Raw genomic sequence first — 53,183 nt, forward strand, 5'->3', positions numbered from 1 at the left:
TTGGCGTTCTCGATGTCGAGCTGTTCGGCGAAGGCGAGAAGGTCGGCCGGCGACTTGTCCTTCAGCTCCTGCAGGCTCATCCGCGACAGGCCCATGGCGGCGATCGCCTGGCCGGCTTCGGAGGGCTCCTCGGGCGCGCCCGCGGCCTCTTCGGCCGGGGTCTCCGCCGTTTGCGGCTCGAGCAGGTCGGCGCCGAGCGCCTCGGGGGCTTCGCCGAGCGGGGGTGTGGGATTGTCGTCTTGCATGGGATGGACTCGAAATCTCGTCCGGGCCGGACGCAATCCGGGCGCGGACTCCTGAAACGTTTGGGCGCGGGGTTCGCGCCGATGGGTCTCGTTCGTGGGGACCGGTCGGCTCACGCAGCGGCGGAGCGGCCGGTAAAATGCGGGGCGCGCCCAGTCTCGGACGCGTGGGGTGATCGGAACCACAGTCGCCTGCGCCGGTCAAGCGTCGCCGCGCGTCAGCCCCCGAACTCGGTGGTGACCGCCAGCACCATGACGATCGCCGCCAGGAACGGCAGTTCGTTGGTCATCCGCCAGAACCTCGCCGACCGCGGCCGCTCGCCGCGGGCGATCTGCTTGCGGGCCCGGGCGAGATACCCGTGCCAGCCGGAGAGAAAGACGATGCCGGCGATCTTGGTCAGCATCCAGGGCTTCAGGAGGAACCCCCACCCGAGCCGCTGGGCGCCGTCGACATATATGAGCGCCAGGCCGAAAATGAAGGTCGCGATCATCGCCGGATTGACGATGATGCGCAGCAGCTTGGCCTCCCAGACCTTGAAATGGCCGTCGAACTCCGAGCCGGGCGGGGCGGTCTCGGTGTGGTAGGCGAACAGCCGGGGCAGGTAGAGCATGCCGGCCATCCAGGCGATGACCGCGATGATGTGCAGGCCCCGCAGCAGGTCGTACCACTTCATGCGCCCGCTCCCGTGCGACAGGCGCATTTCGCATGGCCGGCGGGACAGAGCCAGGGTCCGTGCGGCGCGATCGGCGCGTCGCGGGCGGCCGCCTCGAGGGCGGCCTTGGCGAGCTCGGCGATGAACGCCGCGCGCACGCCCGGCGTGGGCGTCCGCAGGTAGGGCGCGCACCCCGCCTCGGCGGCGACCTTCGCATAGTCGCGGTCGAGCTCGACCAGCGTCTCGACGTGCTCGGAGACGAAGGCGATGGGCGCGACGATGACCCCCTTGCCCTCGGCGCCGGCCCGGCGGATCTCCGCATCGGTGGCGGGCGCCAGCCACTCGAGCGGCCCCACGCGGCTCTGGAAGCAGACCCGCCAGTCGGGGAGCTCCGGCAGCTGGGCCGCGATGGCGGCCGCTGTGGCCTCGACCTGGGCGCGGTAGGGATCGCCGGCGTCGACGATCTTTTTCGGCAGGCCGTGCGCCGAGAACAAGAGCCTGATCCCGCTCGGCTTTCCGGCGGTGAGCCAGGCCTCGCGGATGGCTTCCGCGTGGGCCCTCGCCAGGCCCCGGGCCGTGGGATAGCAGCAGATCGCGCGGCTGCGCCCCGGCCCCGCATAGGCGCGCCGCCAGGCCTCGAGCGACGAGGCCGTGGTGGTCGTCGAGTACTGCGGATAGAGCGGCAGCAAGACGATACGGTCCGGCCCGTAGGCCGCCACCTCGCGCGCCGTCTCGGCCGCGAACGGCTTCCAGTAGCGCATGGCGATGAACGCCCTCGTCTCGGTGTCGGGCGCCTGGGCCTGCAGCGCGCCGGCGAGCGCGCTCGCCTGGGCCTGCGTCTCGGCGAGCAGCGGCGAGGCGCCGCCCATGAGCCGGTAATTGGCCTTGGCCAGCCTCTCCCGCCGGCGCGCGATGAGGGCGGCGAGCGGCAGCCGCAGGATCGCCGGCGCCGCTATGATCGCCGGGTCCTTGAACAGGTTGTAGAGGAACGGCCGCACCGCGTCCGGGCCGTCCGGGCCGCCGAGGTTGAACAGCACGAGGGCGAGCTTCATCCAGGTTGCTCGCCTTCAGGGGGAGCTGCCGCAGAGCGACAGAGGGGGCTTCCGCCCGGGCTTCCGGGGATGAAACCGCCTCCGGCCCTCTGGGCCACCTCCCCCTGTCCGCGCTGCGCGCTGGGGCAGGAACAGCGCAACGAAGCCATCACGCCGCAGCCTTCACCCGATTGCCCGTGACGCGCTCCACCACCCGGGCGATGTGCTCGATCGGCGTGTCGGGCAGGACGCCGTGGCCGAGGTTGAAGATGTAGGGCCCGTCGCCCCACTGGGCGAGGAGCTGGGCGACGCGGGCGTCCATCGCCGGCCCGCCTTCGCGCAGCAGCAGGTTGTCGAGCGCGCCCTGGATGGTCTTGCCCTGGGCCTGCAGCCTCCGGCCGAGCGCGGCGGAGGCCTGGGTGTCGAGCGCGACGGCTTCGACCGGCGCGGCCTCGGCATAGCCCTCGACCAGCGCGCCCGCGCCCCGCGGGAAGCCGATGAACGGCGCGGTGACTCCGGCCGCGCGCACCTTCTCGACGATCGCGGCGTGCGGCCGCACGACAATGCGCTCGAAGACGTCCTCCGCCAGGTTCTCACACCAGCTCTCGAAGATCTTCAGGGCCTGGGCTCCCGCCCTCGCCTGCATGACGAGATAGCGCGCCGTGGCCTCCACCAGAACGTCCAGCAAGGCGTCGAGCTCGTCCGGATGGGCGTAGGCGAAGGCGCGGGCGGCCTCGCGCTTCGAGCCGCGGCCCTCGATCATGTAGGTGGCGACCGTCCAGGGTCCGCCGGCGAACCCGATCAGCGCCCGCTCCGGCTCGAGCTCGGCGCGGACCCGCGCCAGCGTCTCGGCGATCGGCGCAAGCCGTTCGGTGGACGCCTCCACCTGGTCCGCCAGCGCCGCGACGGCCGGCAGGGGCCCGAGCCGCGGCCCCTCGCCCGCCTCGAACCACAGCTTCTGGCCGAGCGCGTGGGGGATCAGCAGGATGTCGGCGAACACGATGGCGGCGTCGAACGGAAAGCGCCGCATCGGCTGCAGCGTGACCTCGGCCGCCATCTCCGGGTTCATCGCCAGGCTGACGAAGTCCCCCGCCTTGGCCCGCAGCTCCCAGTATTCCGGCAGGTACCGGCCCGCCTGGCGCATGAACCAGACCGGCGGCCGCTCGAGCGTCTCGCCGGCGAGGGCGCGGAGCAGGCGGGGGGCTTGGGGATCGCTCATGGACCCGCTTAAAGCCCCTGGCGCGGCCGGGCTCAAGCCCGGGCTCCGATGCCGATCGGTTCGCCGGCCTTCTATCTTCCTAAGGATTTTGAGAAGGGTAGGGGGAAACGGCAGAAGGACCTGTCGATGAGGTGAAGAACCCGGCCGACCCTGCGGCGTTGCGGACCTTGTCCCCAGCTTGTCCGGCCGCACGGCAGGCTGTGCGGCGAGGCTGTGGAAGACGGGGAGAACCGCCTTAGGCGTTTGCCGGCCTTAAGGTTTCGTTAATCCTTCCGGGGACGGCGGCGCGGGGCTGCGCGATCGGCGCCCGGCCTGTCGAAAAGCGCCGCCCAAGCCTTGCCCCGCAGCCTCACCGGTGGATTAAGGAAACGCAAACGCCATGTCTTATCCCGGTCTTCCCCGACCGCGGCCGGCGGGCGAGGCTGAGCGGCGAACTATCCCCATCCTGGGGGAGCTTCGCTAAGAGAGGGTCCACAGACCTTGTCCCCAGATTTTTCGGGCCCTGCTGTGCCGAACGCCCCATCCCCGCCGCGGCTCGCCACCTATTTCCATATCCACCTGGTGTCGGATTCCACCGGCGAGACCCTGAACGCCATGGCCCGGGCGGTCTGCGCGCGCTTCGACGACGTGCTGCCGATCGAGCACATTTACGCGCTGGTGCGCTCCAAGCGGCAGCTCGACCGCGCGCTGGGCGACATCGAGGAGGCGCCCGGGATCGTGTTCCACACCATCGTCGAGCCGGCGCTGCGCGAGGCCCTGGAGGAGGGTTGCCGCAAGCTGGACATGCCGTGCTTCCCGGCGCTCGACCCGCTGGTCTCGGTGCTGTCGCGCTACCTGGGCGCCTCGACGACGACCCGGGTCGGCGCCCACCTGCGGCTCGACAGCGACTACTTCAACCGCATGGACGCTCTGAATTACGCCATCGGCCACGACGACGGCCAGGGCGGGCAGGACCTGGACCGCGCCGACGTGGTGCTGGTGGGCGTGTCGCGCACCTCGAAGACGCCGACCTGCATCTATCTCGCCCATCGCGGCGTGCGGGCGGCCAACGTGCCCCTGGTGCCCGGCCGGCCGGTCCCCGATCGGCTGGGGCAGGTGAAGAACGCCCTGGTGGTCGGCCTCACCATCTCGCCCGACCGCCTGATCCAGATCCGCCGCAACCGCCTGCTGTCCCTGAAGGAGCAGCGGGAATCCAGCTACATCGACCTCGACGCCGTGCGCGAGGAGATCGTCCACGCCCGCCGGCTCTACGAGAAGCAGGGCTGGCCCACCATCGACGTCACCCGCCGCTCGGTGGAGGAAACGGCCGCGGCCATCCTCAACCTGCTGCACGGCGGCCATGGCCAGGTGGAGGTCCTGGGGTGAGCGGCGCCATCGTGCTGGCCTCGAAGAGCCTCGCCCGCCGCGCCGTCCTGGAAGCCGCCGGCGTGCGAATCGAGGTGGCGGACGCCGGCGTCGACGAGGAGGCGCTGAAGGCCCGGCTGCTGGCGCGCGGGGCGGCGCCCAAGGCGATCGCCGAGGCGCTGGCGGCGGAGAAGGCGGCCGTCGCGGCGCGCGGGCGGCCGGGGTTCGTGGTGGGCGCCGACCAGACCCTGGAGCTCGAGGGCCGGCTCTACGACAAGGTGGCCACCCGCGACGCGGCCCGCGCCCGGCTGAAGCTGCTGCGCGGCCGCGCCCACCAGCTGCATGCCGCCGTGGCCGTGGCCCGCCAGGGCGAGGTCGTCTGGCGCGAGGCGGCCACCGCCACGCTGGTCATGCGGGACTTCTCCGACGCGTTCCTGGAGGATTACCTTGCGCGGGAGGGCGCCGCGGCCCTGGGCTCCGTGGGCTGCTACCGCCTGGAAGGACCGGGCGTGCAGCTCTTCGCCAGGATCGAAGGCGACTATTTTTCGATCCTCGGCCTGCCGCTCCTGGGGCTGCTGGAGTTCCTGCGCCGCGAGGGAGCGCTGAGCGCATGAGCCGACGGATCACAGGGGCGACCATCGTGGCCGGGGTGGCCGGCCAGCCGGTGCGCCATTCGCTGAGCCCGCTGATCCATAACGCCTGGCTGGACGCGGCCGGGATCGATGGCGCCTACGTGCCCTTCGCTCCCCCGGCCGATGCATTCCAGAAGTTCGCCGAGGGGCTGCGCGGGGGCGCCGTCAGGGGGCTCAACATCACCCTGCCTTTCAAGGAGGCGGCGCTCTCGGTCGCCGACCGCTCGACCGGACGGGCGGACGCCGCCGAGGCGGCGAACCTGCTCATCTTCGAGCCGGAGGGCGAGATCATCGCCGACAACACCGACGGGGTTGGGCTTCTGGCGGCGTTCGCCGCCCAGGCCCCGGCGTTCCAACCGACCGCGGGGCCGGTGGTGATCCTGGGCGCGGGCGGGGCGGCGCGCGGCGCCGCGGCGGCGCTCAAGGCGGCGGGCGCGCCGCAAATCCGCATCGTCAACCGGACGCTCGCCAAGGCCGAATTCGTGGCGGGCGCGCTCGGGACGGCGGCCTTCGCCTACTCGCTGGACCAGGCCAGGCGGGCGCTGGAAGGCGCCACGGCGGTGATCAACGCCACCTCGGCGGGCATCTCCAACGGCGGGCGGCTGGAGATCCCGCTCTGGTCGACGCCCAAGGAGGCGGTGGTGATGGACATGATCTACACCCCGCTCCTGACCGAGTTCCTGCAGGAGGCGCGGGCCCTCGGCCGGCAGACCGTGGACGGGCTCGGCATGCTGGTGGGCCAGGCGCGGCCCTCGTTCGAGGCCTTCTACGGGCGGGCGCCGCCCGACGATGTCGACGTCCGCGCGCTGGCCGTCGAGGCGCTCGAGGCGCGCCGATGATCCTGGTCGGCCTGACCGGCTCGATCGGCATGGGCAAGTCGACCACTGCGGCCATGTTCCGCGAGGCGGGCGTGCCGGTCTATGACGCCGACGCCGCGGTGGCCGACCTCTACGCGAGCGGCGGGGCGGCCGTCGGGCCGGTGGGCGAGGCCTTCCCCGGCGTGGTGAAGGATGGGGCCATCGACCGCGAGGCGCTGCGCCAGCAGGTGCTTGGCGATCCGCAGGCGCTGAAGCGGCTGAACGGGATCGTCCATCCTCTCGTCGGCCGCTCGCGGGCGGGGTTCTTCGAGGCGGCCGAAAGGCTGGGGGTCGACATGGTGGTGCTCGACATCCCGCTGCTGTTCGAGACCGGCGGCCACGCCAGCATGGACGCGGTGGTGGTGGTCTCCGCGCCGGCGGAGATGCAGCGCGAGCGGGTGCTCGCCCGGCCCGGCATGACGCCCGAGCGGCTCGACGCCATCCTCGCCCAGCAGACCCCGGACGCCGAGAAGCGCGCCCGCGCCCATTTCGTGGTCGATACCGGCCAGGGCCTGGCGCACGCCCGCGCCCAGGTCGGCGAGATCATCGCCATCCTGCGCGATCCGGAACGGCGGCCGAGGAAGACGTGACGTAAATCCCGTCCCTGAAGAGGAGGGAGAAGGCCATGCGCGACCGCAGGGCCGCTTGAATCGGGCCGCCGAAACACGTCACAACCCGACCATGGCGCGCGAGATCGTCCTCGACACGGAGACCACCGGCTTCGAGCCGCAGGCGGGCCATCGCCTGGTCGAGCTCGCCTGCCTGGAGATCGAGGACTTCGTCCCGACCGGCCGCAGCTTCCACAGCTACATCGACCCGTGCCGCGACATGCCCTCCGAGGCGCAGCGCGTGCACGGGCTCTCGAGCGCCTTCCTGGCCGGTCAGCCGCGCTTCGAGCACCCGGAGGTGGTCGACGCCTTCCTGGCGTTCGTGGGCGAGGCGCCGCTGGTGGCGCACAACGCCGGCTTCGACCGGGCCTTCGTCAACTGGGAGCTCGCCCAGGCGGGCCGCGCGCCGATCCACGAGCGCCGCTGGGTCGACACCCTCGAGCTCGCCAAGCGCCGCTACCCGGGCATGCACAATTCGCTGGATGCGCTCTGCAAGCGCTTCAGGATCTCGCTGTCGGAGCGCGAGAAGCACGGCGCCCTGATCGACGCCAAGTTGCTGGCGGCGGTCTATCTGGAGCTGAAGGGCGGGCGCGAGCGCCGGCTCGAGCTGACCTCGGCGGCGGCGGTCATGGCGGTGGCCGCAGCGACCCGGAACGCCTATGGCGCAAGGCCGCGGCCGCTGGCGCCGCGCTCCACCGAGGCCGAGCGCGCGATCCACGCGGCCTTCATCCGCGAGGCCCTGAAGAACGAGGCGCTCTGGGGAGGGTTCGGGCTTTAGCCCCGGCCGCCCGGCCCGCGCTTGGGAAGCGGCAGGATGGGCTCGGGCGCATCGGACTGCGGGGTCGGGCCGATCACCTTGTGGTCGATCAGCAGTTTCTCCAGCTGGCGCACCTTATTGATCATCTCCAGCGCCCCTTTGCTCGACATGATCACGCGGGCGGAGGTGTAGGCCCACTGCTGGGGCGGCTGGTCCCCGTCGGGCTCGTCAAATCGGCTGACATAGAACTCGAAACGCACGCAGACGCCGTCGAAGAGAAGGCGCGCCAGGCCATCGGCGAACACCTCGGGCACCTCCGGCCGGTCGACGAAGATCGGCCTAGTGGGTGGGCGCGTCTCGGCCGGCATCTTCAGGCTCCCGTCCTGTCCAGCTTGGTCGAATTCGCCATCGAGGCGAAGGTTCCTCGCGCGGAACGCGAGCGGCAGAGCCGGCAAGACCAATGAACTTTTCGGCGCGCGGGTCGCTTCAAGTCAAGCAGTCCCGCATGGAAGCCGAGCGACGGGCTTGGGCTCAATCGGGCGGGCGCGCGGATGATGGACGCCAAGGGCCAGAACCCCCCCAGGGATTCCGCGCCTCCGCACGCGAGCGAGGCCCGCCAGCCGGTCTATGTCGCGGCGCTGGCGATCTCTGTCCTGTGGGCCGCCGCCCCGTTCGCCTTCGCCATCGGCTACCGCGGCCAGGTGACGCCGCTGCACGACGACGCCTTCGCCCTACCGCTGCTGGTGCTGCTGGCCGCCGGCCCCGCCGCCGGCGTGTGGGGCGCGGCCTACCTGGTGCGGCAGGGGCAGAAACTCGCGTCGCAGGCCCGCAGGGCCGAGGCGACGGCCCGAGAGGCGCTAGCCGAGGCCGCGCAATGGACCGGCCCGGGCGAGGTCTTGAACAGCTTGCGCGAGGAGATCGCCCGCAGCGCCACGCTGGCCGAGACGGCGAGCGGCAGCATCGCCGGTCTGCGCGAGGCCCTGGCGCGTGAATCCGACCGGTTGAACGCCGCGACAGTGTCTTCGGCCAGGACCGCCAGCGAGCTGGCCGGCATGGTGGAGAGCCAAAACCAGAGCCTGGCGGCCAACATCGAAATCCTGGAGACCCGCGGCGCGCGGCTGGCGGAGCATGCCGCCCGGCAGACGGAGGCGCTCAGCGAAGTCGCCCAGGCGGCCAGCACGCACCTGGACCGCGCCGAAGCATCGTTGGCCGAGCAGGCGCAGCGGCTGAAAGCCGCGGCGGAGGCCGCCCACCGGATGCTCGCCGAGGCAGGGGATCGGCTCCGGCAGGAGCTCTCCGGCCTGCAGGAGATCGGCCTGGTCTCGGAGGTCGAATCCGCCACCGCCGCGCTGCGCGAGCAGAACGAGACCGTCCACCGGACCGCCCAGTCGCTCCGCGTCGACACCGACCTGCTCGGAGCCGCGATGGATCAGCACGCCGCCCGGCTCACCGGCCTGGTGGAGGCCTCGCGGGCGAGCGCGGACGAGGCCGCCGCGGCCCTGCAGCGTAGCGGCGAGGCCCTGGTGGCCTTGCTGCACGAGGCTGACCAGCGCTTCGCCCATGCTCTCGAGACCGCTCGCGCGGAGCACGGCCGGCGCGAGGCGGCGCTCAACCAGGTGCTGGGCTCGATTTCCCAGAGCGCCGCGACGCAACGCGAGGAGCTGCAGGAGCATGCCCGAGCGATGCTGGCGGCCCTGGCGGAAACCAGCGAGCAGGCGAGGACGGCCGCCGACCGACTGGCCGAGGAGGCGCGCGGGCAGCTCGAAAGCTCCTCGGCGCTGGTCGAGACCTGGGGCGCGAGCGCCGAGCAGCGGGTGGCGGCCGTGGCCGGCGCGGCGCGGGCCGCGGTCGAGGAATGGACCAGCGCCGTCGCCGTCCTGGAGGAGCGGGCGGAGCGGCTGCCCGAGGCCGGCCGTGAGTCCTTGGGCAAGCTGCAGGAGGCCGTGGCGCGCGGGGCCAACGAGCTGCTGCAGGTCTCGCGGCGGACCAGCGAGGAGGCCCGCGCCGTGGACGAAGCGTTCCAGGAGCGGCTGCGCCGCCACTTCGCCTCGCTCAGCGACGCGCTGCGGCTGATGGGCGCCGACGCCGCGATGCCGCCGCCGCCGGAGGACCGCGCGGCCGATGCGCCGAAACGGGAGCGGCGGCGCTCGGCCGGCCCCGCCGCCGCGGCCGAGCACGCGCCGGCGCCCCGCATCGCCGACCGCGGACCCCGGGCCTCGGCGCGCGCGCCGGAGACCGCCAGGTCGGCCGCGCCGCCGTCCCCGGCCGAGCCGGCCGCCGCCGAGATCGGCGACAGCGGTGCGGGGACGGAGGCAAGCGGGTCGGCGGGGCCGGCCGACGGCGACGGGCGCGTGCTGCAGCGGGACCTCAAGCGCCTGGGCGTTGAGCCCCTGCGGACATTGAGCGAGGCGGCGCTCGGCGACATCGTCGCGGCCATCGCCCAGAACCAGCGCGCCAGGGCGCGGCATCTGGTGGCGAGGCTGGTCCCCGGCGCAGTGTCCCGCCTTTCATCGAGCCTGAAGACCAATCCAGCGCTCGCCGCCCGCAGCGCCGCCTACCAGGCCTCGTTCGAGAAGGAGATGGCGGCCGCCGACGATCCCAAGCGCCCCGGGGCCCTCGCCGACCTGCTGGCCAGCGAGGCCGGGCGGCTCTACCTGCTGCTCGGCGCCGCTGGCCAGGCGCGCGCCACGAACCCGCCTCGGGGAGGCGCCGATTGAGGCCTGCGGGCGCAGCGCGCTGGGCGCCCGGGCGCGCGGCGGCGGGCTCGCCAACCCGGTCACCGCGGGCAAGATCTGCACACGCAAGGTCGAGGAACCTCCCCTCTGGTTGAGTGTTGGCTTGGGGCGGGTTGCAGGCTGGGCTGTGGCGAGCGTCCTCCAGCGCCGGAGCGATCCGGGGTTCGTCAAGCTCGAGGGGAAGATGGCGAAGACGATTTGGCAGGGTGCGATCCCCGGGGCGGCGGCGGACGCCGGGATCGCCAGCGGGGGGAAGGCCTTTCACCGGGGCGCCGCCGATGCCGCGGAGGGACGTTCGACGCCGCCGCCACAGACCTCAGTTGCGAACGACGGCCTGGCGCGCCTGCGCACGCGGGCCAAGAAGGCGCTGACCATTCAGCTCAAGCTGCCGGCGGAGCTGCCGCTGACCCGCCTGACCCCGAGCTCGGTTCCCGGGTTCTTCAACGCGGCCGTCATGCCGCCGCTGAGGTCCGACGAAATCCAGGTCGTCTGCCGGCATGCCTACTACACGCTGGACGCCCGGGGCTTTCAGGTCGGCGAGCCCCAGCTCGAACAGGTGCGGAACTCGACGCTCCGCTTCCGGCGCGTCGCGACCGGCTTCGAGCTGGCGGACGTCGCCGCGCTCCCGGCCCTCGATCGCCTGGAGGACATCCGGTTCTACGAGTTCGACGGCTGCTGCTGCTTCTTCGCGGTCGGGTTCGTCGCGCCGAAGGGCGAGGCGAGGCCGGTTCCGGTGGTCGGCCGCCTCAGGCGCGAGGAGGGGCTGAGCGCCGAGACGCGGGTCGTGACGCAGGCCGTCGGCCCGGTCGAGAAGAACTGGGTCTACTTCCGCGGGCGCAACGGCCTGTATCTCGAAAAATATCCCGGCATGTCCGAAGTCTATCGGGTCCATCCGCAGTCCCTGGGCCTGACCTACTCACGCACGGGATCGGCGACGTTCAGCTGGTCGGGAACCAAGAGCGTTCCCGTCGACGACGGCAATCTCTTCCTCGATCACCGCAGGGTTTACCTGATCCGCGGCGGTCGCACGGTGCAGCGGTATGTCTACCGCTTTCGGCATGTGCCGTTCGAGGGGATCACGCGGCATTCCAAGCCGTTCCGGGTGGGCGGCGAGACGGCCCTGGTCTACGTGAGCGACATGGCCCTGTCAGCGGATCCGTCCAGGCTTCTGCTGGCCGCCAGCCGGGACGACAACAGCTTCGATCTGTTCGACCTCGAACTTGCGCAGGCCCTCGCCATGACCGCACGGAGGTGAGCGCCGCGCGAAGGCGGCGTCAGGCGTGGCCGACTTCCTGGCCGGCCTCGGCCTTGCGCGCGGCGTACACGCCGGCGAAATCGATGGGGTCCAGGAGGAACGGCGGGAAGCCGCCCTCGGAGGTCACGTCGGCGATGACCCGGCGGGCGAACGGGAACAGATAGCGCGGGCATTCGATCAGCAGCACCGGCTCCATGTCCTCGGCCGAGACGCCGCCGATCTGGAACAGGCCGCCGTAGAGCAGCTCGACCACGAACAGGGCGCCCTCGTCCCGCTGGGCGGTGGCGGAAAGCTTCAGGTCCACCTCATAGAGCCCGTCGTCGCGGCCGCGGGCGTTCATCTCCACGCCGAGGTCGATCTGCGGCTGCGCCGCGCCGGTGCGCAGGGATTCCGGGGCCCGCGGATTCTCGAACGAGAGGTCGCGGATGAACTGGGCGAGGATGCGGATGCCCGCGCCCTCGGCGGGCGTTTCGCCGCCCTGGCCGGCCACATCGGTGTCGGTCATGGTCCCGCTTCAAATCCTTGGCGAAACGCGCGCCGAAGACGCGCTCCAGGGGCGGCGGGCTATCACGCGCTCCTGATCGATGCAACGCCGCCCCTGACGGGGGCGTTCGGAGGGCATATATAGTCGGAAACGTCTGTTCGAACCCCGTTGCGGAAACCGCGTCCTTGCAAGTCCTCGAGTTGATCATCTTCGCCGGCCTGGCCGGCATCGTGCTCTACCAGCTCTATTCGGTGCTGGGGCGGCGCGTCGGCCGGCAGCCGGAGGATGCGCCCGCCCCGGGGACGGCTCGTCCGGGCGTCGCGGCCCCCGACCGGGCCGCCCAGGCCCCTGACGAAGGGGTCGCGCTCTCCGGGCTGGCGGCGGTGAAATCCCGCGACCCGGGGTTCGATGCGGGCCACTTCCTGAACGGGGCCAAGGCCGCCTACCAGATGATCGTCAAGGCCTTCGCCGAGGGCGACCGGGCGACACTGAAGAACCTGCTCGCCCCGCCGGTGATGGCGAGCTTCGATGCGGCGATCGCCCAGCGCGAATCCGAGGGCCGCACCGAGACGCTGGAATTCCTGCATCCGCCGCGCGCGGACCTCGACAAGGCCGAGGTCGAGCCAGGCGACCTGGCGCGCATGACGGTCCGCTTCCTGGCGGAGTTCCGCTCGCGCTCCAAAGGCCCGGAGGGCGAGGCGGTGGACGACCGCCGCACGGCCGAGCTGTGGACCTTCGAACGCAATCTTAAGAGCCGCGACCCCAACTGGATGCTGGTCCACGTCGACGCCGCGGAGGCTTGATTCCCGTGACATGGCGAGCTGCGGGGGCGGGGCTCGCCCTGACGCTCCTGGCTGCGCCGGCGTCGGCGCGAGCGCCGCGCGCGGCGGGCTTCGCCGAGCTGCCCGGCTGGGCCTCCGAAGATCACGCCGCCGCCTTCGCGGCGTTCCGCGAAACCTGCGGCGCGGCGCGCGATCCGGCGATGGGGGGCCCCTGCCGGCGCGCCAGGACGGCGGGATCGCTGACGGAGGCCGCCGCCCGCGCCTTCTTCGAGGACAACTTCAGTCCCGACCCGGCGGCGGGATCGGGCGTGCTGACCGCCTATTTCGCGCCCGAGTACCCGGCGCGCCCGCGCCAGGACGGCGAGTTCTCCGCCGCCGTGCGGCCGCCGCCCCGGGCCGGCGGTCCGCAGCCTGACCGCGCGAGGATCGAGTCCAGCCCGGCGCCCGATGCGCTGGCCTGGATGCGCCCGGAGGAGCTGTTCTTCCTGCAGGTGCAGGGCTCGGGCGTGCTCGTGTTCCCCGACGGCCGGCGGATGAAGGCGCTCTACGCCGGGACCAACGGCCGCCCGTATCTGGCGATCGGCGGGCCGATGCGCGCCCGGGGCCTGTTGCCCGGCGAGGTCTCGGCGCAGTCGATCCGCGCCTGGCTCGCGGCGCACCGCGGGCCGCAAGCCGACGCGGTCATGCGGCTGAACCCGCGCTACGGCTACTTCCGCCTGGCCGCCGACGACGGCCGCCCTCCGTCGGGCTCGGCGCGAGTCCCGCTGCCCGCCGGCCGCGCGGTGGCGGTCGACCCGGCGTTCCATGCCATGGGCGAGCTCTTGTGGATCGATGCCGACAAGCCGGTGCTGCCGGGCGCGAAGCCCGCCTACCGGCGGCTGGTCGTGGCGCTCGACACCGGCGCGGCGATCGAAGGACCGGTGCGCGCCGACCTCTACCTCGGCGAGGGCGAGGCCGCCGGCGACGAAGCCGGCCGCGTGCGCCATGAGCTGCGGCTCTATCGGCTGGCGCCCAGATGAAGCGCCCGCTGAAACCGGAGGAGCTGCGGCTCTGGGGCCTGGTCGCGGGCACCGTCCATCCGCTGCCGGGCAAGGCGACGCCGGAAGCGCCGACTCCCTCCCTTGATGGGGAGGGGCAGGCGGCGAAGCCGTCAAGGTGGGGGAGTCCAGGCCAGCCACCCGCCTCGCAGACTGCTCCCCACCTCCCCACCCTGGCTCGCGTTCGCTCGCCGGTCCCTCCCCAGGGCGGGGAGGGAAAAGACATCGAGCCGCGCCGGAAGCATCGCATCGTCCGCGAGCGCGAGGCGATCGGGGCCAGGCTCGACCTGCACGGCCTGGACCAGGACCGGGCGCGCGCCCTGCTCGACGGCTTCCTGCGCCGCGCCTGGGACGAGGGCTACCGCGCGGTGCTGGTGATCACCGGCAAGGGCCTGCAGGGCGACGGCGTGCTGCGCCGGATGACCCCCGAATGGCTGGCCGCGCCGCGGCTTTCCGAGATCGTCGCCGGCATCTCCGAAGCCCACCGCCGCCACGGCGGCGAAGGCGCGCTCTACGTGGCGCTGAAGCGCAAGCCGCGGGGGTGAAACCAACTCCGCTCATCCCCGCGAACGCAGGGACCCAAGCGGCATCTGGCCCGGCATCGAGTCCGCTTGGATTCCCGCTTTCGCGGGAACGAGCGGCCTACTTGGGCCGCCCCGCCTTCTCTTCGAGCCCGCTCGTCCCTTCGCGGGCCTCCAGCTGGGCGGCGACGTCGTCGAGGCTGACGCCGGCGGCGGCCAGCACCACCAGCCAGTGGTAGATCAGATCGGCGCTCTCGGCGGCGAGGGCGGCCTTGTCGGCCGAGAGCGCGGCGATGACGGTCTCGACCGATTCCTCGCCGAGCTTCTTGGCGGCGCGGGCGGGATCGGCGAGCAGTTGGGCGGTGTAGGAGCTTGCCGGGTCCGCGCCCTTGCGGGTTTCGATGACCGCGGCGAGGCGGGCGACGACGTCTGCGAAACGGCTCATGCGGCCTCTCCCGTTCGGCGCACCGGGATGCCGGCGCCGGCCATGGCCTGCTTCACCTCGGAGATCGAGACTTCGCCGAAGTGGAAGATCGAGGCGGCGAGCACGGCGTCGGCCCCGCCCCCCGTCACCGCCTCGGCCATGTCCCTGGCGCCGCCGGCGCCGCCGGAGGCGATCACCGGCACGCTCACGGCCGAGCTCACCGCCTTGAGAAGGTCGAGGTCGTAGCCGCTCTTGGCCCCGTCGCGGTCCATGGAGGTGAGCAGGATCTCGCCGGCCCCGCGGGCCGCCGCCTCGACCGCGTAGCCGACGACATCGAGGCCGGTCGGCTTGCGCCCGCCGTAGGTCCAGACCTCCCAGCCGTCGTTGCGGCCGCCCGGGCCGGTCCGCGTGCTGCCGTGCTTGGCGTCGATGGCCACCACCGTCGCCTGGCTGCCGAAGGCGTCGGCGCAGGCCGAGATCAGGTCGCGGTCCTCGACCGCGGCGGTGTTGATGGAGATCTTGTCGGCCCCGGCCAGCAGCAGGCGCCGCGCGTCCTCCACGCTGCGGATGCCGCCGCCCACCGACAGCGGCATGAAGCAGACGTCGGCGGTGCGGGCCACCACATCCAGGATGATGCCGCGGTTCTCGTGGCTGGCGGTGATGTCGAGGAACATCAGCTCGTCGGCGCCCGCGGCGTCGTAGGCGCGGGCCTGCTCGACCGGGTCGCCGGCGTCGCGCAGCGCGACGAACTGCACGCCCTTCACCACGCGCCCGTCCTTCACGTCGAGGCAGGGTATGACGCGGACCGAAAGCATACCTACGCCGCGACCTGCAGGGCGTCGGCAGGCGCGATCGCGCCGTTGTAGAGCGCCCGGCCCAGGACGGCGCCGGCGATCGGCACGCCGGCGCGGGCCTTCAGCCGGACGATGTCGTCGACGCTCGCCAGGCCGCCGGCGGCGATGACGGGGATGGTCACACGATCGGCGATCTCGCCGAACGCCTCGACGTCGAAGCCGAGCGTCGTGCCGTCACGGTCGATGTCGGTGATGATCAGGGCCGAGACCCCGGCGTCCTCGAAGCGGCGGGCGACGGCGATGGCGTCGAGGTTGCTGTCCTCGGTCCACCCCTGCACGGCGACCTTGCCGGCGCGGACGTCGACGCTGACGGCGATCTGCTCGGGGAAGCGGCGCGCGGCGGCGCGCACCACCTCCGGCTCGCGCACCGCGACGGTGCCGAGGATGACGCGGCTGACGCCAGCCTCGATCCAGCGCTCGATGTCGCCCATGGCGCGGACGCCGCCGCCGAGCTGCACCGGCACGGAGACGGCGTGCAGGATGGCCTCGACCGCGGACGCGTTGACCGCGCGGCCCTCGACCGCGCCGTTCAGGTCGACCACGTGCAGCCAGTGGAATCCCTGCGCCGCCCAGGTTCGCGCCTGGTCGGCGGGGTCGGCGTTGAAGACGGTGGCTTGGCCGAGATCGCCCCGCACCACGCGGACGCACTGGCCGTCCTTCAGGTCGATGGCCGGGTAGAGGATCACGGGCGCCACTCCAGGAATCGCGCCAACAGCGCCAGGCCAGGCTTTTGCGACTTTTCGGGGTGGAACTGAACCCCCGCCACGTTGCCGCGCGCCACCGCCGCGGGAAACCGGCCGCCGTGCTCGACGCTCGCGGCCACGTCGGCGGGATCATCGGGGAAGATGGCGAAGGAGTGGGTGAAGTAGACCTCGCCCTTCGCGAGCGGTGCGAACAGCGGGTGGTCGGAGACGCCGAGCAGCGAGTTCCAGCCCATGTGCGGCACCTTGATCGAAGGGTCGGCGCGCTCGAGCTTCCTCACGTCACCGGGGATCCAGTCGAGGCCGGCGGTCTCGCCGAACTCCAGGCCGCGCGTCGCCAGGAGCTGCATGCCGACGCAGACGCCGAGGAAGGGGCGGCCCTTTGTCCGCACCGCCTCGCTCATCGCCTCGATCGCCCCGTCCCGCGCCTGGAGCGCGGCCATGCAGGCGGCGAAGGCGCCGACGCCGGGCAGCACGACGCGGTCGGCGCGCGCGATCGTCTCCGGATCGGAGGTGACCAGGATCTCGGCCTGGCCGTCGGCGACCTTGACCAGCGCCTTCTCGGCCGAGCGCAGGTTGCCCGACCCGTAGTCGATCAGGGCGAGGCGCTGCATCAGCGGACATCCGCGATATGAGCCACGGAACACACGGAAGCGGCTGGCGCGCCCATATGATTTTGAACCACGGATTCCACGGATGGGCACGGATTGCATGTCGCGCGCGACGGCGCGCGGATCCTTGCGACGAGGATCGCGCCTGCGGCGCAGCGCGGACGTGCGTCCGTGCGAATCCGTGATATCCGTGGTCCCACTTGTTCCGTGTTTTCCGTGTTTTCCGTGGTTCCGACCTTGGCGCCGGACGGTCAGAGGACGCCCTTGGTGGAGGGGGCATGGCCGAGGCTCTTGGGGTCGAGCTCGACGGCCTGGCGCAGCGCGCGGGCGAGCGCCTTGAAGCCGCTCTCGGCCACGTGGTGCGAATTGACCCCGTAGAGGGTCTCCAGGTGCACGCAGGCGCCGGCGTTCATGGCGAAGGCGTGGTGGAACTCCTTGAACAGCTCGGTGTCCATCTCGCCGACCTTGGGCGTCTTGAAGTCCACGCGCCAGATCAGGTAGGGCCGGTTGGAGAGGTCGATGGCGCAACGGGTCAGCGTCTCGTCCATCGGGATATAGGCGTGGCCGAAGCGGCGGATGCCCGTGAACCCGTCCAGCGCCTGCTTCACCGCCTGGCCGATGACGATCCCGGTGTCCTCCACCGTGTGGTGCATGTCGATGTGCAGGTCGCCCTGGGTCGCGACCTTCAGGTCGATGCCGCCGTGGCGGGCGAAGCTCTCCAGCATGTGGTCGAAGAAGCCGATGCCGGTGGCGATCTCGGAGACGCCGGTCCCGTCGAGATCCACCGCCACGCGGATCTTCGTCTCCTTGGTGTCGCGGGCGATCTCCGCCGTGCGGCTCATCGTCAGTACCCTTTGGCGGCCGCCAGCTCCTCGAGACTGACCTGCGGCCGCGGACCGTAGTGCGAGATCACTTCCGCCGCGGCGAGCGAGCCCAGCCGGCCGCATGCAAGCAGCGGCCGCCCCCTCGCCAGGCCGAACATGAACCCGGCGGCGTATTGGTCGCCCGCGCCGGTCGTGTCCACGACTTTTTCCACCGGCTCGGCGGCGACGGAGAGCCGCGCGCCACGGTCCAGGACGACCGAGCCGCGCTCGCCGCGGGTCACGGCGGCCAGACTGACGAGAGGGCGAAGCGCCTCGACGGCGCGATCGAAGCTGGCGGTCTCGAACAGCGCGGTGATCTCGCTCTCGTTGGCGAACAGCAGGTCGACCTGGCTCTCGATGAAGCCCTTGAGCGCGCCCCGGTGGCGTTCGGCCACGAAGCTGTCGGACAGCGTGAGCGCGATCATCCGCCCCGCGCCGTGCGCCAGGGCTGCGGCCTTGGCGAAGGCGCGCCGCGCGGCCTTGGCGTCGAACAGATAGCCCTCCAGGTAGACGATCCTCGCGGCCTCGACCACCGCCGGGTCGACGTCATCGTCGCCGAACATGACCGAGGCGCCCAGGTAGGTGCACATGGTGCGCTGGCCGTCGGGCGTGACGTTGATCATCGAGACCGCGGTGGCCGGGCCCTGCTCGAGCGGGGCGTTGGTGAAGCAGGCGCCGATCGCGGCCATGTCGTGGGCGAAGACCTGGCCCAGCTGGTCGTTGGCGACCTTGCCGAGGAAGGCGCCCTTGCCGCCGAAGCTCGCCAGCCCGGCGACGGTGTTGGCCGCCGAGCCGCCGGAGGCTTCGAGCCCGGGCTGCATCTTCGCATAGAGCGCCGCCGACTGCTGGGCGTCGACCAGCATCATCGCGCCCTTGGTCAGCCGGTGCTCGTCGAGGAATTCGTCGGTCGCCGGCGCGATCACGTCGACGATGGCGTTGCCGATCGCGGCCACGTCATAGAGCTCGGGCATCGCAGGGGCTTTCCTCGGCCGGGACCTTGCGGGCGACTTAGAGCGGCCGGGCCGATTTGTCAGCGCCCCACGAACAGATGCCGGCTGGGGCAGAGGTCGGCGACGGGACAATCGTCGCACCTTGGCCGGCGCGCGGTGCAGGTGTAGCGGCCGTGCAGGATCAGCCAGTGGTGGGCGCGGGTGAGGTAGGGCTCGGGCGCGACCGCCAGCAGGTCCTGCTCGACGCGCTCGGGGGTCTTGCCGTTCGAGAGCCCCAGGCGGTGGGCGACGCGGAACACGTGGGTGTCGACGGCGATGGCGGGCTCGACGCCGAGCTCGTTCAGCACCACCGAGGCGGTCTTGCGGCCGACGCCGGGCAGGGCCTGCAGCTTCTCGCGGTCCAGCGGGACCTCGCCGCCATAGGCCTCGACCAGGATGCGGCTGAGCGCGATGACGTTCTTGGCCTTGGTGTTGAAGAGGCCGATCGAGGCGATGAACGGCTTCAGGCCGGCCTCGCCCAGGGCCAGCATCTTGGCGGGCGTGTCGGCGACCCCGAAGAGCCTTTCCGTCGCCTTGTTCACCGAAACGTCCGTCGCCTGGGCCGAGAGGACGACCGCCACCAGCAGGGTGAACGGGCTCGCGTAGTCGAGCTCGGTCCTGGGATCGCTTTCCTGGGCCTCGAAGCGGGCGAAGATCTCCGCGATCCGCGCCTGTTCGGCCGCGGTCAGGCGCTTCTTCGCGGGCTTCCTGGCGGGCTTGGCCATGGAGCCCTCTAACATCTCCGCTCATCCCCGCGGAAGCGGGGATCCTGACCGCGTCGCAGCTGAACCGCCGCTTGGATTCCCGCCTTCGCGGGAACGAGCGGGTGGAGTGATGCGAGCTTGCGAATTATCGTCGGAGCCGATGACCGAGGCCGTCTACATGGACGCCGAGATCCGGGCGAACCGGTCGCTGTCGGAGCGCGGCTTCATCGTGCTGATCGCGGTCGTGACGCTGGCGAACTGCGCCAGCGCGGCGGTGTTCGTGGCCATGGGCGCGACCTTCGTGCCGATCTTCCTGGGCATCGACCTGCTGGCGGTCATCGTGGCCTTCCTGGTCAGCTTCCGGGCCGGCAAGCGCATCGAGCGGGTGCGGGTGACCAGCCGCGACGTGCGCGTCGTGCAGGAGACGCCCAGGTGGTCGCGGGTGATCTGGGAGAGCCCGACGGCCTTCACCCGGGTGCACGTGGAACGGGACGAGGGCCGGGCGACCGCCCTGAAGCTGGCGCTCTCCGGACGCGAGCTCGCCGTCGCCGTCGCCCTCAGCCCGCGCGAGCGCGGCGAGTTCGCCCAGGCCCTGGAACGCGCCATCTGGCAGGCCAAGCGCGAGCGGGGGTGAACTCCCTCCCCATCAAGGGAGGGAGCTAGAGGATGAAGCGGCTGAGGTCGGCGTTGCGGGCGAGTTCGCCGATGCGGGCGGCGACGTAGTCGGCGTCCACGGTGAGGGTCTCGCCGGCCCGGTCGGCGGCGGCGAAGCTGATCTCCTCCAGCACCTTCTCGAGCACCGTCTGCAGGCGGCGCGCGCCGATGTTCTCCACCGCCCCGTTGACTTCGACGGCGGCGTCGGCCAGCGCATCGATGGCCTGTTCGGTGAAGGCGAGCGTCACGCCCTCGGTGGCCAGCAGCGCCTGGTGCTGGCGGATCAGGTTGGCCTCGGGCTCGGTGAGGATGCGGCGGAAATCCTCGCGGGTCAGCGCCTTCAGCTCGACCCGGATCGGCAGCCGGCCCTGCAGCTCGGGCAGGAGGTCCGAGGGCTTGGCGACATGGAAGGCGCCCGAGGCGATGAACAGCATGTAGTCGGTCTTCACCTGGCCGTACTTGGTGGCCACGGTGGTCCCCTCGATCAACGGCAGCAGGTCGCGCTGCACGCCCTCGCGGGAGACGTCGGCGCCGGCCCGCTCGCGGCTGCCGGCCACCTTGTCGATCTCGTCGATGAAGACGATGCCCTCCTGCTCGGCGAGCTCGAGGGCTTCCTGGGTCAGCGCCTCCTGGTCCAGCAGCTTGTCGCTCTCTTCGGCGATCAGCGGGGCCCAGGCGCCGGCGACGGTGGTCTTGTGGGTCTTGGTGCGGCCGCCGAACGCCTTGCCCAGCATGTCGCCGAGGTTCAGCACGCCCATGGCCGCGCCGGGCTGGCCGGGGATCTCCATCATCGGCAGCGCCTGGCCGGAATCGGCGACCGTGAGCTCGACCTCCTTGTCGTCCAGCTCGCCCGCCCGCAGCTTCCTGCGGAAGGCCTCGCGGGCGGCGACCGAGCCCGGCCCGGTGAGCGCGTCCAGGATCCGCTCCTCGGCGGCGGCCTCGGCCGTGGCGCGCACGCCGGCGCGGCGCTTGTCCTTGACCATGGCGATGGCGTTCTCGACCAGGTCGCGGACGATCTGGTCGACGTCGCGGCCGACGTAGCCGACCTCGGTGAACTTGGTGGCCTCGACCTTCAGGAAAGGCGCCTGGGCCAGCCGCGCGAGCCGGCGGGCGATCTCGGTCTTGCCGACGCCGGTGGGCCCGATCATCAGGATGTTCTTCGGCGTCACCTCGTCGCGCAGGTCCTCGGGCACGTGGCGGCGGCGCCAGCGGTTGCGCAGCGCCACGGCCACGGCGCGCTTGGCCTCCGGGTGGCCGACGATGAAGCGGTCGAGCTCGGAGACGATCTCGCGGGGGGAGAACTCGGTCATCGCTCAGACCGTCTCAATGACCAGCTCGCGGTTGGTGTAGACGCAGATGTCGGCGGCGATGGCCATGGCCTTGCGGGCGATGGCCTCGGCGTCGAGAGCGGAGTCCAGCAGCGCCCGGGCGGCGGCGAGCGCGAAGTTGCCGCCGGAGCCGATGGCCGCCACCCCGCTCTCCGGCTCCAGCACGTCGCCCATGCCGGTCACGGTGTAGATCTCGGCCTGGTTGGCGACGATCAGCATGGCCTCGAGCCGGCGCAGGTAGCGGTCGGTCCGCCAGTCCTTGGCCAGGTCGACGCAGGCCCGGGCCAGCTGCTCGGGATACTGCTCGAGCTTGGTCTCCAGCCGCTCGATGAGGGTGAAGGCGTCGGCCGTGGCGCCGGCGAAGCCCGCGACCACCTTGCCGCCGGCCAGCCGGCGCACCTTGCGGGCGTTGCCTTTCACGATGGTCTGGCCCATCGAGACCTGGCCGTCGCCGGCGATCACCGTCTTGTCTGCCTTGCGGACCGCCAGGATGGTGGTGCCATGCCAGGCGGGCGGCGGGGCGGAGGGATCGTTCGCCATGGCAGGGCATGTGGCCAGGGCGGGGTGAGAGGTCAAGCCGGATGGTGTTCACCGACGTCGAGATCGAGCGCTACGCCAGGCACCTGGTGCTGCGCGAGGTGGGCGGCCCGGGCCAGCAGAAGCTGAAGGCCGGCAGCGCGCTGATCGTGGGCGCGGGGGGCCTGGGCTCGCCTGCCGCGCTCTATCTGGCGGCGGCCGGGCTCGGCACCCTGATCCTCGCCGATCCCGACGAGGTCGACCTCTCCAACCTGCAGCGGCAGGTGATCTACACCGAGGAGGACCTCGGCCGCGCCAAGCCGGAGGCCGCCGCGGACCGGCTGGCGGCGCTGAATCCGCACATCTTCGTGGCCGGCTACAACGGCGCCTTCACCGACGACACCGCCGATGAGCTGGTCACCGGCGTCGACGTGGTGCTCGACGGCACCGACGACTTCGCCACGCGGTTTGCGGTCAACGCGGCCTGCGTGCGGATGGGCAAGCCGCTGGTCAGCGGGGCGATCGGCCGCTGGACCGGGCAGGCCGGGGTGTTCGCCGGTCGCCCTTGCTACCGCTGCCTGGTGCCGGAGATCCCGCCCGAGGCCGAGACCTGCTCGGTGGTGGGCGTGGTGGGCGCCCTTGCCGGGGTGATCGGCTCGCTGATGGCGCTGGAGGCGATCAAGCTGCTCACCGGGGCGGGCGAGCCGCTGACCGGGCGGCTGATGATCTATGATGCGCTCGCCGGCCAGACGCGCACGGTGCGCGTGGCGGCCGACCCGGAATGCCCGGTCTGCGGCGGCGCCGAGGCATGACCGCGCCGCTGGTCCCGGAGCTCGACGTCGGCGACCTCGACCGATCGATCGCCTTCTACGTGGGCGTGCTCGGCTTTTCGGTGCGCCACCAGCGGCCGGAGGAACGCTTCATCTACCTGGAGCGTGAGGGCGCCGAGCTCATGCTGGAGGCGGCGGCCGGGCCGGGGCGGCGGTTCCGCACCGCGCCTCTCGAGCCGCCGTTCGGGCGGGGGATCAACCTGCAGATCCGGGTCGCGGACGCGGCGGGCCTGCTGGCGCGGGTCGAGGCGGCGGGAGGCGCCCCGCTGATCCCGCTCGAGACCCGCTGGTATCGCGCGGGCGAGGTCGAGCGGGGCAACCGACAGTTTGTCGTCGCGGACCCCGACGGGTATCTGCTGCGCTTCTACGAGGACCTCGGGGGGCGGCCGAGCCAGGAGACGAGCTGATGGACCAGGACGCCTTCACCGCCGTGGACGCCTACCTCGTGGAGGCGCTGATCGACCGCGACGAGATCCTCGACCAGGCGCTGTCGGACGCCCGCGCCGCCGGCCTGCCGATGATCAACGTCGCGCCGAACCAGGGCAAGCTGCTGGCGATCCTGGCCGAACTGGTCGGCGCGCGGCGCATCCTGGAGATCGGCACCCTGGCCGGCTACTCGGCGATCTGGATGGCGCGGGCGCTGCCGCCCGACGGCCAGCTGGTCACCCTGGAGTACGAGCCGAAGCACGCCGAGGTGGCCCGGCGCAACATCGCGCGCGCCGGGCTCGCCGAGCGCATCGAGATCCGGGTCGGCGCGGCGCTGGAGAGCCTGCCGCACGTGAGGGGTCCGTTCGATCTGGTGTTCATCGACGCCGACAAGCCCTCGAACCCCGACTACTTCGAGTGGGCGCTGAAGCTGTCGCGGCCGGGCGGGCTGATCGTGGTCGACAACGTGGTGCGCGGCGGCGGCGTCGCCAATCCGAAGGGCGACGCCTCGGCGCGCGGCACGCGGCGGATGTTCGAGATCATCGCCGCCGAGCCCCGCGTCACCGCCACCGCCGTGCAGACCGTGGGCTCCAAGGGCTGGGACGGCTTCTGCCTGGTGCGCGTGCTGCGGTAGCCGCTGGTTCCTCCCCCAACAGCGGGAGGTGGCCCAAAGGACCGGAGGTTTCAGCAGGAGCGCTTGGGATGAAACGCCCTCAGTCGCTCCGCGACAGCTCCCCCTGAGGAGGAGCAACTGGACTACAGCATCTGCGGCAGCACGCGGTCGGGGGGCTTGTGGCCGTCCATCCAGGTGCGGATGTTGATGATCACCTTCTCGCCCATGTCGATGCGGCCCTCCAGCGTCGCCGAGCCCATGTGCGGCAGGAGGACGGCGTTGGGCAGCTTGAGCAGCTTGGGGTTGATGGTCGGCTCGAACTCGAAGACGTCGAGGCCGGCGCCGGCGATCTTGCCCTGCTCCAGCAGGTCGGCGAGCGCCTGCTCGTCGATGATCTCGCCGCGGGCGGTGTTGATCACCACCGCATGCGGCTGCAGCAGCTTCAGCCGGCGGGCGGAGAGCAGGTGATAGGTGGCCGGCGTGTGCGGCGAATGCACCGAGACGATGTCCACCCGGGCCAGCATCTGGTCGAGGCTCTCCCAGTAGGTCGCCTCCAGCTCCTCGGCGATGCGCGAGGAGACCGGCTTGCGGTTGTGGTAGTGGATCTGCAGGCCGAAGGCCCGGGCGCGGCGCGCGACCGCCTGGCCGATCCGGCCCATGCCGATGATGCCCAGCCGCTTGCCGGTGACCCGGCGGCCCATCATCCAGGTGGGGGTCCAGCCGGTGAAGGCGCCGGCCTGCACGGCCTGCGCGCCTTCCAGGATGCGCCGCGCCACCGCCATGATCAGCGCCATCGTCAGATCGGCGGTGTCCTCGGTGAGCACGCCCGGCGTGTTGGTGACCGCGATCCCCCTGGCGAACGCGCCCGGGACATCGATGTGGTCGACGCCGACCCCGAAATTGGCGATCAGCTTGAGCTTGTCGCCGGCTTTGGCGAGCAGCGATGCGTCGATCTTGTCGGTGATGGTGGGGGCGAGCACGTCGGCGCGGCCGACCGCGTCCTCCAGCTGGGCGCGGGTGAAGGGCTGGTCGGCGACGTTCAACTCGGCGTCGAACAGCTCCCGCATCCGGGTCTCCACCGGATCCGGCAGTTTGCGCGTGACGATGACTTTCGGCTTGCGGGCGGCCATGGCGGACTTGAAAAGGAGACCTCGGGCGTCGCGCCGCTTCGCGTGGCGCGCTCTGGTTCAAGAACCTCTAGCAAAGGGTCCATGGGCGGCCAAGGCGAGGCTCGCGTGAAGCATGTGAGGCGAAGGCGCAGGCGCGCCTCGCGGCGGGCCGCGGCGCTGGGCCTCGCCCTGGCGATCTTGGGCGCGGCCGGCGGGGTCGCGGCGCGCGAGGAGCGCAGCACGCCCTCGGGCCTGCCGGTGCCGCGCTACGTCTCGCTGAAGTTCGACCGGGTGAACGCCCGCGCGGGACCGGGCGACGACCACCGGCTGCTGTTCGTCTATCGCGTCAAGGGCCTCCCCGTGCAGGTGGTGGCCGAGACCTCCGAGTGGCGGCGCGTCTGCGACCCGGACGGCGCGCTGGTGTGGGTGCACAAGCGCACCACCGACGGGCGGCGCATGGCGATGAACACCCAGGCGAGGCCGGCGCCGCTCCTGCGGCGGCCGCGGCCGGGCTCGGCGACCGTGGGCTACCTGAACCCGCGGGCGCTCGCGGCCTTGGACCGCTGCGACAAAGGCTGGTGCCGCGTGCACGTGGACGGCGTCGGCGGTTGGGCCAGGGAAGGCGAGCTGTGGGGCACGGCGGCGGCGGCGCAATGCCGTTGAGGGGGCCTGGCGGCTCGTGCTAGGGGCTGCGCCTCACGACGGAAGAGCGCCATGACCGGGCCCAAGGCCAAGGATCACTACGATTACGAGGAACTGCTCACCTGCGCCCGCGGCGAGATGTTCGGCCCGGGCAACGCCCAGCTGCCCGCGCCGCCGATGCTGCTGTTCGACCGTATCGTCAAGATCAGCGATGCGGGCGGCGCGCACGGGCTCGGCTACATCGAGGCCGAACTCGACATCCGGCCGGAGCTCTGGTTCTTCGACTGCCACTTCCTTGGCGACCCCGTCATGCCCGGCAGCCTGGCGCTCGACGCCATGTGGCAGCTGGTGGGGTTCTTCCTGGGCTGGATCGGGGGAGAGGGGCGCGGCCGGGCGCTGGGCTGCGGCGCGGTGAGGTTCGGAGGCGAGGTGACGCCCGAGAAGAAGATGGTGGTCTACAAGATCGACATGAAGCGCGTGATCAACCGCCGGCTCGTCCTCGGCATCGGCGATGCGGTGCTGGAGGCCGACGGCGAGCCTATCTATCGGGCGGAGGATCTGCGCGTGGGCCTCAAGCGTCCGTAAGCCAGCGGAGGTTCTGTCATGCGCCGGGTGGTCGTCACCGGATTGGGCGTGGTCTCCTCGATCGGCGCCAACGCCAATGAGGTGCTGGCGTCGCTGAGAGAGGCGAGGTCGGGGATCGTCGCGGCGCCGGAGTACGCCGAGCTCGGCTTCCGCTGCCAGGTGCACGCCGCCCCGCAGATCGACTGGGAGGCGATGGTCGACCGGCGCGCCGCGCGATTCCTGGCCCAGGGGACCGCCTTCGCCCACATCGCCATGGAGCAGGCGATCGCCGATTCGGGCCTGGAGCCGGCCGAGGTCTCGAACGAGCGGACGGGCCTGATCGTCGGCTCCGGGGGGCCCTCCACCCGCTCGATCGTGGAAGCCGCCGAGACCACCCGGACCAAGGGGCCCAAGCGGGTCGGCCCGTTCGCGGTGCCCAAGGCGATGAGCTCGGGCCCCTCGGCGACGCTCGCCACCTGGTTCAAGATCCGCGGCCTGAACTTCTCGATCTCCTCGGCCTGCGCCACCTCCACCCACTGCATCGGCGTCGCCTACGAGCAGATCGCGATGGGCAAGCAGGAGGCGGTGTTCGCCGGCGGCGCGGAGGAGCTCGACTGGACGCTGTCGGTGCTGTTCGACGCCATGGGAGCCATGTCGACGGGCTTCAACGACCGGCCGGCGGTCGCCTCGCGCGCCTACGACAAGGACCGCGACGGCTTCGTGATCGCCGGCGGCGCCGGGATCGTGGTGCTGGAGGAATATGAGCGGGCCAAGGCGCGCGGCGCGAAGATCTATGGCGAGATCGTGGGCTATGCGGCCAATTCCGACGGCTTCGACATGGTGGCGCCCTCGGGCGAGGGCGCGGCGCGCTGCATGCGGCTGGCGATGCCCGCCGACGGCCGCAAGATCGACTACCTCAACACCCACGGCACTTCGACGCCGGTAGGCGACGCCAAGGAGATGGAGGCGGTGCGCGCGGTGTTCGGCGACCGCGCTCCGATGATCTCGTCCACCAAGTCGCTGACCGGCCATAGCCTGGGCGCAGCCGGCGCGCAGGAGGCCATCTACTGCCTGCTGATGCTCAACAACGGCTTCCTCGCCGAGAGCGCCCACATCGACAACCTCGATCCCGCCTTCGAGGGCCTGCCGATCCTGCGATCGCGGCGCGACGGCGCCGTCGAGACGGCGATGTCCAACAGCTTCGGGTTCGGCGGGACGAACGGCTGCTTGGTGATGAGCCGGGTGTGAGCTCCCTCTCCCCAGCGAAGACCTGGGAGAGGGTAGGGTGAGGGCCGGCGCGTGCAGCGGTCTCGCGCCGGATGCGAGCCCGAGGGCCCTCGACCTGTTATCCGGCGCCAGCCCAGCCGGCCCTCACCCTACCCTCTCCCGCTGCAGCGGGAGAGGACGTCAGACCTTCGCTTCCCCGTACAGATCCAGGTGCTGGCGCTCGAGCTCGGTGGCGTAGCGGCGGGTGACGTAGGCCTCGCCGACCAGGCCCAGCACGTGGCCGTCCTCGTCGACCACCGCCAGGTCCTCGGCCTCGGCGGCGTCGAAGGCCCGCATGATGGCCTCGATGTCCTGGTCGGGGCGCAGCGTCGCCTCGCGGTTGATCGCCAGCTCGGAAACCACGGCCTCGGGCGCGACGTCGTCGGCGAAGGCCGCGGCGGTCAGCACGATCCCGGCGTAGCGGCCGGTCGCATCGATCAGGACCACCCGGGTGGTCGAGCCCAGCGGGAAGCGCCGGCGGAATTCGGCGACGCTGGTCTCCGCAGCGATGGTGCGCACGTCCTGGCGCATCATCCGCCCGGCGGTCAGCGAGCGCATCCAGCCCACGTCGCGGGCCGAGCGGATGGTCTCGCCGCGCAGGTGCAGCCGCCAGGTCGAGAAGGAGTAGCCGAACCGCTCGCGGACCACGGTGGAGGCGATCAGGGCGGCGGCGAGCGTCGCGGCCGCGACCCCGAAGTCGCGCGTCGATTCCAGCACCAGGAAGCTCATGGTCAGCGGCCCGCCGATGACCGCGACGGCGAGCGCACCCATGCCGACCAGGGCGGCGTTCTGCGTGGAGAGGTGCTCGGCGAGCGGGGTGAAGGCCAGCAGCTTGGCGTAGATCTGGCCGAGCAGGGTGCCTAGGAACAGCGAGGCGAAGAACAGCCCGCCCCGGAAGCCGAAGCCGAGCGCCGTCATCGAGGCGAGCGTCTTGAGCAGGAAGATGGTGGCGAGGAAGCCGATGGTCGCGCCGCCGAACGCCAGGTCGAGGTGCAGCGCGCCGTGGCCGGCCGACATGGTCTGCGGCGACCACAGCGCGTAGGCGGCGAGCAGGAAGCCGCCGATCATCGGGCGCAGGTAGCTCGGGAAGGGCAGACTGCGGACCGCCTGATCCACCCGCGCGGTGATGTGCATGATGGCCACGCCGACCAGCGCGCAGACCAGCCCCAGCCCGGCATAGAGCATGTAGGCCGCCACGTCGGGCGCCTTCTCGGTCTGGATCTGGATCGAATAGGGGATGCCGCCCAGCGCCTGGGAGGAGACCACGCTCGCCAGGCAGGCGGCGGCGACCGGCGCGATCGCCGAGGGCGTGTAGGAGCCGATGACGATCTCGAAGGCGTAGAAGGCGCCGGTGAGCGGCGCGCCGAACGCCGCCCCGATGGCCGCGCCGGCGCCGGCCCCGACCAGGATGCGCATGTCGTGGCGGCGGAGCTTCAGCTTGCGGCCGAGGAAGGAGGCGGCCGCGCCGCCCGCCTGGGCGTAGGCGGCCTCCAGCCCGACCGATCCGCCGACCCCGTTGGAGATCAGCGTCTGGGCGCAGACGATGGCGGAATCGACCAGCGGCAGGGCCCCGCCGTGCAGGGCGTTGGCCTCGACCACGTCGACCAGCGGCGCCGACCTGCGGCGCGCCACGGCCCAGGACAGGAGCCCCAGCGCCGCCCCGCCCACCGGCAGCCACAGGCTCTCGATGAGCGTGATGTGGGCGCTCGCCGAGAGGTGCTCCTCGAAATCGATGTGGTAGAGCGTCATCTGGACGGAATGGGCGATCCGCACCTGCAGGACCGCCAGCGAGCCCGCCGCCGCCCCGACCGCCACGGACAGCACGATCAGCCACAGCTCGCTGACGCGCAGCCGCCGGCGCATGTCCGCCAGCATGCGGGCGGGCCTCGGGCGGAACACATGGGTCAGCTCGGCCATGGGAATCCGGTGCGCCCGGCGCGATTCGGCTGCCGCGGCCTGGCCATATCGCACTGATCCGCCCCGGAATTGAAGCGGCGCCGGAGGCTTGCCTTACCCCGCCCGCCCGTCCACAAACCCGCGCTTGTGGGTTTCAGCGCCAAGGGAGAGCCGAGGTGGCGGACGAACTGACCCTGCCCAAGGGCGAGCTGATGAAGGGCAAGAAGGGGATCGTCACCGGCGTGGCGAACCACAACTCGATCGCCTGGGGCATCGCCTCGCAGCTGGCCGCCCAGGGCGCGGAGATCGCGCTGTTCTACCTGCCGGACATGGAAAAACGCGTGCGGCCGCTGGGCGAGAGGCTGGGCGTCAAGACCATGGCCCCCGCCGACGTCAGCGACGACGCCTCGATGGACGCCGCCTTCGGCGCGGTCGAGACGGCGTTCGGGAGCATCGATTTCTTCGTCCACGCCATCGCGTTTGCGCCCAGGGACCAGATCGCCGGCTCCTTCGTGGAGAACGCCACGCGGCAGGGCTTCCTCACCGCCATGGACATCTCGGCCTTCTCCTTCGTCGACTGCGCGCGGCGCTCGGCCCGGCTGATGCCGAACGGCGGCTCGATCCTCACCCTGACCTACATGGGCTCCGAGCGGGCGATCCCGAACTACAACACCATGGGGGTGGCCAAGGCCGCGCTGGAGGCCTCGGTGCGCTACGCGGCCCGCGACCTGGGGCCGAAGGGCATCCGCGTCAACGCGGTCTCTCCGGGCGCCATGCGCACCCTGTCGCTGGCCGGCATCCAGGGCGGGCGGGCCATGCTCGCCAAGGGCCGCGCGCTCTCGGCGATGAAGGAGGAAACCTCGATGGAAGGCGTGGCGGGCGCGGCGCTGTGGCTGCTCTCCGACCTCGGCCGCTCGACCACCGGCGAGGTCGTCCACGTCGACGCCGGCTTCCACATTATGGGCTTCGTGGAGGACGAGGAGGGGTAGGCCTTCACGCCCCGTACAGCTTCAGGAACTGCGCCGCCGCCGTGCGCGCGATGCGGTCGGCCTCCGCGTCGTCGAGCTCGGCGAGCGCTCCGAACAGGGCGGCCATCTGGCGGGTGGCGACCACCAGGCCGGAGAACACTTCGGCGGCGGCCAGCGGGTCTGGGCAGTTGAGGCGCCCGACGCGGGTCTCGGCCTCGACGAAGCTCGCGAAGCGGCGGCGGTTGGCGAGCGGCCCCGCCTCGTAGATGGTCGCCGGCACCTCCGGCAGCTCGGCGGCGTGCGCCATGGCGGTGCGCATCAAGGCGATGGTGCGCGGATTGAGCACGCCGCGCATCAGGGCCCGAGCATAGGCCGCGAGCGTCTCCTCGATCTGCTCGAGCGCGCCGGGGCCCTCCAGGGGCGCGGTCATCTCGCTGACGCGGCGCGCGCACATGGCCCGCACCAGGTCGGCCTTGCAGCCGTAGTGGTTGTAGACCGTCTGCTTGGAGACCCCGGCGCGGCGGGCGATCTCCTCCATGGACGCTCCGGCGCCACGCTCGGCCAGCACCTCGAGGGCGGCGTCGAGAATGGCCTCGGTCTTGGCGAGATCGATCTGGCCGGCCAGGCGGGGCATCAGTGGGCGCCCTGCGGCTGGGGCGCCTGGATCGAGCCCTTGGAGGCGAAGAAGGCCAGCCCCACGGCGCCCCAGCAGGCCAGCGACAGGAACATGAAGGCGTCGCCGAAGCTGAGGGTGGCCGCCTGCTTGTGCATCAGGAACCACATGGCCTTGCGCGCCGCGCCGCCGGGATCGGAGAGCCCGCCCCGGCCCATCATCTGGATCAGGCCGTCGAGCATGCCCTGGCTGGCCGGATTGGCGATGCTGACCGCGCTCGTCAGGTCGGCCATGTGGTAGGCGGTCTGGTTGGTGAGGATCGTCGAGAGCGCCGCCAGGCCGATCGCACCGGCCACGTTGCGAACCAGGTTGAGCAGTCCCGAGGCGTCCTTCATCTGGCCGACCGGCAGGGTGGAGACGGTCATCTGCTGGGAGGCGATGAGCGCGATCATCGAGCCGACGCCACGGACGATCTGCAGGGTCATGAACTCGCCGAACCCCCACTGGTCGGTGATCCGGGCGGCGAGTCCGATGCTCCAGGCGGTCAGGCCGAAGCCGACCGCCAGGCAGATGCGCGCATCCGAGCGGCGCACGAAGCCGCCGATGGTCGGGGCGCAGATGAACATGGTCAGCCCGGAGACCAGCATGGTGGTGCCGACCTGCGCCGAGGAGTAGCCGCGGATCTGCCCCAGGAACAGCGGCAGCAGGAAGGTGCCGCCGAACAGGCTCATCCCCGAGACGAACACCATCAGGATGCCGAGGATGAAGTTCTTGTCGCGGAACGGCTTCAGCGAGACGATCGGCTGCGCGTAGGTGAGCTGCCGCCAGACGAAGGCGATCCCCGCCAGCCCGGCCGTCACGCTCAGCCACAGGATCGCATCGTCCTGGAACCAGCTGTCGCGGGCGCCTTCCTCCAGCACGTACTGCAGCGAGAGCAGGAAAAGGGCCATCAGGCCGAGGCCCGTCCAGTCGACGCCCTTGGCGAGCTTGGGGTCGCCCTTGTCGAAGCCGCCGTAACGGCTGACCAGGAACACCACCAGGAACCCCACGGGCACATTGATGAAGAACAGCCAGCGCCAGGAGAGCGCCTCGGTGAGGTGGCCGCCGAGCGTCGGGCCGATGGTCGGGGCGAGCGTCACGATGGAGCCCACCACGACGTTGGCGAGGGTGCGCTTCTCCGGCGGGAAGACGGTCATGGCCGTGGCGAACACCGGGGGGATCATCGCCCCGGCCGCCAAGCCCTGCAGCGCGCGGGTCGCGATCATCATGCCGACGCTGGAGGAGAGGCCGGTGGCGACCGAGGTGGCGATGAAGGCGAGCGAGGCCACCACGTAGAACGCCCGCGTGCCCCACATCTTGGTCAGGTAGGCGGTGAGCGGCATGATCACCACCTCGGCCAGCAGGTAGATGGTCTGAACCCAGCTGATCTCGTCGTTGGTGGCGCTGATGCCGGCCTGGATCTGCACCAGCGAGGAGGCGACGATCTGGATGTCCAGCATGGCCATGAACTGACCGAGGATCATCCCGCCGAAGCCCAGGAAGACCCGCGTCCAGTCCACCGGCCGGCCATCGGCGCCGAGCTCGACGGAGGCCGCCGCGGCGGCCGGGTTCAGCCCCTGGGACGGGATCGCGGCCTCGGCCATGGGATCAGTCGCCGCGGCGGGCGAGGCGGATGTCGCCGGCCGCAGCGCCCGCCTCGGCGAAGCTCGGGCCGGTGTTGCGGGTCACGTCGACCTTGACGTTGACCGACAGCCCGGGCCGGAGCGCTCCGGCGTAGAATTGGGCGCGGTCGACGGCGATCTTCACCGGCAGGCGCTGGGCGATCTTGGTGAAGTTGCCGACCGCGTTCTCCACGGGAATCAGCGCGAACTCCTGACCGGTGGCCGGCGCGAAGCTCTGCACGCGACCACGGATGGCCCTGTCGCCGAACGCGTCGGCCCGGATCTCCACCGGCTGTCCGACGCGGAGCCGGGCGACCTGGGTCTCCTTGAAGTTGGCGACCACATAGGCCTCGGAGAGCGGAACGATGCTCATCAGCACGCCGCCGGGCTGGACGTACTGGCCGAGCCGCACGGCGCGCGCACCCACCACCCCGGCCACGGGGCTGCGGATCTCGCTGCGGGAGAGGTCGATCCGGGCCTGCTCGACGGCGGCGCGCGCGGCGTCCAGCTGGGCGAGCGTCTGGGCGCGCGCCGAACCCAGCGACTCCGACGTACGCCGCTCGGCCTCCAGCGTCGCCTGCGCCTGGGCGACGCCCGCCGCGGCCTCGTCGTCGGCCGCCCTGGCGCTCTGCGCGCGCTGCGGCGGCACCCAGCCCTTGGCGGCCAGCGCGCCGTAGCGGGCCATCTCCGCGCGGGCGAAGGTGGCCTGCGCCCGGGCGCTCTGCACGCTCGCCGCACGCTCGCCGATCATCGCCTGCTCCAGGCGCGCCTTGTCGTCGACCTGGCGCACCGCGGCCTGCAGCGCCTGGGCGTTGGCCTGCGCCTGCGCGAGCCGGGCCGCGATCGGCGCGGGATCGATCCGCACCAGGAGCTGGCCGGGCTGCACGGCCTCATTGTCGGCCACGGCCAGCTCGGTGACATAGCCGTCCACCTGCGGGGCGACCGTCACCTTGTCGGCCTCGACGAAGGCGTTGTCGGTCTGTTCGTAGTGCTGGCGCTCCAGCCACCAGGCGCCGCCGCCGATGGCGACGCCGAGCGTCGCCGCGCCGCCGGCCAGGACCGGAATCCATCGACGCCTCGGAATTCCCGCCATCGCCGCACCCAGCTCCAACAATGGACCTTCGACCTAGGGGATGGGAGCGCGCCAGCTCGGCCGCAAGGCAAAAGTGGACGTATGGGTCTAAAAATCATCCGCTGGACGCGCGGGCGCGATCGTGGCTCATCGCGGGCATGAGCGACGAGGCCGACGTGATCATCGCGGGTGCGGGCATCGCCGGCGCCACCCTGGCCCTGGCGCTCGCGAAGTCGGGCCTGGCGCCGGTGCTGATCGACCCGGTGGTGTTCGACGCCCAGGTGGCGCCGAGCTTCGACGGACGGGCGTCCGCCATCGCCTTCGCCGCCTATCGCCAGTGGCGCGCGCTGGACGTGGCCTCGGCGCTCGATGCGCACGCCCAGCGTATCGAGCAGATCCTGGTGACCGACGGCCGCAGGCCCGGCGCCTCGGCCGGCCCGCCGCCCCCCGTCTTCCTGCGCTTCGACGCCGCCGAGATCGCCGACCGCTCGGAGGGCGAGCCGCTGGGCTATCTGCTGGAGAACCGGCGCATCCGCGCCGGGCTGGCCGAGGCGGTCCGCCGGGCGGGCATCGAGGTGCTCGCGCCGGCGCGGGTGGCGGCCCTGGAGACCGGCCCGCGCGCCGCGACCGTGCGCCTGGCCGACGGCCGCGCGCTGTCCGCGCCGCTGGTCGTGGGCGCCGAGGGCCGCGGTTCGGTGGTTCGCGAGCAGGCGGGCCTGGGCGTGATCGGCTGGGACTACGGCCAGACCGGGGTGGTGGCGACGGTGAAGCTGGAGCGGCCGCATCGCGGGGTCGCCCACGAGTTCTTCCTGCCGTCCGGCCCGTTCGCCATCCTGCCGCTCACCGAGGACCGGGCGAGCCTGGTCTGGACCGAGAGCGCCCGCCGCGGCGCGGCCCTCAAGGCGGCCCGGCCGGAGATGTTCCACGCCCATCTGCAGCGCCGGTTCGGCGAGTTCGTGGGCGAGGCCCGGGTCGAGGGGCCGGTGTTCACCTATCCCCTGAGCCTGCAGCTTGCCGAGCGGCTGACGGCGCCGCGCGTGGCGCTCTTGGGCGATGCGGCCCACGCGGTGCACCCGATCGCCGGCCAGGGCCTGAACCTCGGGCTGAAGGGGGCGGCGGCGCTGGCCGAGACCATCGTCGAGGCCAGCCGGCTCGGCGAGGACATCGGCTCGACGGCGGTGCTCGAGCGCTACGCCCGCTGGCGGCGCTTCGACGTCGCGACGCTCTCGGCCGGCATGGACCTGTTCGTGCGCCTGTTCTCCAACGACCAGCCGCTGCTGCGCGCCGTGCGCGGCGCCGGCATGGCGGCGGTGAACCGCATGGGTCCTGCGCGGCGGTTCTTCATGCACGAAGCCGGCGGCGCGGCAGGCGACCTGCCGAAGCTGCTGAGAGGGGAGCGGTTGTGATTCCCTCCCTCAATGGGGAGCGACAACCGGCGCGCAGCGACGGCAGGTGGGGAGGTCGCGATCATCCGCGAGATCACAGATTGATCCATAATTCCCCACCCTGACCGCTTCGCGGTCTGTCCCTCCCCATCAAGGGAGGGACCTTCACTCCCCGTCGGTCAATTCGCGGGCCTCTTCCGGCAGCATGATCGGCACGCCGTCGCGGATCGGATAGGCGAGCCTGGCCGAGCGGCTGACGATCTCGCCCTTCGCGCGATCGTAGACCAGCGGCCCGTGGGTCAGCGGGCAGACCAGCACCTCCAGGAGGCGCGGATCGACCTCGACCTGCGGGCCGGCCTCGGCGCCGGGATCGGCGGTCTCGCTCATACCGAGCCTCTACTGCACGGAATGGCTCTCGTCATCGCCGTCCTCCATGCAATCGATCTCCAGCAAGGCGGTCAGCGCCTCGAATCGGCCCGTCAGGTCGGCGGCTTCGAGCAGCGCCTGCTTCTCGGCGGGCTCGAACGGCAGGCCCATCGCCAGGGAGTTGACCAGCGGCTCCAAGGGCGCGGTGGTCGCCGTCTCCCAGTCGATGTCGAGCTCGCGGCGGTTGAGATACCGCTTCAGCGCCCGGCCGAAACGCTCGCGGATGGCGGTCGGCGCCAGGGTCATCTCGTCCCGCGCCAGGTCGGTCTCGAAGCGGTCGTAACGGGCGCGCACCTGCCGGTAGGGCGTGCTGATGGCGATCTCCTCGCCGGGCTCGAAGCGGCAGACGCCGGTGAGGGTGACGAGATAGCGCCCGTCCGAGGTCTCGGCGTAGCTGGTGATGCGGCCCAGGCAGCCGACCTTGGCCAGGATCGGCCGCCCGCGGTCGCCGCCTCGGGTCTGGATCATGCCGACGACTCGGTCGCCGCCCATCACGTCGTCGACCATGTTGAGGTAGCGCGGCTCGAAGATCTGCAGCGGCAGCTCGCCGCCCGGCAGCAGGAGGGCGCCGTCGAGCGGGAAGACCGGGATCACCTGCGGCAGCTCGACCGCCTTTCGATAGCCCGGCATTGGCGCGTCTCCTCTCGGGCCAGCTCAGCTGAACAGGATGGCTGAAAGGCGCCGCCGACCCTGCTTGGCCACCTCCGAGACGGGCCCGGCCGCCTCGAAGACCTTCAGCAACTGCTGGCGCGCGGCCTGGTCGTTCCACTCGCGGTCGCGCTCGATGATGTAGAGCAGGTTGTCGGCGGCTTCGTCGAGTCGCCCCGCGCCGGCGAGCGCCGCGGCGAGGTCGAAGCGGGCCTGGTGGTCGTCGGGGTTCCTGGCCAGCGCCTGCTCGAAGGCGGCGGTCTCGGCCGGCGCCGTCTCGGCCAGGGCCAGGGCTGCGCGCACGCTGTCCAGGTCGGGGTCGCTGGCGTCCGGCGGGGCCATGGCGAGGATCTCGCGCGCGCGGTCGGGATCGCCGCTCTGGACATAGAGGCGCGCCAGGCCGCCCAGCGCCTTGGGGTTCTGCGGCTCCGCCTGCAGCACCTGGGCGTAGGCCTGGGCCGCGCCGCCCAGGTCGTTCATGGCGAGCGATTCCCGGGCCAGGCCCAGCAGCGCCTCGATCTCGGAGCCCTCCGCGCCGCCGCCCTTCTGCTTGGCGAGACCGTCGACGAAGGCCTTCACCTGGCTCTCGGGAAGGGCGCCCATGAAGCCGTCCACCGGGCGGCCGTCGACGAAGGCGAACACCGCCGGGATCGACTGCACGCGCAACTGGCCCGCGTAGGCCGGGTTCTTGTCGATGTCGACCTTGACCAGCTTCACCGCGCCTCCGGCGGCGGCGACCGCGCGCTCCAGCGCCGGGCCGAGCTGGCGGCAGGGGCCGCACCAGGTCGCCCAGAAGTCCACGATCACCGGCTGCTCGCGCGAGGCCTCGACCACGTCGGCGATGAAGGTGGCGTCGGTGGCGTCCTTGATGACATCGGCGGGCGGGGCTCCGCCCGGCTTGCCGGTGGTCTCGCCGATCAGGCTCATGCGCCGCTCCTCCGCCGATCTTGCTCAAACGCGTGCGTCCCAAGATGGTCGCAGGGCTGCGCCGGTTCAACGCATGAGCGGCATCGGCACCACCGCCATGGCCGCGAAGTCCACGACCAGCGGCTCGACGCCCAGCATCGCAAGGAACCGGCGGAAGCCCGCCTGGGAGATGGCGGTCGTGGCGGTGTTCTCCAACGGGTGGAAGTTGAGGCGCGGCGCCGCGGCCAGCGTGCGATCCAGCACGAAGCGCACGCGGCGGTCGCGGTCGTTGACCAGGCCGAAGGCGGTGACCGAGCCCGGCGCCACGCCCAGGCTCTCCTGCATGAGCTCCGCCCGGCCGAACGACAGCCGGGCCGAGCCGATCACCCGGTGCAGGCGCTTCAGGTCGATCGTCGCGTGGCCTTCCGCGGAGATCAGCCAGAGCTGGTCCCTGGCGTCCTTCAGGAACAGGTTCTTGGTGTGCGCGCCGGGGATGGCGCGCTTGAGGTCTTCGCCGTCCTCGACGCGGAACACCGCCGGGTGCTCGACGGTCTCGGTTTCGGCCCCGATGCGCTCGAGCAGGGCCATGAGGTCGGCGCGGGTGTTCATCGGGCCGAGCAATACCCGAACTGGACGGGCGCGCGAGGGGCGCCTAAGGACGGAGCCCACTTGGTCATGCCGGGCGGAGCCCATGGAACTGGAGTGCTATCCCACCACCGAACGGCCGCCGGAGATCGTGCCGGGGCGCCAGGAGCGCGCCTGGATGGACCACTTCGCCCAGCGCCATCCCTACCGCTGCCTGCCGCTGAACATGGCCAACACCTCCGGCTGGGAGATCCTTTCGCCGGTCGCGTTCACGGCGGAGTGGACCGGCGGGCTGCACCAGCAGGACATCAAGCTCACCCCCGACCACCCGAACCCCGACTTCCACCGGCTGGCCTCCAGCCACTTCAGCCATGGCGTGCTGACCTTCCACCCCGGTTACCTGTTCCGCACCCCGCCCGGCTGGTCGATGTGGGTCATGGGCCCGCCCAACCACGTCAAGGACGGCATCCAGGCGCTGTCGGGCGTGGTGGAGACCGACTGGCTGCCGTTTCCCTTCACCATGAACTGGCTGTTCACGCGGGCCGGCAAGGTGCGCTGGGAGAAGGGCGAGCCGTTCTGCTTCATCACGCTCCTGGAGGACAAGACGCTGCACGCCATCCAGCCGGTGATCAAGCGCATGGACCGCGACCCGGAGCTGCGTCACCAGTACGACGTCTGGGAGAAGCACCGAAGCGAGTTCAACCAGCGGATCTTCCGCCAGGACCCGGAGGCGACCAAGCAGGCCTGGCAGCGCTACTACTTCAAGGGCGAGTTCCCGGAGGAGGTGGCGCCGGCCCGCCAGGACCACGTCATGAAGCGCCGCCTCAAGGCGCCGAAATGGACCCGCTGAGGCGCGGCCGCCGGCCGCTTGCAAACCGGGGGGGCGTCTGCCATAAGCCGCCTCTCGAATTTTCGGGGCCGGTCCTTCCCACCGCTTCCCGAGGAGCGCGGGCGTAGCTCAGGGGTAGAGCACAACCTTGCCAAGGTTGGGGTCGTGAGTTCGAATCTCATCGCCCGCTCCAGACTTTCCTCAGAACCAGCGCCGGCCTGAGCGCCGGCGGCTGCTTGCTCCGCTCGCGGAGGCGCGCGGCCGCAGGATGTGATCGAGCGGCGCGAGACCGCCCCGCGCCCCCAGGCGTTAGCAGCGCAAACGGAGGACGCGGACGTGACTGTGCACGCGGACACGCCGGGCGCCCGCGCCGGGAGGGGCGCCGCGCCGTGGCTGATCGTCGAGGGCGTGATCGCCTTCATCCTGGGGATCGCGGCCCTGGTGCTGCCGATGGCCGCAGGCGTGGCCGCGGCCCTGGTGGTGGGCTGGGTGCTGGCGATCGGCGGGATCGTCGGCTTCATCGCCCTGTTCGGCCGCGCGACGGCGGGGCATCGGGCGCTGAGCTTCGTCTCGGCGCTGGTGGCGCTGGTCGCCGGCGCGCTGATGCTGTGGAACCCGCTGATCGGAACCGCGAGCCTGGTGCTGGTCGCCGCCGCCTATTTCCTGGTCGACGGGATCGTCCTGATCGGCCAGTCAATCGGCCTGCGCCGGCAGGGCGAGAAGGCCTGGGGCTGGCTGATGCTGAACGGCGTGCTCGACATCGTGCTCGGCCTGGCGCTGGGCTTCTTCGGGCCGCTGGTGGCGCCGGTCATGGTGGGCCTGGTGGTCGGCATCGACCTGATGCTGTGGGGCGCGGCCATGGCGGCGATCGGCCTCGCCCGCCGCCGGGCGCCTTGAGTTCGCCGCCGGCCTGATGTGATCTCCCGCTGCGAGGCGCAGCCCGGAGCGGGGCGCGCAAGGGGGCGGGACCTTCATCGATGACCCACGATCCGGCGCTGGACGCGCACGAACACGCCGAGCATGCCGAGCACGCGGCGCACGCGGGCGATCCGTTCATCTCCCAGGTGTCGATCACCGTCGCCATCCTGGCGGTGCTGGCCGCCAGCGTCGGCAGCCTGGAGACGGTGGAGGAGGGCCGGGCGATCACCGCCTCGGCCGAGGCGGTGCTGCGCCAGGACGAGGCCACCGACGCCTGGAACGAGTACCAGGCCGACAGCCTCAAGAAGCACGTCTACGGCATCGCCGCCGACGCCGGCGGGCCGCGGGCGGCGAAGTACGCCGCCACCGCCAAGGACCAGGTCGCCAAGCAGGACGAGATCCGCAAGCGGGCCCAGGAGGACGAGGCCGACCGCGACAAGCTGATGAAGGAAAGCGCCCTGCACGAGCACCGCCACCACTGGCTGACCGGCGGGGCGACCCTGATCGAGATCGGCATCGCCATCTGCACGGTGGCGATCATCACCCGCCGGCGCAGCTTCTGGCGCGGCTCCATCCTGCTGGCCGTGGTCGGGCTGGCGCTGTTCGGCGCGGCCTACCTCGCCTGAGGCTCGGAGAGCCGCGCCACCCAGGCGGGCTCAGCGCGGCTTCGGCGGCGCCGGGTACTGGATGCGCGGCTTCAGGTTCTCGATCACCGCACGGGCGTCGAAGGCGCGCGGGTCGTTGGCGGGCTTGACGCCCTTGTGCATTTGGATCTCGGCGGTGGCCTCGAACTTCTCGATCGTGCGCACGTCGTAGCGGTCGGCCCAGAAGGGGTCGCCCCAGAACGGATCCCAGGTGCGCCAGCCGAAGCCGCGGCCGCGGAACCGCCAGGACGGCCGCCAGAAGCCGTAGCGGCCGTACCAGGGATGGTACAGCGGATCGGGCTCGACATAGCTGCTGGCGTTGGTGTCGGTGTGCCGCTCGACCATCTCGAACCAGTCGTAGCCCTGCTGCACGGTGAGCTCGGCGGAGCGGAACAGCAGGTAGGCCTCGACGGTCTCGCGGCTGGTCAGGCTGTTGCCCTGGAAGGTCACGCGCCAGCGGTCGGGCTCGACGCGGATCTCGGAATAGCCGCCGGAGGTGGCCTGGCCCGGAATATTCGGCTGATAGGGGGTGGCGGTCGTGCAGGCCGCGAGCCCCGCCGCCAAGGCCACGGAGATGGCGAAGGCGGCCGTTTTCTTTGTCATTGCTGGTCTCTAGCTAACCACGTGTCCCTCGGATCGTGCCTCAGGCGCCACAACACTTCGCCACAATTGTGGTTGCCGCGATGCAGCCCGATTGCAAGCGCCGCCGTCCCGTCGTCGCGGGGCCGCCCCGTTCGACGCGCGGGGACCCGGGCCGGCGCCTCGCGGGTTTGATTTGCCGGCAAGCCGCGCCCGGGAGCAAGGCCGATGCAGGTCGAATCCACGGCGATCCGCGAAATCGACTACGACGCCGGGCGCGCCAAGCTCCTCGTCCGCTTCGTCTCGGGCGAGCGCTACGTCTACGTCGGCGTGCCGGGCGAGGTGCACCGCTCGTTCCTCGAGGCGGAGTCCAAGGGCAGCTTCTTCCAGGCCGAGATCCGCGACCGCTACCCCTACAACCGGCTCGACGGCTGAACCTGGAGTCCCTCCCTTAATGGGGAGGGACAGCCGGAGCGGAGCGACGGCAGGGTGGGGATGTCGCGATCATTGCCGACCTTTGAGCTTGGCCGAGACTTCCCCACCCTGACCGCTTCGCGGTCTGTCCCTCCCCAGACGGGGAGGGAGGGTCAGCGCCGGTCGCGGGCGGCCTGCACGCGCAGGCGGAGCGCATTCAGCTTGATGAACCCCGCGGCGTCGCGGTGGTCGTAGGCGACGGCGCCCTCCTCGAAGGTCACCAGCTCCTTGTCGTAGAGCGAATAGGGGCTCTCGCGGCCGACGACGCTGACGTTGCCCTTGTAGAGCTTCAGCCGCACGCGGCCGGACACCTTGGCCTGGGAGTGGTCGATCGCGGCCTGCAGCATCTCGCGCTCCGGCGAGAACCAGAAGCCGTTGTAGATGAGCTCGGCGTACCTCGGCATGAGCTCGTCCTTGAGGTGCAGGGCCCCGCGGTCGAGCGTGATGCTCTCGATGCCGCGGTGGGCGGCGAGCAGGATGGTCCCGCCCGGCGTCTCGTAGACCCCGCGCGACTTCATGCCGACGAAGCGGCTCTCGACCAGGTCGAGCCGGCCGATTCCATTGTCGTGGCCGAGCTCGTTCAGGCGCGCCAGCAGGGCGGCGGGCGAGAGCGCCTCGCCGTCGATCGCGACCGGATCGCCCTTCTCGAAGTCGACGGCGATCTCGGTCGCCCGGTCGGGCGCATTTTCGGGCGAAAGGGTGCGCTGGTGGACGAATTCCGGCGCGGGCTCGGCCGGATCCTCCAGCGCATTGCCCTCCGAGGAGGAGTGCAGCAGGTTGGCGTCGACGCTGAACGGGGGCTCGTTGCGCTTGTCCTTGGCCACGGGAATCCCGTGGCGGTCGGCGTAGGCGACCTCGTCGGCGCGGCCCTTGAAAGGCCACTCCCGCCACACCGCCAGCACCCGGATGTCGGGCTCCAACGCATAATAGCTGACCTCGAAGCGGACCTGGTCGTTGCCCTTGCCGGTCGCCCCATGGCTGACGGCGTCGGCCCCCACCTGGCGGGCCACCTCGATCTGCGCCTTGGCGATCAAGGGCCGGGCGATCGAGGTGCCGAGCAGGTACTGGCCCTCGTACACCGCGTTGGCGCGGAACATCGGGAAGACGTAGTCGCGGACGAACTCTTCCCTGAGGTCCGGCATGAAGATGTTCTCGGGCTTCACGCCCATGGCCAGCGCCTTCTCGCGCGCCGGCTCCAGCTCGCCGCCCTGGCCGAGGTCGGCGGTGAAGGTCACCACCTCGCAGCCGTAGGTCTCCTGCAGCCACTTCACCGCGACGAGGGTGTCGAGCCCGCCGGAGTAGGCGAGCACGACCTTCTTGATGGGCTGTTCGGCCATGAGACGGAGAGGGTCCTGGGATGAGCGATGAAGGTCGCGGGGCTTTAAGGGCGAACGGGCGCGCGGTTCAAGGCTTATGCGCCGTCGCCCTTCTCCAGGTCGTCGAGCGCCGCGCGCATCCAGCGCAGGTGCAGCAGCGCGATCAGCGAGGCGGCGGTGGCGCGGACTCCGAACACGATCGCCGCCGCATCGAAGCTCTCGGCCCGCTCGCGGGCCTGCAGCGCGAGCCACAGGCTGAACGCGAAGGCGCCGCCCGGCAAGGCCCAGATGCCGAGGCCCCGGCCGATCCGCCCGATGGGCAGGCGCACGCTCTGGCCGGGCCTGGTCTTGGCCCAGGCCTCGCGCGAGGCGCCGAACATGATGGCGAGCGCGATCACCCACAGGCCGTCGCCGAGATAGCTGAACGCCAAGCTACACCGTCACCTGGGCGCCCATCTCCACGACGCGCCCGGGCGGGATCTTGTAGAAGTCGGTGGGATTGGCGGCGTTGCGCATCAGGAAGATGAACAGCTTGTCCTGCCAAAGCGGCATGCCGGACTGCGCCGAAGGCACCACCGAGCGGCGCCCCAGGAAAAAGCTGGTGGCCATGATGTCGAACTTCAGGCCGAGCTTGCGGCAGAGCGCCAGCGCCTTGGGCACGTTCGGGCTCTCCATGAAGCCGTAGTTGACGATCACCTTCTTGAAATCCTCGTTGATCGGCTCGATGCGCACCCGCTGGGCTTCGGAGACGCGCGGCGTCTCGGCGGTGATGAGCGTCAGGATGATGTTCTTCTCGTGCAGCACCTTGTTGTGCTTGAGATTGTGCATCAGGGCGACCGGGGCCATCTCGGGATCCGAGGTCAGGAACACCGCCGTGCCCGGCGCCCGGTAGGGCGCGCGCGCCTTCAGGATTTCCGAGAGCTCGATCAGCGGCACGCTGTCGCGGCGGGTCTTCTCGGTCAGGATCTGCGCGCCGCGCGTCCAGGTGAGCATGATGGTCACCAGGCCCGCGCCCAGCGCCAGCGGCAGCCAGGCGCCCTGCGGGATCTTCAGGAGGTTGGACGAGATGAAGGTGACGTCGAGGATCCCGAACAGGCCCGATGCCAGCGCCGCCTGCCAGACCGGCCGCTTCCACATCCAGCGGACGATGACGAAGAACAGCAGGGTGTCGACGAACATCGCCCCGGTCACCGCGATGCCGTAGGCCGCGGCCAGGTTGGAGGAGGTGCGGAACATCACCAGCAGCACCACCACCCCGATCATCAAGAGCGTGTTGACCTGCGGCACGAAGATCTGCCCGGCCTGGGTCTCGGAGGTCCGGCGGATCGAGATGCGCGGGAAGAGGCCCAGCTGCACGGCCTGCTGGGTCATCGAGAAGGCGCCGGTGATCACCGCCTGCGAGGCGATCACGGTGGCCACCGTGACCAGGATCAGGATCGGCCAATACACCGGGTGCGGGATCATCTTGTAGAACGGGTCGACCGCGGCGGCGGGCCTGTGCAGCACCAGCGCCCCCTGGCCGAGGTAATTGAGCAGCAGGCAGGGCAGGACGAGAAACAGCCAGGCTGCGCGGATCGGGTTGCGCCCGAAGTGGCCCATGTCGGCGTAGAGCGCCTCCGCGCCGGTCACCGCCAGGAACACGCTGCCGAGGATGGCGAAGCCCAGGAAGCCGTTCTGGAACAGGAAGATCACGCCGTAATGCGGCGACAGCCCGCGGAACACCGAGAGGTCGTCCTTCAGGTGGTACAGGCCGAGCCCGGCCAGCACCAGGAACCAGACCGCGGTGATCGGGCCGAAGTAGCGCGCCACGCTCGCCGTGCCGCGCGACTGCACCAGGAACAGGGCGACCAGGATCCCGATCGAGATCGGCACGACGAGCTCGGCCAGCGCATGCGGCGCGCCGGGGGCGTCGCGGACCCCCTCGACCGCGGCGAGCACCGAGACGGCCGGGGTGATGATCCCGTCGCCGTAGAACAGCGCCGCGCCCAGCATGCCGAGCAGCAGCACGAGGCCCGAGCGGCGCGGCACGATGCGCTGGGCGAGCGCCATCAGCGCCAGCGTGCCGCCCTCGCCCTTGTTGTCCGCGCGCATCAGGAAGACGACGTACTTCACCGTGACGATCAGGATCAGCGCCCAGGTGATCAGCGAGACCACGCCGAGCACGGCCAGCTCCGCCGTGCCGCCACTGTGGCTGTGGCGGAGCGCCTCGCGCATGGCGTAGAGCGGGCTGGTGCCGATATCGCCGAACACCACGCCCATGGAGCCCAGGGCGAGCGCAAAGAAGCTCTCCGACTGCGGGGTATGGGCTTGCGGGGGTTCGTCCAGGGCCTGGGCGGCGGCGCCGGCCGTGTCAGCCATCCGTTCTCTCCGGGAACGGCGGGGGTTCCCTTGGCGGCCCGATGCCGACGTGCGGCGGGCGCGATACACCTAAACTCCGGCGGCTTCAACGGGATGCGCCGAGTTGGCGCGCGCCGTCGCGGGGCCTAGGCTGAGGCGGGTTGGAGGGCGGGATGGATCGCAGGCTGGCGTTGGTGACGGGCGCTTCGGCCGGAATCGGGGCCGCCTTCGCGCGCCTCCTGGCGAGCCACGGCTACGACCTGGCGCTGACCGCGCGACGGGCGGAGCGGCTGGAGAGCCTGGCTGAGGAGATCAGGCTTCGCCACGAGGTCGAGATCCTGGTCCTGCCGGCCGATCTCGCCGAACCGCAGGCGCCGGGCAGGCTGATCGCCGACATCGCCGCGCGGGGCCGCAGCGTCGACGCCCTGATCAACAACGCCGGTTACGGCCTGCCCGGCTCGTACGCCACGACCCGCTGGGAGGACCAGGCGGCGTTCATCCAGGTGATGGTGACCGCGCCTTGCGAGCTCGCCCATCGCGTGCTCCCGGGCATGCTGGAGCGCCGGTTCGGCCGCATCGTCAACGTCGCCTCGCTGGCGGGCCTGGCGCCGCCCCCGGCGGGGCACACCCTCTACGCGGCGGCCAAGGCCTTCCTGGTCAAGTTCTCGCAGAGCCTGCACCTGGAGGGCGCAGGGCGCGGCGTTCACGTCTGTGCGCTCTGCCCAGGGTTCACCCATTCGGAGTTCCATGACGTGACCGGAACCCGGGCCCAGATCGAGGCCTCCACGCCCGCCTGGCTGTGGCTCGGGGCCGAGGAGGTGGCCGCCGCGGGCTACGCGGCGGCCGAGGCGAACCGGCCGATCTGCGTGCCCGGCGCGCCCAGCAAGGCCATCGCCGTCATCGCCAAGCTCCTGCCCGACGCCTGGGGCCTGGCGCTCATGGCCTCCCAGGGGCCGCGATTCCGGAAGACCTGATCAGGCCGTGGGTGGCCTCCGACAGCCCCGCCAGGATGAACTGCACCGCCATGGCGCAGAGGATCAGGCCCAGCACCCGCACCACGATGGTCAGGCCGATGCGGCCCAGGATGCGGGTGATCACCGGCGTCGCCAGGAACGACAGCAGGGTGGACAGCGCCACCGCGGCGATCACCCCCACCCCGACGCCTGCGCCCATCAGGCCGAAGGCCCTGGCCTGGCTGGCGTAGATGATCACCGTGGAGATCGCGCCCGGGCCGATCAGCAGCGGCATGGCGAAGGGCACGATCATCCGCTCGAAGCGTCGGGTGACCGCCTCGCGCCGGCTCTTCGGCGGCGCCTCCGCCACCTCCGCGGACTTGGTCGAGAGGTCGTCGCGGACCATGTCGAGGCCGAGCACGAAAAGGATCACCCCGCCGGCGATGCGGAACGCCGAGAGCGAGATGCCGAAGAACGCCAGAAGGCTCAGGCCCGTGAAGTAGAAGAAGGTCAGGAAGCCAAGCACGAAGAGCGAGATGTAGAGGGCGATCTGGGCCCGGTCGCGCGTCGCCACCCCGGCCGTGCCGGCCGCGAAGAACGGCACGTTGCCGACCGGGTCGATGAGGGCGAACAGGGCGACGAAGAAGTTGACCGCGAACTCGGCTGGGCTCATGCCAGCCCCTTAGCCCAATTCGAAGCGTCGCCGAACCGCATCCGCGGGCGGCCGCGCCTGCCTGCCGGGAGACGCCCATGGCCGCCGCCGCCCCCGCCCCCGCCGACCTCCGCGCCGATCCGCGCCTGATCGTGCCGCTCGATTTCCCGACGGCGGAGGCGGCGCGCGCGGCGGTCGGACGGCTCGGCGAGGCGGTCAGCTTCTACAAGGTGGGGCTCGAGCTGTTCGCGACCGAAGGCATGGCGGTGGCGCGCGAGCTGAAGGCCGCCGGCAAGCAGGTGTTCCTCGACTGGAAGCTGCACGACATCCCCACCACGGTGGAGAGGGCGACGGCGGCGATCACCGGCGCAGGCTGCGATTTCGTGACCGTGCATGGCGAGCCGCAGGTGATGGCCGCGGCGGTGCGCGGGCGCGGGGCCGCGCCGCTCAGGATCCTGGCGGTGACGGTGCTGACCAGCCTGGCCGACGAAGACCTGCAAGCGATGGGCTATGCCGAGGGCTCCCGGGCGCTCGTCGAGCGTCGCATCCGCCAGGCGATCGCCGCCGGCTGCGACGGCGTGGTCGCCAGCCCGCACGAGGCGGCGCTCGCCCGCGAGCTGGGCGGTCCGGCGTTCCTGGTGGTCACGCCCGGCGTCCGCCCCGAGTGGTCGGCCCGGAACGACCAGGCGCGGTCCGCCACGCCGGCCGAGGCGCTGAAGGCCGGCGCCTCGCACATCGTCTGCGGCCGCCCGATCACCGCGGCGGCCGATCCGCGGGCGGCGGCGCTGCGCGTCGCCGAGGAAATGGCAGGGTCGCGATAGCCGCCCGCGGCGGAGGCGACACCGCGCTTCAACCGGCTGGTCACGATTGGCGTGCAGCCTCGCCCCATGACCGCCGCCGTCTTGCAGGCCCGCCACCGCTGGCGCGCCGAGCAGCTCTGGCCCGAGCTCCTGGCCGGGAGTCTGCTCCTGCTGTCCTGGGGGCCGGTGCTCCACGCCGACGTCTCGCACGACATCGCCTGGCAACTCTGGCTCGGCCGGCAGATGGTCCATGGCGCGGGGCTCTACAGCTCGCTCAGCGAGGTGAACCCGCCGCTCTGGTTCTGGGCGGGCGCGGGCGTGGTCCGGCTCGCGGAGCTCCTGGGCCTGGCGCCGGCGAGCGTGCTGTTCGGCGCCTTCCTCGCCGGCACGGCGCTGTCCTTCGCCCTGCTCGCGAGGCTGATTCGCGAGCTTGCGCCGGCGCGGCGGGCCTGGATCTACGGCGTCTTCGGCCTGGTCACCGTCGTCTATCTGCTTCGCGAGTACGGCCAGCGCGAGCAATGGACGCTGCTCGCCGCGCTTCCCTATGCGGCGCTGATCGCGCGCCGCGCCGAACAGCGGGCGGTCTCGAACCGGCTGGCCGCCGGAGTGGCGCTGTTCGCGGCGACCGGCTTCGCCCTGAAGCCCTATTTCGCCCTCGCCCCGCTGCTGCTCGAAGGCTGGCTGTTCTTGGCGGCGCGACGCGCGTGGCGGCCCTGGCGGCCGGAGTGGTTCGTGCTCGGCCTCGGCGCGCTCTCCTACGCCGCGGCCGTGGCGCTGTTCGCGCCGGCGTTCTTCACCGTGAGCCTGCCGATGGATCGCCTGGCCTATGGCGCATACGACCTTCCGTTCGGGGAGATGCTGACCACCGAATTCGCGCCGACCGCGGTGTTCGCGGCGATCGGGGCGATGCTGCTGGTTCCCTTCCGTTCGCGCCTGACTGCGGCCCTGCTCACCGCCGGCGCGGCCTTTGCGGGCGGCTATTTTGTGCAGGCGAAGGGCTGGTTCTACCAGTCGATCCCGGCCACCGGGTGCCTGCTGATGGCCATCGCGGCCGAGGCGCCGTCGCTGCGCTGGTCGGATCAGAGGTTGCGCGGCAGGCTGGGCGCGGCGGCCTGGGGTCTCGCGTTCCTGACCCCCGCGTTGATCGTCGCGAGCTTGGGTGTGAACTACGCAAACCGCTACCGGAACCGGACCTTGGCGGCGCTGTCGGATCTGCGGCCGGGCCAGGCGGTGATGGCCTTCTCCGCCCGTTCGACGATCATCTGGCCGATGGTCGAGGCGCGCGGGCTGGTCTGGCCGTCGCGCTACTACACGTTCTGGATGCTGCCGGCGGTGGCCGCGGACCGGGCCAGCGGGCGGCCGTCGCCCGCCCTCGCCAGGCTGGCCACGACAATCCAGAGGCAGACCCTGCAGGACCTGAGCTGCCGTCCGCCGGTGCGGATCCTGCTGCACGACCCGCAGGCCGAGGCGCGCGATCGGAAGATGTTCCGCAACCCGGGCTTCGACTACCTGGCGTTCTTCCGCGAGGAGCCGCGCCTCGCTGCGCTGCTGGCGCACTATCGGCCATCGGTGCGCGGAGGCTGGCGGGTCCTCGACCTCGTCGATCCGAACGGGATCAGGCCGGTCGGGCCCTGCCGGACCATCTACTAGGCGAGCGCGCCACTCAGAAGTCGACCGCGATGCCCTTGCGTTCCCAGTCGCCGAAACGGGTGGGCTCCGGGCCTCTCGGGCCGCCCTGCTCGGGGGCGGGCGCGCCTTCGGCTTCGACCGCGCGGCGCCGGGCGGCTTCCTCCAGCGCACGGCGCGCCTGCGGGGTCAGCGGTTTGTCGGGCGCGGCGCCCGGCGGCAGATCGTCCATGTGCGCGGCTTACGCTTTCCGCCGCCGCGACGCCAGCGTCCGTCGTTCACATAGATCGCGACGCGATGTGAAGTTGCACTCGCGGCGGAACGCTGGTTTGCTGGGCCGAAGCCGTATCCAATAGCTTCAGTTTACGGGGGAATCGCACATGAAAAGACTACCGCTCGCTTTCTTCACGGCCGGCGCGACCTGCGTGCTCGTGGGCATGGTCTGGGGCGCGGTGATGGGCTCGACGGAGGACTTCACGCTGGCGCCGGCGCATGCGCACCTGAACCTGGTCGGCTGGGCCACCCTGGCCCTGATGGGCGGCTTTTATCAGCTGTCCGGGAAGAGCGGCCGGCTCGGCTGGATCAACTTCGTCCTGTCGTTCGGCGCGGTGGTGGTGATGATCCCCTCGCTGGCTCTGTTCCTGTCGGGCGACAAGGCGGCCGACGCCGGGGTGATCGCAGGCTCGATGCTGGCCATCGCCGGGATGGCGACCTTTCTGACGGTGGTCGTCTCCTGCTGGCGCGAGGCCGGCGCGGCCGAGACCCCGGCCAGCGCGGGGATGAAGGAGGCCGCCTGACATCGGCCTTGCGCCGGCGGCCGCGACGCGGCACGCCGGCCGGGTGACCGAGCCAGCGCCCAGGGATCCATCCGGCCTCGCCGCCCGCAAGGCGGCTCTCGACCTGCTCTCGGCGGCCCTGTCGCGGCGCGCCGGACTCGACGAGGGCCTGAGCACGCCGGCGCTCGCCGGGCTTCCCGCGCGCGATCGGGCGTTCGCGCGGGCCCTCGCCATGGCGACGCTGCGCCACCTCGGGCCGATCGATGCGGCGCTCGCCGCGCGGCTCCGCTCGCCGCCGCCCGAGCGGGTGATGCAGGCGCTCAGGCTCGGCGCGGCGCAGCTCTTCGTGCTGAAGACCCCGCCCCACGCGGCGGTCGCCGCGACGGTGGCTCTGGCGCCCACGGCGCTCCGCGCCCTGGTCAACGCCGTGCTGCGTGGGCTCGCCCGCGAGCCGCCCGACCTCTTCGATCCCGACCGCCTGGCGCCCGACTGGCTCTACGCGCGCTGGCGGGCGGCCTACGGCGAGGCCGAGGCGCGTGCGATCGCCGCCCTGATCGCCGAGGAGCCGCCCACCGATCTCAGCCTGAGGCCCGGCGCGACGTCCGACGATCTGCAGGGCGAGACCCTTCCGGGCGGAACCTTCCGCGCGGCCATGGGCGGCGACCTGACCGGCTGGCCCGGTTTCGCGGAGGGGCGGTGGTGGGTGCAGGACGCCTCGGCGGCGGTTGCGGCGCGGCTGCTCGATCCGGCGCCGGGCGGCGCGGCCCTCGACCTCTGCGCCGCCCCGGGCGGCAAGACCTTGCAGCTCGCCGCCACGGGCGCGCGGGTGACGGCGGTGGACCGCTCCGCGGCGCGGCTGCGGCGCGTGACCGAGAACCTGGCGCGGATCGGGCTCTCGGCCGAGCTCGTGGCGGCCGACGCCGCGGCCTGGCCCGACGAACGCCGCTTCGAGGCCGTGCTGCTGGACGCGCCCTGCTCGGCCACCGGCACGTTCCGCCGCCATCCCGACGTGCTGTGGGCGGCCCGGCCCCCGGAGATCGGCAAGCTCGCCCAGGTCCAGGCCCGCCTGCTCGACGCCGCGGCGCGGCGCGTCGAGCCCGGCGGACGCCTGGTCTATTGCGTCTGCTCGCTGGAGCCGGAGGAGGGCGAGGGGCAGACCGAGGCTTTCCTCGCCCGCGCGCCGGGGTTCCGCCTCGAGCCCGTGGCGCCCGGCGAGGGCGGCGCGCCGCAGGCGAGCCTCAGGGCCGACGGCGCGCTCAGGATCCTGCCGCACCACAGGCCCGGCGGGACCGACGGCTTCTACATCGCCCGCTTCCGTCGCGCGCCTTGAAGCCACGGTGACGCCCGCGGCGGATCACTGTAATGCGGGGTCATGGCCGCCCGCACCGTCATCGCGCCCTCGATCCTGGCCGCCGATTTCGCCAGGCTGGGCGAGGAGGCGCGCGCAGTGGAGGCGGCGGGGGCCGACTGGCTGCACGTCGACGTGATGGACGGTCACTTCGTGCCCAACATCACCATCGGCCCCGACGTGGTGAAGGCGCTCCGGCCGCACGTGAAGATTCCCTTCGACGTGCACCTGATGATCGCGCCCGCCGATCCCTACCTCGAGGCGTTCCGCAATGCCGGCGCCGACATCCTGAGCGTCCATCCCGAGGCCGGGCCGCACCTGTCGCGCACCCTGCAGCGGATCCGCGAGCTCGGGGCGAAGGCCGGGGTGGTGTTCAATCCCGCGACCCCGCCGGAGCTGATCGCCCACCTGATGGACCAGATCGACCTGGTGCTGGTGATGAGCGTCAACCCGGGCTTCGGCGGCCAGAGCTTCCTGACCTCGCAGCTGAAGAAGATCGAGCGCCTGCGGGCGATGATCGAGGCGACCGGGCGCGACATCACCCTCGAGGTCGACGGCGGGGTGACCGCCGAGACCGCGCCCAGGTGCATCGCCGCCGGCGCCACGGCGCTGGTCGCAGGGACCGCCGTGTTCCGCGGGGGACCGGAGCGTTATGCGGCCAACATCGCCGCACTGCGCGCCGATCTGATTGACCTGAAGGAGCACCGGGCCTAATCGGCGGACACACCGCGTGACTGGCGATTGAGGTGGGCGACCACCGGGGAGCGCGGGGCCATAGCCGCCGCTCGCCTGGGCATTTCCTTCAGCCGAAGAGGAGAATGCCGTGCCTGCCGCCCCCGATTTTCCGCCTGCGCCCGATCGCGTCGCCGTCAAGCGCGCCCTGCTCTCGGTCTCCGACAAGACCGGCCTGGTCGAGGCGGCCAAGGCGCTCTCGCGCATGGGCGTCGAGCTGATCTCGACCGGCGGCACGCGCAAGGCGATCGCCGAGGCCGGGCTGCCGGTGAAGGACGTCGCCGAGCTCACCGGCTTCCCGGAGATGATGGATGGGCGGGTGAAGACGTTGCATCCGGCCGTGCACGGGGGCTTGCTCGGCGTGCGCGACGCGCCGGAGCACAAAAAGGCGATGGAGGCGCACGGGATCGGCGGCATCGATCTGGTCTACGTGAACCTCTATCCGTTCGAGCAGACGGCGGCCTTCGGCGCGGACTTCGCCACCTGCATCGAGAACATCGACATCGGCGGGCCGGCGATGATCCGCTCGGCCGCGAAGAACCACGGCTACGTGGCGGTGTGCACCGAGCTGGCCGACCTGCAGGAGGTGCTGGACGCGCTGGAGGGCGAAGGCGCCACCACGCTGGACCTGCGGCGCAAGCTCGCCCAGCGCGCCTACGCCCGCACGGCGGCCTACGACTCCTCGATCTCGTCGTGGCTGGCGTGGGAGCTGGGCGATCGGGCGCCGCGGCGGTTCTCGATCGCCGGCGAGCTCGTGCAGACCATGCGCTACGGCGAGAACCCGCACCAGCAGGCCGCCTTCTACCGCCTGCCGAATCCGCCGCCCGGCGTGGCCGCGGCCAAGCAGCTGCAGGGCAAGGAACTCTCCTACAACAACATCAACGACACCGACGCGGCCTTCGAGCTGATCGCCGAGTTCGACCCCCGCGACGGCCCGGCCTGCGCGATCATCAAGCACGCCAATTCGTGCGGCGTGGCGACCGGCCGGACGGTGCTGGAGGCCTACGAGCGGGCGTTGGCCTGCGATCCGGTGAGCGCCTTCGGCGGCATCATCGCGCTCAACGCGGCCCTGGACGCGCCGACGGCCGAGAAGATCCTCGAGCTGCTGACCGAGGTGGTGATCGCCCCCGAGATCGCGCCGGACGCCGCCAAGCTGTTCGCCAGGAAGAAGAATGTCCGCCTGCTGGTCACCGGCGGCCTTCCCGATCCGCTGGCGAAGGGCCTGACGTTCAAGTCGGTGTCCGGCGGCTTCCTGGTGCAGGGCCGCGACGACGCCCGCCTCGGGCCCGAGGACCTGAAGGTGGTGACGAAGCGCGCGCCCAGCGAGGCCGAGGTGCGCGACATGCTGTTCGCCTTCACCATCGCCAAGCACGTGAAATCGAACGCCATCGTCTACGCCAGGGCCGGCCAGACGCTGGGCGTGGGCGCAGGCCAGATGAACCGCAAGGATTCCGCCCGCATCGCCGCCCTGCGCGCCGCCGACTTCGGCCTCGACCTCAAGGGCTCGGCCTGCGCCTCGGAAGCCTTCTTCCCGTTCGCCGACGGCCTGATCCAGGCCGCCGACGCCGGCTGCACGGCGGTGATCCAGCCCGGCGGCTCGGTGCGCGACAAGGAGGTCATCGCCGCCGCCGACGAGCGCGGCCTGGCGATGGTGTTCACCGGCGTGCGGGTGTTCCGGCACTGACGTCCCTCCCTCAATGGGGAGGGACAGCCGGCGCGCAGCGACGGCAGGGTGGGGGAGTCCGGCTCATCCCCCACCTCGAAGTTCGATCCACACTTCCCCACCCT

Annotated in this window: 59 protein-coding genes, 1 tRNA gene, 1 pseudogene and 1 riboswitch; of the genes and pseudogenes, 31 read left to right on the forward strand and 30 right to left on the reverse strand. The window is 71.6% G+C overall.

Features of this window, described 5'->3' with window-relative positions:
- The 4 genes and pseudogenes from VLI41_RS03355 to hemE all read right to left on the reverse strand — a co-directional run.
- Positions 1–245: pseudogene (locus tag VLI41_RS03355) on the reverse strand (transcription termination factor Rho); the annotation flags it as partial.
- Positions 246–460: 215 nt separating this feature from the next.
- Positions 461–916: a CopD family protein gene (locus VLI41_RS03360; RefSeq protein WP_325266641.1), complete on the reverse strand. Its 456-nt coding sequence runs from the start codon at positions 914–916 to the stop codon at positions 461–463.
- Positions 913–1,947 (reverse strand): ferrochelatase, encoded by a 1,035-nt coding sequence (hemH, locus tag VLI41_RS03365; RefSeq protein WP_325266642.1) that lies wholly within the window; start codon positions 1,945–1,947, stop codon positions 913–915. The genes VLI41_RS03360 and hemH overlap by 4 nt, the downstream gene beginning before the upstream one ends.
- A gap of 148 nt (positions 1,948–2,095) precedes the next feature.
- Positions 2,096–3,145, reverse strand: a complete 1,050-nt coding sequence (gene hemE / locus VLI41_RS03370; RefSeq protein WP_325266643.1) for a uroporphyrinogen decarboxylase — start codon at positions 3,143–3,145, stop codon at positions 2,096–2,098.
- A gap of 480 nt (positions 3,146–3,625) precedes the next feature.
- Here hemE and VLI41_RS03375 point away from each other — a divergent pair, with 480 nt between their 5' ends.
- The 5 genes from VLI41_RS03375 to dnaQ all read left to right on the forward strand — a co-directional run bounded on the left by VLI41_RS03375 (position 3,626) and on the right by dnaQ (position 7,364).
- Complete coding sequence (locus VLI41_RS03375) at positions 3,626–4,510, forward strand: pyruvate, water dikinase regulatory protein (protein WP_414692518.1); 885 nt, start codon at positions 3,626–3,628, stop codon at positions 4,508–4,510.
- Positions 4,507–5,103, forward strand: a complete 597-nt coding sequence (locus VLI41_RS03380) for a Maf family protein (RefSeq protein WP_325266645.1) — start codon at positions 4,507–4,509, stop codon at positions 5,101–5,103. The genes VLI41_RS03375 and VLI41_RS03380 overlap by 4 nt, the downstream gene beginning before the upstream one ends.
- Positions 5,100–5,960 carry a shikimate dehydrogenase gene (gene aroE / locus VLI41_RS03385; RefSeq protein ID WP_325266646.1) on the forward strand — a complete coding sequence of 287 codons (861 nt, stop codon included), beginning with the start codon at positions 5,100–5,102 and terminating at the stop codon, positions 5,958–5,960. The genes VLI41_RS03380 and aroE overlap by 4 nt, the downstream gene beginning before the upstream one ends.
- Entirely contained in the window at positions 5,957–6,568 is a 612-nt protein-coding gene (gene coaE / locus VLI41_RS03390) for a dephospho-CoA kinase (protein WP_325266647.1), read from the forward strand. Before aroE ends, coaE begins: the two co-directional genes overlap by 4 nt.
- 91 nt (positions 6,569–6,659) lie before the next feature.
- On the forward strand, positions 6,660–7,364 hold the full coding sequence (gene dnaQ / locus VLI41_RS03395) for a DNA polymerase III subunit epsilon (protein ID WP_325266648.1): 705 nt from the start codon (positions 6,660–6,662) through the stop codon (positions 7,362–7,364).
- Here dnaQ and VLI41_RS03400 read toward each other — a convergent pair.
- Entirely contained in the window at positions 7,361–7,711 is a 351-nt protein-coding gene (locus tag VLI41_RS03400; RefSeq protein WP_325266649.1) for a hypothetical protein, read from the reverse strand. The two genes, dnaQ and VLI41_RS03400, sit on opposite strands and share 4 nt — an antisense overlap.
- 183 nt (positions 7,712–7,894) lie before the next feature.
- Here VLI41_RS03400 and VLI41_RS03405 point away from each other — a divergent pair, with 183 nt between their 5' ends.
- Positions 7,895–10,060, forward strand: a complete 2,166-nt coding sequence (locus VLI41_RS03405) for a hypothetical protein (protein ID WP_325266650.1) — start codon at positions 7,895–7,897, stop codon at positions 10,058–10,060.
- Between the two features lie 202 nt (positions 10,061–10,262).
- Positions 10,263–11,333 (forward strand): hypothetical protein, encoded by a 1,071-nt coding sequence (locus tag VLI41_RS03410; RefSeq protein ID WP_325266651.1) that lies wholly within the window; start codon positions 10,263–10,265, stop codon positions 11,331–11,333.
- Positions 11,334–11,352: 19 nt separating this feature from the next.
- Here the strand turns inward: VLI41_RS03410 and secB are convergent, their stop codons facing one another.
- Positions 11,353–11,838 carry a protein-export chaperone SecB gene (gene secB, locus VLI41_RS03415; RefSeq protein WP_325266652.1) on the reverse strand — a complete coding sequence of 162 codons (486 nt, stop codon included), beginning with the start codon at positions 11,836–11,838 and terminating at the stop codon, positions 11,353–11,355.
- A gap of 164 nt (positions 11,839–12,002) precedes the next feature.
- Between secB and timA the strand changes: the two genes are divergently transcribed.
- The 3 genes from timA to VLI41_RS03430 are packed head-to-tail and all read left to right on the forward strand — an operon-like array spanning position 12,003 to position 14,181.
- Positions 12,003–12,620, forward strand: a complete 618-nt coding sequence (gene timA / locus VLI41_RS03420; RefSeq protein WP_325266653.1) for a TIM44-related membrane protein TimA — start codon at positions 12,003–12,005, stop codon at positions 12,618–12,620.
- A 5-nt stretch (positions 12,621–12,625) separates the two neighbouring features.
- The gene (locus VLI41_RS03425) at positions 12,626–13,618 is read left to right on the forward strand and encodes an MltA domain-containing protein (RefSeq protein WP_325266654.1); all 993 of its coding nucleotides are present in this window, start codon (positions 12,626–12,628) and stop codon (positions 13,616–13,618) included.
- Complete coding sequence (locus tag VLI41_RS03430; RefSeq protein ID WP_325266655.1) at positions 13,615–14,181, forward strand: Smr/MutS family protein; 567 nt, start codon at positions 13,615–13,617, stop codon at positions 14,179–14,181. Before VLI41_RS03425 ends, VLI41_RS03430 begins: the two co-directional genes overlap by 4 nt.
- 97 nt (positions 14,182–14,278) lie before the next feature.
- On the opposite strand, the gene VLI41_RS03435 is transcribed toward VLI41_RS03430, so the two are convergent.
- The 7 genes from VLI41_RS03435 to nth all read right to left on the reverse strand — a co-directional run bounded on the left by VLI41_RS03435 (position 14,279) and on the right by nth (position 19,324).
- Entirely contained in the window at positions 14,279–14,602 is a 324-nt protein-coding gene (locus VLI41_RS03435; protein WP_325266656.1) for a phosphoribosyl-ATP diphosphatase, read from the reverse strand.
- Positions 14,599–15,396, reverse strand: coding sequence for an imidazole glycerol phosphate synthase subunit HisF (gene hisF, locus VLI41_RS03440; RefSeq protein ID WP_325266657.1), 798 nt, complete (start codon positions 15,394–15,396; stop codon positions 14,599–14,601). The genes VLI41_RS03435 and hisF overlap by 4 nt, the downstream gene beginning before the upstream one ends.
- Positions 15,397–15,398: 2 nt before the next feature.
- Positions 15,399–16,121 (reverse strand): 1-(5-phosphoribosyl)-5-[(5-phosphoribosylamino)methylideneamino]imidazole-4-carboxamide isomerase, encoded by a 723-nt coding sequence (gene hisA / locus VLI41_RS03445; RefSeq protein ID WP_325266658.1) that lies wholly within the window; start codon positions 16,119–16,121, stop codon positions 15,399–15,401.
- Positions 16,118–16,750, reverse strand: coding sequence for an imidazole glycerol phosphate synthase subunit HisH (gene hisH, locus VLI41_RS03450; protein WP_325266659.1), 633 nt, complete (start codon positions 16,748–16,750; stop codon positions 16,118–16,120). Before hisH ends, hisA begins: the two co-directional genes overlap by 4 nt.
- Positions 16,751–16,998: 248 nt before the next feature.
- Positions 16,999–17,589, reverse strand: coding sequence for an imidazoleglycerol-phosphate dehydratase HisB (gene hisB, locus VLI41_RS03455; RefSeq protein ID WP_325266660.1), 591 nt, complete (start codon positions 17,587–17,589; stop codon positions 16,999–17,001).
- Between the two features lie 2 nt (positions 17,590–17,591).
- Entirely contained in the window at positions 17,592–18,581 is a 990-nt protein-coding gene (locus VLI41_RS03460; protein WP_325266661.1) for an adenosine kinase, read from the reverse strand.
- Positions 18,582–18,640: 59 nt separating this feature from the next.
- Complete coding sequence (gene nth, locus VLI41_RS03465) at positions 18,641–19,324, reverse strand: endonuclease III (protein ID WP_325266662.1); 684 nt, start codon at positions 19,322–19,324, stop codon at positions 18,641–18,643.
- 139 nt (positions 19,325–19,463) lie between these two features.
- Between nth and VLI41_RS03470 the strand changes: the two genes are divergently transcribed.
- On the forward strand, positions 19,464–19,937 hold the full coding sequence (locus tag VLI41_RS03470; RefSeq protein ID WP_325266663.1) for a DUF2244 domain-containing protein: 474 nt from the start codon (positions 19,464–19,466) through the stop codon (positions 19,935–19,937).
- A 25-nt stretch (positions 19,938–19,962) separates the two neighbouring features.
- Here VLI41_RS03470 and hslU read toward each other — a convergent pair whose 3' ends face one another.
- Both hslU and hslV read right to left on the reverse strand, forming a co-directional pair.
- Positions 19,963–21,267 carry an ATP-dependent protease ATPase subunit HslU gene (gene hslU / locus VLI41_RS03475; protein ID WP_325266664.1) on the reverse strand — a complete coding sequence of 435 codons (1,305 nt, stop codon included), beginning with the start codon at positions 21,265–21,267 and terminating at the stop codon, positions 19,963–19,965.
- A 3-nt stretch (positions 21,268–21,270) separates the two neighbouring features.
- The gene (hslV, locus tag VLI41_RS03480; RefSeq protein ID WP_325266665.1) at positions 21,271–21,861 is read right to left on the reverse strand and encodes an ATP-dependent protease subunit HslV; all 591 of its coding nucleotides are present in this window, start codon (positions 21,859–21,861) and stop codon (positions 21,271–21,273) included.
- A gap of 5 nt (positions 21,862–21,866) precedes the next feature.
- Between hslV and VLI41_RS03485 the strand changes: the two genes are divergently transcribed.
- Genes VLI41_RS03485 through VLI41_RS03495 form a run of 3 tightly spaced genes read left to right on the forward strand, consistent with a single transcriptional unit; the run spans position 21,867 to position 23,691 of the window.
- Positions 21,867–22,613: a molybdopterin-synthase adenylyltransferase MoeB gene (locus tag VLI41_RS03485; protein ID WP_325266666.1), complete on the forward strand. Its 747-nt coding sequence runs from the start codon at positions 21,867–21,869 to the stop codon at positions 22,611–22,613.
- Complete coding sequence (locus VLI41_RS03490) at positions 22,610–23,038, forward strand: VOC family protein (protein ID WP_325266667.1); 429 nt, start codon at positions 22,610–22,612, stop codon at positions 23,036–23,038. The genes VLI41_RS03485 and VLI41_RS03490 overlap by 4 nt, the downstream gene beginning before the upstream one ends.
- A complete protein-coding gene (locus VLI41_RS03495) occupies positions 23,038–23,691 on the forward strand; it encodes an O-methyltransferase (RefSeq protein ID WP_325266668.1) in 654 nt (217 codons plus the stop codon). Before VLI41_RS03490 ends, VLI41_RS03495 begins: the two co-directional genes overlap by 1 nt.
- 122 nt (positions 23,692–23,813) lie before the next feature.
- On the opposite strand, the gene VLI41_RS03500 is transcribed toward VLI41_RS03495, so the two are convergent.
- Positions 23,814–24,800, reverse strand: a complete 987-nt coding sequence (locus VLI41_RS03500) for a D-glycerate dehydrogenase (RefSeq protein ID WP_325266669.1) — start codon at positions 24,798–24,800, stop codon at positions 23,814–23,816.
- Positions 24,801–24,905: 105 nt separating this feature from the next.
- On the opposite strand from VLI41_RS03500, the gene VLI41_RS03505 reads away from it, so the two are divergent.
- The 3 genes from VLI41_RS03505 to fabB are packed head-to-tail and all read left to right on the forward strand — an operon-like array spanning position 24,906 to position 27,233.
- Positions 24,906–25,442: an SH3 domain-containing protein gene (locus VLI41_RS03505; RefSeq protein ID WP_325266670.1), complete on the forward strand. Its 537-nt coding sequence runs from the start codon at positions 24,906–24,908 to the stop codon at positions 25,440–25,442.
- Between the two features lie 51 nt (positions 25,443–25,493).
- Positions 25,494–26,006, forward strand: coding sequence for a 3-hydroxyacyl-[acyl-carrier-protein] dehydratase FabA (gene fabA, locus VLI41_RS03510; RefSeq protein ID WP_325266671.1), 513 nt, complete (start codon positions 25,494–25,496; stop codon positions 26,004–26,006).
- A gap of 18 nt (positions 26,007–26,024) precedes the next feature.
- Positions 26,025–27,233: a beta-ketoacyl-ACP synthase I gene (gene fabB, locus VLI41_RS03515; RefSeq protein WP_325266672.1), complete on the forward strand. Its 1,209-nt coding sequence runs from the start codon at positions 26,025–26,027 to the stop codon at positions 27,231–27,233.
- 159 nt (positions 27,234–27,392) lie between these two features.
- Here the strand turns inward: fabB and VLI41_RS03520 are convergent, their stop codons facing one another.
- Positions 27,393–29,168, reverse strand: coding sequence for a chloride channel protein (locus tag VLI41_RS03520; protein WP_325266673.1), 1,776 nt, complete (start codon positions 29,166–29,168; stop codon positions 27,393–27,395).
- Between the two features lie 191 nt (positions 29,169–29,359).
- On the opposite strand from VLI41_RS03520, the gene VLI41_RS03525 reads away from it, so the two are divergent.
- The gene (locus VLI41_RS03525) at positions 29,360–30,136 is read left to right on the forward strand and encodes an enoyl-ACP reductase FabI (protein ID WP_414692520.1); all 777 of its coding nucleotides are present in this window, start codon (positions 29,360–29,362) and stop codon (positions 30,134–30,136) included.
- Positions 30,137–30,140: 4 nt separating this feature from the next.
- On the opposite strand, the gene VLI41_RS03530 is transcribed toward VLI41_RS03525, so the two are convergent.
- From VLI41_RS03530 to VLI41_RS03540, 3 genes are read right to left on the reverse strand one after another with little or no spacing between them, the layout of a single operon-like run.
- Complete coding sequence (locus VLI41_RS03530) at positions 30,141–30,749, reverse strand: TetR/AcrR family transcriptional regulator (protein ID WP_325266675.1); 609 nt, start codon at positions 30,747–30,749, stop codon at positions 30,141–30,143.
- Positions 30,749–32,371: a DHA2 family efflux MFS transporter permease subunit gene (locus VLI41_RS03535; RefSeq protein ID WP_325266676.1), complete on the reverse strand. Its 1,623-nt coding sequence runs from the start codon at positions 32,369–32,371 to the stop codon at positions 30,749–30,751. The genes VLI41_RS03530 and VLI41_RS03535 overlap by 1 nt, the downstream gene beginning before the upstream one ends.
- A 4-nt stretch (positions 32,372–32,375) precedes the next feature.
- Positions 32,376–33,482 carry an HlyD family secretion protein gene (locus VLI41_RS03540; protein WP_325266677.1) on the reverse strand — a complete coding sequence of 369 codons (1,107 nt, stop codon included), beginning with the start codon at positions 33,480–33,482 and terminating at the stop codon, positions 32,376–32,378.
- Between the two features lie 137 nt (positions 33,483–33,619).
- Between VLI41_RS03540 and VLI41_RS03545 the strand changes: the two genes are divergently transcribed.
- Positions 33,620–34,867: a UbiH/UbiF/VisC/COQ6 family ubiquinone biosynthesis hydroxylase gene (locus VLI41_RS03545; protein WP_325266678.1), complete on the forward strand. Its 1,248-nt coding sequence runs from the start codon at positions 33,620–33,622 to the stop codon at positions 34,865–34,867.
- A gap of 144 nt (positions 34,868–35,011) precedes the next feature.
- Here the strand turns inward: VLI41_RS03545 and VLI41_RS03550 are convergent, their stop codons facing one another.
- The 4 genes from VLI41_RS03550 to VLI41_RS03565 all read right to left on the reverse strand — a co-directional run bounded on the left by VLI41_RS03550 (position 35,012) and on the right by VLI41_RS03565 (position 37,435).
- Positions 35,012–35,233, reverse strand: coding sequence for a Trm112 family protein (locus tag VLI41_RS03550; protein WP_325266679.1), 222 nt, complete (start codon positions 35,231–35,233; stop codon positions 35,012–35,014).
- Positions 35,234–35,242: 9 nt separating this feature from the next.
- A complete protein-coding gene (locus tag VLI41_RS03555) occupies positions 35,243–35,902 on the reverse strand; it encodes an LON peptidase substrate-binding domain-containing protein (RefSeq protein ID WP_325266680.1) in 660 nt (219 codons plus the stop codon).
- A 24-nt stretch (positions 35,903–35,926) separates the two neighbouring features.
- A complete protein-coding gene (locus tag VLI41_RS03560; protein ID WP_325266681.1) occupies positions 35,927–36,847 on the reverse strand; it encodes a co-chaperone YbbN in 921 nt (306 codons plus the stop codon).
- A 66-nt stretch (positions 36,848–36,913) separates the two neighbouring features.
- A complete protein-coding gene (locus tag VLI41_RS03565) occupies positions 36,914–37,435 on the reverse strand; it encodes a prolyl-tRNA synthetase associated domain-containing protein (RefSeq protein WP_325266682.1) in 522 nt (173 codons plus the stop codon).
- 82 nt (positions 37,436–37,517) lie between these two features.
- Here VLI41_RS03565 and VLI41_RS03570 point away from each other — a divergent pair, with 82 nt between their 5' ends.
- From VLI41_RS03570 to VLI41_RS03585, 4 genes are all read left to right on the forward strand, one after another.
- Entirely contained in the window at positions 37,518–38,261 is a 744-nt protein-coding gene (locus VLI41_RS03570) for a DUF6065 family protein (RefSeq protein WP_325266683.1), read from the forward strand.
- Between the two features lie 97 nt (positions 38,262–38,358).
- Positions 38,359–38,433, forward strand: a tRNA-Gly gene (locus tag VLI41_RS03575).
- A 143-nt stretch (positions 38,434–38,576) separates the two neighbouring features.
- A complete protein-coding gene (locus VLI41_RS03580; RefSeq protein WP_325266684.1) occupies positions 38,577–39,137 on the forward strand; it encodes an HdeD family acid-resistance protein in 561 nt (186 codons plus the stop codon).
- Positions 39,138–39,217: 80 nt separating this feature from the next.
- Complete coding sequence (locus VLI41_RS03585) at positions 39,218–39,784, forward strand: DUF4337 domain-containing protein (RefSeq protein WP_325266685.1); 567 nt, start codon at positions 39,218–39,220, stop codon at positions 39,782–39,784.
- A gap of 30 nt (positions 39,785–39,814) precedes the next feature.
- Here VLI41_RS03585 and VLI41_RS03590 read toward each other — a convergent pair whose 3' ends face one another.
- A complete protein-coding gene (locus VLI41_RS03590; protein WP_325266686.1) occupies positions 39,815–40,405 on the reverse strand; it encodes a CC0125/CC1285 family lipoprotein in 591 nt (196 codons plus the stop codon).
- Positions 40,406–40,609: 204 nt separating this feature from the next.
- On the opposite strand from VLI41_RS03590, the gene VLI41_RS03595 reads away from it, so the two are divergent.
- Positions 40,610–40,816: a KTSC domain-containing protein gene (locus VLI41_RS03595; RefSeq protein ID WP_325266687.1), complete on the forward strand. Its 207-nt coding sequence runs from the start codon at positions 40,610–40,612 to the stop codon at positions 40,814–40,816.
- 152 nt (positions 40,817–40,968) lie between these two features.
- On the opposite strand, the gene VLI41_RS03600 is transcribed toward VLI41_RS03595, so the two are convergent.
- The 3 genes from VLI41_RS03600 to VLI41_RS03610 form a co-directional block, all read right to left on the reverse strand.
- Positions 40,969–42,192: an argininosuccinate synthase gene (locus tag VLI41_RS03600; protein ID WP_325266688.1), complete on the reverse strand. Its 1,224-nt coding sequence runs from the start codon at positions 42,190–42,192 to the stop codon at positions 40,969–40,971.
- Between the two features lie 74 nt (positions 42,193–42,266).
- On the reverse strand, positions 42,267–42,602 hold the full coding sequence (locus VLI41_RS03605) for a hypothetical protein (protein ID WP_325266689.1): 336 nt from the start codon (positions 42,600–42,602) through the stop codon (positions 42,267–42,269).
- A 1-nt stretch (position 42,603) separates the two neighbouring features.
- On the reverse strand, positions 42,604–44,529 hold the full coding sequence (locus VLI41_RS03610) for a potassium transporter Kup (RefSeq protein WP_414692519.1): 1,926 nt from the start codon (positions 44,527–44,529) through the stop codon (positions 42,604–42,606).
- 152 nt (positions 44,530–44,681) lie between these two features.
- Here VLI41_RS03610 and VLI41_RS03615 point away from each other — a divergent pair, with 152 nt between their 5' ends.
- The gene (locus tag VLI41_RS03615) at positions 44,682–45,482 is read left to right on the forward strand and encodes an SDR family oxidoreductase (protein ID WP_325266690.1); all 801 of its coding nucleotides are present in this window, start codon (positions 44,682–44,684) and stop codon (positions 45,480–45,482) included.
- Here VLI41_RS03615 and VLI41_RS03620 read toward each other — a convergent pair.
- Positions 45,445–46,134, reverse strand: a complete 690-nt coding sequence (locus VLI41_RS03620; protein ID WP_325266691.1) for a MarC family protein — start codon at positions 46,132–46,134, stop codon at positions 45,445–45,447. The two genes, VLI41_RS03615 and VLI41_RS03620, sit on opposite strands and share 38 nt — an antisense overlap.
- 77 nt (positions 46,135–46,211) lie before the next feature.
- On the opposite strand from VLI41_RS03620, the gene pyrF reads away from it, so the two are divergent.
- Positions 46,212–46,934: an orotidine-5'-phosphate decarboxylase gene (pyrF, locus tag VLI41_RS03625; protein WP_325266692.1), complete on the forward strand. Its 723-nt coding sequence runs from the start codon at positions 46,212–46,214 to the stop codon at positions 46,932–46,934.
- A 66-nt stretch (positions 46,935–47,000) separates the two neighbouring features.
- Positions 47,001–48,563, forward strand: a complete 1,563-nt coding sequence (locus VLI41_RS03630; RefSeq protein ID WP_325266693.1) for a hypothetical protein — start codon at positions 47,001–47,003, stop codon at positions 48,561–48,563.
- 13 nt (positions 48,564–48,576) lie between these two features.
- Here the strand turns inward: VLI41_RS03630 and VLI41_RS03635 are convergent, their stop codons facing one another.
- Positions 48,577–48,771, reverse strand: coding sequence for a DUF1674 domain-containing protein (locus VLI41_RS03635; RefSeq protein ID WP_325266694.1), 195 nt, complete (start codon positions 48,769–48,771; stop codon positions 48,577–48,579).
- Between the two features lie 148 nt (positions 48,772–48,919).
- Here VLI41_RS03635 and VLI41_RS03640 point away from each other — a divergent pair, with 148 nt between their 5' ends.
- From VLI41_RS03640 to purH, 4 genes are all read left to right on the forward strand, one after another.
- The gene (locus tag VLI41_RS03640; RefSeq protein WP_325266695.1) at positions 48,920–49,336 is read left to right on the forward strand and encodes a hypothetical protein; all 417 of its coding nucleotides are present in this window, start codon (positions 48,920–48,922) and stop codon (positions 49,334–49,336) included.
- Positions 49,337–49,379: 43 nt separating this feature from the next.
- Positions 49,380–50,645: an RsmB/NOP family class I SAM-dependent RNA methyltransferase gene (locus tag VLI41_RS03645; protein ID WP_325266696.1), complete on the forward strand. Its 1,266-nt coding sequence runs from the start codon at positions 49,380–49,382 to the stop codon at positions 50,643–50,645.
- Between the two features lie 42 nt (positions 50,646–50,687).
- A complete protein-coding gene (gene rpe, locus VLI41_RS03650) occupies positions 50,688–51,377 on the forward strand; it encodes a ribulose-phosphate 3-epimerase (protein ID WP_325266697.1) in 690 nt (229 codons plus the stop codon).
- Between the two features lie 6 nt (positions 51,378–51,383).
- Positions 51,384–51,465: riboswitch (ZMP/ZTP riboswitch) on the forward strand.
- 21 nt (positions 51,466–51,486) lie between these two features.
- On the forward strand, positions 51,487–53,079 hold the full coding sequence (gene purH, locus VLI41_RS03655; RefSeq protein ID WP_325266698.1) for a bifunctional phosphoribosylaminoimidazolecarboxamide formyltransferase/IMP cyclohydrolase: 1,593 nt from the start codon (positions 51,487–51,489) through the stop codon (positions 53,077–53,079).
- Positions 53,080–53,183 lie beyond the last annotated feature (104 nt).

The organism is Phenylobacterium sp. (genome assembly GCF_035475775.1).
Taxonomy (GTDB): Bacteria; Pseudomonadota; Alphaproteobacteria; order Caulobacterales; family Caulobacteraceae; genus Phenylobacterium.

Bases quoted from the DNA above. Each gene is read 5' to 3' on its own strand.
- VLI41_RS03360 (WP_325266641.1), bottom strand. From the start codon at position 916: ATGAAGTGGTACGACCTGCTGCGGGGCCTGCACATCATCGCGGTCATC.
- hemH (WP_325266642.1), bottom strand. From the start codon at position 1,947: ATGAAGCTCGCCCTCGTGCTGTTCAACCTCGGCGGCCCGGACGGCCCG.
- hemE (WP_325266643.1), bottom strand. From the start codon at position 3,145: ATGAGCGATCCCCAAGCCCCCCGCCTGCTCCGCGCCCTCGCCGGCGAG.
- aroE (WP_325266646.1), top strand. From the start codon at position 5,100: ATGAGCCGACGGATCACAGGGGCGACCATCGTGGCCGGGGTGGCCGGC.
- coaE (WP_325266647.1), top strand. From the start codon at position 5,957: ATGATCCTGGTCGGCCTGACCGGCTCGATCGGCATGGGCAAGTCGACC.
- dnaQ (WP_325266648.1), top strand. From the start codon at position 6,660: ATGGCGCGCGAGATCGTCCTCGACACGGAGACCACCGGCTTCGAGCCG.
- VLI41_RS03400 (WP_325266649.1), bottom strand. From the start codon at position 7,711: ATGCCGGCCGAGACGCGCCCACCCACTAGGCCGATCTTCGTCGACCGG.
- VLI41_RS03405 (WP_325266650.1), top strand. From the start codon at position 7,895: ATGATGGACGCCAAGGGCCAGAACCCCCCCAGGGATTCCGCGCCTCCG.
- VLI41_RS03410 (WP_325266651.1), top strand. From the start codon at position 10,263: ATGGCGAAGACGATTTGGCAGGGTGCGATCCCCGGGGCGGCGGCGGAC.
- secB (WP_325266652.1), bottom strand. From the start codon at position 11,838: ATGACCGACACCGATGTGGCCGGCCAGGGCGGCGAAACGCCCGCCGAG.
- VLI41_RS03430 (WP_325266655.1), top strand. From the start codon at position 13,615: ATGAAGCGCCCGCTGAAACCGGAGGAGCTGCGGCTCTGGGGCCTGGTC.
- VLI41_RS03435 (WP_325266656.1), bottom strand. From the start codon at position 14,602: ATGAGCCGTTTCGCAGACGTCGTCGCCCGCCTCGCCGCGGTCATCGAA.
- hisF (WP_325266657.1), bottom strand. From the start codon at position 15,396: ATGCTTTCGGTCCGCGTCATACCCTGCCTCGACGTGAAGGACGGGCGC.
- hisH (WP_325266659.1), bottom strand. From the start codon at position 16,750: ATGCAGCGCCTCGCCCTGATCGACTACGGGTCGGGCAACCTGCGCTCG.
- hisB (WP_325266660.1), bottom strand. From the start codon at position 17,589: ATGAGCCGCACGGCGGAGATCGCCCGCGACACCAAGGAGACGAAGATC.
- VLI41_RS03460 (WP_325266661.1), bottom strand. From the start codon at position 18,581: ATGCCCGAGCTCTATGACGTGGCCGCGATCGGCAACGCCATCGTCGAC.
- nth (WP_325266662.1), bottom strand. From the start codon at position 19,324: ATGGCCAAGCCCGCCAGGAAGCCCGCGAAGAAGCGCCTGACCGCGGCC.
- VLI41_RS03470 (WP_325266663.1), top strand. From the start codon at position 19,464: ATGACCGAGGCCGTCTACATGGACGCCGAGATCCGGGCGAACCGGTCG.
- hslU (WP_325266664.1), bottom strand. From the start codon at position 21,267: ATGACCGAGTTCTCCCCCCGCGAGATCGTCTCCGAGCTCGACCGCTTC.
- VLI41_RS03485 (WP_325266666.1), top strand. From the start codon at position 21,867: ATGGTGTTCACCGACGTCGAGATCGAGCGCTACGCCAGGCACCTGGTG.
- VLI41_RS03490 (WP_325266667.1), top strand. From the start codon at position 22,610: ATGACCGCGCCGCTGGTCCCGGAGCTCGACGTCGGCGACCTCGACCGA.
- VLI41_RS03495 (WP_325266668.1), top strand. From the start codon at position 23,038: ATGGACCAGGACGCCTTCACCGCCGTGGACGCCTACCTCGTGGAGGCG.
- VLI41_RS03500 (WP_325266669.1), bottom strand. From the start codon at position 24,800: ATGGCCGCCCGCAAGCCGAAAGTCATCGTCACGCGCAAACTGCCGGAT.
- fabA (WP_325266671.1), top strand. From the start codon at position 25,494: ATGACCGGGCCCAAGGCCAAGGATCACTACGATTACGAGGAACTGCTC.
- fabB (WP_325266672.1), top strand. From the start codon at position 26,025: ATGCGCCGGGTGGTCGTCACCGGATTGGGCGTGGTCTCCTCGATCGGC.
- VLI41_RS03520 (WP_325266673.1), bottom strand. From the start codon at position 29,168: ATGGCCGAGCTGACCCATGTGTTCCGCCCGAGGCCCGCCCGCATGCTG.
- VLI41_RS03525 (WP_414692520.1), top strand. From the start codon at position 29,360: ATGAAGGGCAAGAAGGGGATCGTCACCGGCGTGGCGAACCACAACTCG.
- VLI41_RS03530 (WP_325266675.1), bottom strand. From the start codon at position 30,749: ATGCCCCGCCTGGCCGGCCAGATCGATCTCGCCAAGACCGAGGCCATT.
- VLI41_RS03535 (WP_325266676.1), bottom strand. From the start codon at position 32,371: ATGGCCGAGGCCGCGATCCCGTCCCAGGGGCTGAACCCGGCCGCCGCG.
- VLI41_RS03540 (WP_325266677.1), bottom strand. From the start codon at position 33,482: ATGGCGGGAATTCCGAGGCGTCGATGGATTCCGGTCCTGGCCGGCGGC.
- VLI41_RS03545 (WP_325266678.1), top strand. From the start codon at position 33,620: ATGAGCGACGAGGCCGACGTGATCATCGCGGGTGCGGGCATCGCCGGC.
- VLI41_RS03550 (WP_325266679.1), bottom strand. From the start codon at position 35,233: ATGAGCGAGACCGCCGATCCCGGCGCCGAGGCCGGCCCGCAGGTCGAG.
- VLI41_RS03555 (WP_325266680.1), bottom strand. From the start codon at position 35,902: ATGCCGGGCTATCGAAAGGCGGTCGAGCTGCCGCAGGTGATCCCGGTC.
- VLI41_RS03560 (WP_325266681.1), bottom strand. From the start codon at position 36,847: ATGAGCCTGATCGGCGAGACCACCGGCAAGCCGGGCGGAGCCCCGCCC.
- VLI41_RS03565 (WP_325266682.1), bottom strand. From the start codon at position 37,435: ATGAACACCCGCGCCGACCTCATGGCCCTGCTCGAGCGCATCGGGGCC.
- VLI41_RS03570 (WP_325266683.1), top strand. From the start codon at position 37,518: ATGGAACTGGAGTGCTATCCCACCACCGAACGGCCGCCGGAGATCGTG.
- VLI41_RS03585 (WP_325266685.1), top strand. From the start codon at position 39,218: ATGACCCACGATCCGGCGCTGGACGCGCACGAACACGCCGAGCATGCC.
- VLI41_RS03590 (WP_325266686.1), bottom strand. From the start codon at position 40,405: ATGACAAAGAAAACGGCCGCCTTCGCCATCTCCGTGGCCTTGGCGGCG.
- VLI41_RS03595 (WP_325266687.1), top strand. From the start codon at position 40,610: ATGCAGGTCGAATCCACGGCGATCCGCGAAATCGACTACGACGCCGGG.
- VLI41_RS03600 (WP_325266688.1), bottom strand. From the start codon at position 42,192: ATGGCCGAACAGCCCATCAAGAAGGTCGTGCTCGCCTACTCCGGCGGG.
- VLI41_RS03610 (WP_414692519.1), bottom strand. From the start codon at position 44,529: ATGGCTGACACGGCCGGCGCCGCCGCCCAGGCCCTGGACGAACCCCCG.
- VLI41_RS03615 (WP_325266690.1), top strand. From the start codon at position 44,682: ATGGATCGCAGGCTGGCGTTGGTGACGGGCGCTTCGGCCGGAATCGGG.
- VLI41_RS03620 (WP_325266691.1), bottom strand. From the start codon at position 46,134: ATGAGCCCAGCCGAGTTCGCGGTCAACTTCTTCGTCGCCCTGTTCGCC.
- pyrF (WP_325266692.1), top strand. From the start codon at position 46,212: ATGGCCGCCGCCGCCCCCGCCCCCGCCGACCTCCGCGCCGATCCGCGC.
- VLI41_RS03630 (WP_325266693.1), top strand. From the start codon at position 47,001: ATGACCGCCGCCGTCTTGCAGGCCCGCCACCGCTGGCGCGCCGAGCAG.
- VLI41_RS03635 (WP_325266694.1), bottom strand. From the start codon at position 48,771: ATGGACGATCTGCCGCCGGGCGCCGCGCCCGACAAACCGCTGACCCCG.
- VLI41_RS03640 (WP_325266695.1), top strand. From the start codon at position 48,920: ATGAAAAGACTACCGCTCGCTTTCTTCACGGCCGGCGCGACCTGCGTG.
- rpe (WP_325266697.1), top strand. From the start codon at position 50,688: ATGGCCGCCCGCACCGTCATCGCGCCCTCGATCCTGGCCGCCGATTTC.